The organism is Actinokineospora diospyrosa, assembly GCF_024171925.1.
Classification (GTDB): domain Bacteria; phylum Actinomycetota; class Actinomycetes; order Mycobacteriales; family Pseudonocardiaceae; genus Actinokineospora; species Actinokineospora diospyrosa.
The window spans coordinates 57672-115342 of record NZ_JAMTCO010000006.1 but is presented as its reverse complement, the minus strand read 5'-3'; the positions used below and the strand labels follow the sequence as shown (position 1 = coordinate 115342).

49 protein-coding genes (2 of these 49 cut by a window edge) are annotated in these 57671 nt (G+C 69.8%); 22 read left to right on the top strand and 27 right to left on the bottom strand.

Annotation, left to right across the window (positions count from 1 at the left end):
• A protein-coding gene (locus LV75_RS12375) for a hypothetical protein (protein WP_253887001.1) crosses the window boundary here: on the top strand, window positions 1–1209 show its 3' portion. The gene continues 408 nt to the left of window position 1, outside the view; only the last 1209 of its 1617 coding nucleotides appear in the window; its start codon lies beyond the left edge, outside the window; it ends in the stop codon at window positions 1207–1209.
• Entirely contained in the window at window positions 1190–1816 is a 627-nt protein-coding gene (locus tag LV75_RS12370) for a hypothetical protein (RefSeq protein ID WP_253887000.1), read from the top strand. The genes LV75_RS12375 and LV75_RS12370 overlap by 20 nt, the downstream gene beginning before the upstream one ends.
• 2 nt (window positions 1817–1818) lie before the next feature.
• On the opposite strand, the gene LV75_RS12365 is transcribed toward LV75_RS12370, so the two are convergent.
• The 9 genes from LV75_RS12365 to LV75_RS35480 form a co-directional block, all read right to left on the bottom strand.
• The gene (locus tag LV75_RS12365; RefSeq protein ID WP_253886998.1) at window positions 1819–2526 is read right to left on the bottom strand and encodes an ABC transporter ATP-binding protein; all 708 of its coding nucleotides are present in this window, start codon (window positions 2524–2526) and stop codon (window positions 1819–1821) included.
• Entirely contained in the window at window positions 2523–3365 is an 843-nt protein-coding gene (locus LV75_RS12360; protein WP_253886997.1) for an ABC transporter ATP-binding protein, read from the bottom strand. The genes LV75_RS12365 and LV75_RS12360 overlap by 4 nt, the downstream gene beginning before the upstream one ends.
• Window positions 3362–5182, bottom strand: coding sequence for an ABC transporter permease (locus tag LV75_RS12355; RefSeq protein ID WP_253886996.1), 1821 nt, complete (start codon window positions 5180–5182; stop codon window positions 3362–3364). The genes LV75_RS12360 and LV75_RS12355 overlap by 4 nt, the downstream gene beginning before the upstream one ends.
• The gene (locus LV75_RS12350; protein WP_253886995.1) at window positions 5183–5326 is read right to left on the bottom strand and encodes a hypothetical protein; all 144 of its coding nucleotides are present in this window, start codon (window positions 5324–5326) and stop codon (window positions 5183–5185) included.
• Window positions 5327–5347: 21 nt separating this feature from the next.
• A complete protein-coding gene (locus LV75_RS12345) occupies window positions 5348–6343 on the bottom strand; it encodes an ABC transporter substrate-binding protein (protein ID WP_253886994.1) in 996 nt (331 codons plus the stop codon).
• The gene (locus tag LV75_RS12340) at window positions 6340–6882 is read right to left on the bottom strand and encodes an OsmC family protein (RefSeq protein ID WP_253886993.1); all 543 of its coding nucleotides are present in this window, start codon (window positions 6880–6882) and stop codon (window positions 6340–6342) included. Before LV75_RS12340 ends, LV75_RS12345 begins: the two co-directional genes overlap by 4 nt.
• Before the next feature lie 14 nt (window positions 6883–6896).
• Window positions 6897–8246: an aminotransferase class I/II-fold pyridoxal phosphate-dependent enzyme gene (locus LV75_RS12335; protein WP_253886991.1), complete on the bottom strand. Its 1350-nt coding sequence runs from the start codon at window positions 8244–8246 to the stop codon at window positions 6897–6899.
• 832 nt (window positions 8247–9078) lie between these two features.
• Complete coding sequence (locus LV75_RS35485) at window positions 9079–9870, bottom strand: protein NO VEIN domain-containing protein (RefSeq protein WP_253886990.1); 792 nt, start codon at window positions 9868–9870, stop codon at window positions 9079–9081.
• An 18-nt stretch (window positions 9871–9888) separates the two neighbouring features.
• Window positions 9889–10467, bottom strand: coding sequence for a CGNR zinc finger domain-containing protein (locus LV75_RS35480; protein WP_253886989.1), 579 nt, complete (start codon window positions 10465–10467; stop codon window positions 9889–9891).
• Window positions 10468–10537: 70 nt separating this feature from the next.
• On the opposite strand from LV75_RS35480, the gene LV75_RS12320 reads away from it, so the two are divergent.
• The 3 genes from LV75_RS12320 to LV75_RS12310 all read left to right on the top strand — a co-directional run bounded on the left by LV75_RS12320 (window position 10538) and on the right by LV75_RS12310 (window position 13591).
• Window positions 10538–11263, top strand: a complete 726-nt coding sequence (locus tag LV75_RS12320) for a class I SAM-dependent methyltransferase (protein WP_253886988.1) — start codon at window positions 10538–10540, stop codon at window positions 11261–11263.
• Window positions 11264–11326: 63 nt separating this feature from the next.
• Window positions 11327–11836 (top strand): pyridoxamine 5'-phosphate oxidase family protein, encoded by a 510-nt coding sequence (locus LV75_RS12315; protein ID WP_253886987.1) that lies wholly within the window; start codon window positions 11327–11329, stop codon window positions 11834–11836.
• 60 nt (window positions 11837–11896) lie between these two features.
• Window positions 11897–13591, top strand: a complete 1695-nt coding sequence (locus LV75_RS12310) for a hypothetical protein (RefSeq protein WP_253886986.1) — start codon at window positions 11897–11899, stop codon at window positions 13589–13591.
• A gap of 48 nt (window positions 13592–13639) precedes the next feature.
• Here the strand turns inward: LV75_RS12310 and LV75_RS12305 are convergent, their stop codons facing one another.
• The 5 genes from LV75_RS12305 to LV75_RS12285 all read right to left on the bottom strand — a co-directional run bounded on the left by LV75_RS12305 (window position 13640) and on the right by LV75_RS12285 (window position 17958).
• Window positions 13640–14116, bottom strand: coding sequence for a hypothetical protein (locus LV75_RS12305; RefSeq protein WP_253886985.1), 477 nt, complete (start codon window positions 14114–14116; stop codon window positions 13640–13642).
• Window positions 14117–14219: 103 nt separating this feature from the next.
• Window positions 14220–14957, bottom strand: coding sequence for a maleylpyruvate isomerase N-terminal domain-containing protein (locus LV75_RS12300; RefSeq protein ID WP_253886984.1), 738 nt, complete (start codon window positions 14955–14957; stop codon window positions 14220–14222).
• Window positions 14958–14966: 9 nt separating this feature from the next.
• Window positions 14967–15590 (bottom strand): response regulator, encoded by a 624-nt coding sequence (locus tag LV75_RS12295; protein WP_308210932.1) that lies wholly within the window; start codon window positions 15588–15590, stop codon window positions 14967–14969.
• A complete protein-coding gene (locus tag LV75_RS12290) occupies window positions 15587–16771 on the bottom strand; it encodes a sensor histidine kinase (protein WP_253886983.1) in 1185 nt (394 codons plus the stop codon). Before LV75_RS12290 ends, LV75_RS12295 begins: the two co-directional genes overlap by 4 nt.
• Before the next feature lie 5 nt (window positions 16772–16776).
• Window positions 16777–17958 carry a DUF418 domain-containing protein gene (locus LV75_RS12285; protein ID WP_253886982.1) on the bottom strand — a complete coding sequence of 394 codons (1182 nt, stop codon included), beginning with the start codon at window positions 17956–17958 and terminating at the stop codon, window positions 16777–16779.
• A gap of 185 nt (window positions 17959–18143) precedes the next feature.
• Between LV75_RS12285 and LV75_RS12280 the strand changes: the two genes are divergently transcribed.
• Entirely contained in the window at window positions 18144–18848 is a 705-nt protein-coding gene (locus tag LV75_RS12280) for an SDR family oxidoreductase (protein ID WP_253886981.1), read from the top strand.
• 90 nt (window positions 18849–18938) lie between these two features.
• Here LV75_RS12280 and LV75_RS12275 read toward each other — a convergent pair whose 3' ends face one another.
• The 4 genes from LV75_RS12275 to LV75_RS35475 all read right to left on the bottom strand — a co-directional run bounded on the left by LV75_RS12275 (window position 18939) and on the right by LV75_RS35475 (window position 23295).
• On the bottom strand, window positions 18939–20459 hold the full coding sequence (locus LV75_RS12275) for a carbohydrate-binding domain-containing protein (protein WP_253886980.1): 1521 nt from the start codon (window positions 20457–20459) through the stop codon (window positions 18939–18941).
• 17 nt (window positions 20460–20476) lie between these two features.
• Window positions 20477–21208, bottom strand: a complete 732-nt coding sequence (locus tag LV75_RS12270) for a polyphosphate polymerase domain-containing protein (RefSeq protein ID WP_253886979.1) — start codon at window positions 21206–21208, stop codon at window positions 20477–20479.
• Window positions 21205–21771 carry a DUF4956 domain-containing protein gene (locus tag LV75_RS12265; RefSeq protein WP_253886978.1) on the bottom strand — a complete coding sequence of 189 codons (567 nt, stop codon included), beginning with the start codon at window positions 21769–21771 and terminating at the stop codon, window positions 21205–21207. The genes LV75_RS12270 and LV75_RS12265 overlap by 4 nt, the downstream gene beginning before the upstream one ends.
• 186 nt (window positions 21772–21957) lie before the next feature.
• Complete coding sequence (locus LV75_RS35475) at window positions 21958–23295, bottom strand: fibronectin type III domain-containing protein (protein ID WP_253886977.1); 1338 nt, start codon at window positions 23293–23295, stop codon at window positions 21958–21960.
• 159 nt (window positions 23296–23454) lie between these two features.
• Here LV75_RS35475 and LV75_RS12255 point away from each other — a divergent pair, with 159 nt between their 5' ends.
• From LV75_RS12255 to LV75_RS12245, 3 genes are all read left to right on the top strand, one after another.
• The gene (locus LV75_RS12255) at window positions 23455–24465 is read left to right on the top strand and encodes an ADP-ribosylglycohydrolase family protein (protein ID WP_253886976.1); all 1011 of its coding nucleotides are present in this window, start codon (window positions 23455–23457) and stop codon (window positions 24463–24465) included.
• Between the two features lie 1479 nt (window positions 24466–25944).
• Complete coding sequence (locus LV75_RS12250) at window positions 25945–27204, top strand: hypothetical protein (RefSeq protein ID WP_253886975.1); 1260 nt, start codon at window positions 25945–25947, stop codon at window positions 27202–27204.
• Between the two features lie 83 nt (window positions 27205–27287).
• Window positions 27288–27836, top strand: coding sequence for a dihydrofolate reductase family protein (locus LV75_RS12245; protein ID WP_253886974.1), 549 nt, complete (start codon window positions 27288–27290; stop codon window positions 27834–27836).
• Between the two features lie 6 nt (window positions 27837–27842).
• Here the strand turns inward: LV75_RS12245 and LV75_RS12240 are convergent, their stop codons facing one another.
• Window positions 27843–29252, bottom strand: coding sequence for a purine-cytosine permease family protein (locus tag LV75_RS12240; RefSeq protein WP_253886973.1), 1410 nt, complete (start codon window positions 29250–29252; stop codon window positions 27843–27845).
• A gap of 56 nt (window positions 29253–29308) precedes the next feature.
• The gene (locus LV75_RS12235) at window positions 29309–30898 is read right to left on the bottom strand and encodes an amidohydrolase (protein WP_253886972.1); all 1590 of its coding nucleotides are present in this window, start codon (window positions 30896–30898) and stop codon (window positions 29309–29311) included.
• Window positions 30899–31151: 253 nt separating this feature from the next.
• Between LV75_RS12235 and LV75_RS12230 the strand changes: the two genes are divergently transcribed.
• From LV75_RS12230 to LV75_RS12200, 7 genes are all read left to right on the top strand, one after another.
• Window positions 31152–32651 (top strand): PucR family transcriptional regulator, encoded by a 1500-nt coding sequence (locus LV75_RS12230; RefSeq protein ID WP_253886971.1) that lies wholly within the window; start codon window positions 31152–31154, stop codon window positions 32649–32651.
• A gap of 1058 nt (window positions 32652–33709) precedes the next feature.
• Window positions 33710–35008: a flavin monoamine oxidase family protein gene (locus tag LV75_RS12225; protein WP_253886970.1), complete on the top strand. Its 1299-nt coding sequence runs from the start codon at window positions 33710–33712 to the stop codon at window positions 35006–35008.
• The gene (gene speB, locus LV75_RS12220) at window positions 35005–35949 is read left to right on the top strand and encodes an agmatinase (protein ID WP_253886969.1); all 945 of its coding nucleotides are present in this window, start codon (window positions 35005–35007) and stop codon (window positions 35947–35949) included. The genes LV75_RS12225 and speB overlap by 4 nt, the downstream gene beginning before the upstream one ends.
• Window positions 35946–37364: an aminobutyraldehyde dehydrogenase gene (locus LV75_RS12215; protein WP_253886968.1), complete on the top strand. Its 1419-nt coding sequence runs from the start codon at window positions 35946–35948 to the stop codon at window positions 37362–37364. Before speB ends, LV75_RS12215 begins: the two co-directional genes overlap by 4 nt.
• Before the next feature lie 17 nt (window positions 37365–37381).
• Entirely contained in the window at window positions 37382–38818 is a 1437-nt protein-coding gene (locus LV75_RS12210; RefSeq protein WP_253886967.1) for an aldehyde dehydrogenase family protein, read from the top strand.
• Between the two features lie 20 nt (window positions 38819–38838).
• The gene (gene gabT / locus LV75_RS12205) at window positions 38839–40119 is read left to right on the top strand and encodes a 4-aminobutyrate--2-oxoglutarate transaminase (protein WP_253886966.1); all 1281 of its coding nucleotides are present in this window, start codon (window positions 38839–38841) and stop codon (window positions 40117–40119) included.
• Window positions 40120–40197: 78 nt separating this feature from the next.
• Window positions 40198–40350, top strand: a complete 153-nt coding sequence (locus LV75_RS12200; protein ID WP_204454044.1) for a hypothetical protein — start codon at window positions 40198–40200, stop codon at window positions 40348–40350.
• Window positions 40351–41323: 973 nt separating this feature from the next.
• Here LV75_RS12200 and LV75_RS12195 read toward each other — a convergent pair.
• The 4 genes from LV75_RS12195 to LV75_RS12180 all read right to left on the bottom strand — a co-directional run bounded on the left by LV75_RS12195 (window position 41324) and on the right by LV75_RS12180 (window position 47357).
• Window positions 41324–42490 carry a S8 family peptidase gene (locus tag LV75_RS12195; RefSeq protein ID WP_253886964.1) on the bottom strand — a complete coding sequence of 389 codons (1167 nt, stop codon included), beginning with the start codon at window positions 42488–42490 and terminating at the stop codon, window positions 41324–41326.
• A 325-nt stretch (window positions 42491–42815) separates the two neighbouring features.
• The gene (locus LV75_RS12190) at window positions 42816–43745 is read right to left on the bottom strand and encodes a helix-turn-helix domain-containing protein (protein WP_253886963.1); all 930 of its coding nucleotides are present in this window, start codon (window positions 43743–43745) and stop codon (window positions 42816–42818) included.
• Window positions 43746–43854: 109 nt separating this feature from the next.
• Window positions 43855–45069 (bottom strand): S1 family peptidase, encoded by a 1215-nt coding sequence (locus LV75_RS12185; RefSeq protein ID WP_253886961.1) that lies wholly within the window; start codon window positions 45067–45069, stop codon window positions 43855–43857.
• Window positions 45070–45974: 905 nt separating this feature from the next.
• Window positions 45975–47357, bottom strand: a complete 1383-nt coding sequence (locus LV75_RS12180; protein ID WP_253886960.1) for an MFS transporter — start codon at window positions 47355–47357, stop codon at window positions 45975–45977.
• Window positions 47358–47479: 122 nt separating this feature from the next.
• On the opposite strand from LV75_RS12180, the gene LV75_RS12175 reads away from it, so the two are divergent.
• The gene (locus tag LV75_RS12175; protein ID WP_253886959.1) at window positions 47480–48364 is read left to right on the top strand and encodes a hypothetical protein; all 885 of its coding nucleotides are present in this window, start codon (window positions 47480–47482) and stop codon (window positions 48362–48364) included.
• An 8-nt stretch (window positions 48365–48372) separates the two neighbouring features.
• On the opposite strand, the gene LV75_RS12170 is transcribed toward LV75_RS12175, so the two are convergent.
• A complete protein-coding gene (locus LV75_RS12170; protein WP_308210947.1) occupies window positions 48373–48543 on the bottom strand; it encodes a DUF397 domain-containing protein in 171 nt (56 codons plus the stop codon).
• Between the two features lie 326 nt (window positions 48544–48869).
• Here LV75_RS12170 and LV75_RS12165 point away from each other — a divergent pair, with 326 nt between their 5' ends.
• Window positions 48870–49757: a DUF5753 domain-containing protein gene (locus tag LV75_RS12165; protein WP_253886957.1), complete on the top strand. Its 888-nt coding sequence runs from the start codon at window positions 48870–48872 to the stop codon at window positions 49755–49757.
• Between the two features lie 39 nt (window positions 49758–49796).
• The gene (locus LV75_RS12160) at window positions 49797–50312 is read left to right on the top strand and encodes a hypothetical protein (RefSeq protein WP_253886956.1); all 516 of its coding nucleotides are present in this window, start codon (window positions 49797–49799) and stop codon (window positions 50310–50312) included.
• 266 nt (window positions 50313–50578) lie between these two features.
• Here the strand turns inward: LV75_RS12160 and LV75_RS12155 are convergent, their stop codons facing one another.
• On the bottom strand, window positions 50579–51082 hold the full coding sequence (locus tag LV75_RS12155) for a YceI family protein (protein WP_253886955.1): 504 nt from the start codon (window positions 51080–51082) through the stop codon (window positions 50579–50581).
• Between the two features lie 211 nt (window positions 51083–51293).
• Here LV75_RS12155 and LV75_RS12150 point away from each other — a divergent pair, with 211 nt between their 5' ends.
• Both LV75_RS12150 and LV75_RS12145 read left to right on the top strand, forming a co-directional pair.
• Window positions 51294–52289 carry a hypothetical protein gene (locus tag LV75_RS12150; protein ID WP_253886954.1) on the top strand — a complete coding sequence of 332 codons (996 nt, stop codon included), beginning with the start codon at window positions 51294–51296 and terminating at the stop codon, window positions 52287–52289.
• A 304-nt stretch (window positions 52290–52593) separates the two neighbouring features.
• On the top strand, window positions 52594–53334 hold the full coding sequence (locus LV75_RS12145) for a galactose-binding domain-containing protein (protein ID WP_253886953.1): 741 nt from the start codon (window positions 52594–52596) through the stop codon (window positions 53332–53334).
• On the opposite strand, the gene LV75_RS12140 is transcribed toward LV75_RS12145, so the two are convergent.
• Window positions 53328–56801 (bottom strand): NACHT domain-containing protein, encoded by a 3474-nt coding sequence (locus LV75_RS12140; protein WP_253886952.1) that lies wholly within the window; start codon window positions 56799–56801, stop codon window positions 53328–53330. The two genes, LV75_RS12145 and LV75_RS12140, sit on opposite strands and share 7 nt — an antisense overlap.
• A gap of 129 nt (window positions 56802–56930) precedes the next feature.
• On the opposite strand from LV75_RS12140, the gene LV75_RS12135 reads away from it, so the two are divergent.
• Window positions 56931–57671, top strand: partial view of an FAD-dependent oxidoreductase gene (locus LV75_RS12135; RefSeq protein WP_253886951.1) — the 5' portion only. 609 nt of this gene lie beyond the right edge of the window; the window shows 741 of its 1350 coding nt (coding positions 1–741); its start codon is at window positions 56931–56933; its stop codon lies beyond the right edge, outside the window.

The window sequence follows — 57671 nt, the reverse complement described above, 5'->3', positions numbered from 1 at the left end:
CAAGCGATAAGGGCGGTCGCCGCGCGCGCGTTGCAGACGGGGATCCTCGAAGACTGGTTGGCGTTCGAACTGCACGACCCTGGCACTCTTCGCGCCTACCTGGCAGAACCGACGAACGCCCCAGACGGACGCCTGCAGATCCTCGTCGACGAGTTCGCGAAGTCTTCCCCCCACGAAGTCGCGTCCTGGGCCGGACGCCATCTCCTGACAAGCGAAGGCGAACGGATCCGGCCGGAACTCCCGCCACCGCTCGATGGACTCGCCTTCGTCGGCTTCCCCGCGCCGGACTTGCTGGAGGAGCGCATGCTCGGCATCGTCGGCACGCTCACGACGGCCGTCAGCCGGGAGAGTGTCCGCGTCGCGTTCGGCGGGTTCAAGGGCTTCGCGATCCGACCGGCCGTCACCGGCTCCAGGCGCCTCCCGTACTCGGAGGTGACCGTCGAGTCCTGCCCCGGGGTGGACTTCGTCCTGGTCGACAAGAACACCTTCGACGGTCCGATCGAACTCCACGGCGGCGACGGTGAGTTCGTCCTGCCCGCGCGGCACTTCCGCGTGCTGGCCTACCGCCCGGACTCCCGCGTCCCGGTGGAGTTCACCGGTCCGATCGATCAACTCGGTGCGGCTCTCGATGCCGTTGACCCCGACCGGACCGCGACCGCCTGTGTCGGCAGCGGGATGAGCCTCCTGCCCACCGACACCGGGCGGGCGCCGAACACGTCCCTCAGCGACATGGTCACGGAAGAGCTGGGCCGGTGGGCGAGCGGAAGGGCCACGCTCCTGTGCACGCTGGGCGATGTCGAGAGCCTGATCTTCACCGTCCACCTCCTGGAGGGGCAGTCGAGCCGACTGCTGAACCACGCGCTCCTGATCGAGCGGGAATGGGGGCTCGTCCTCTTCCGCGGGGCCGACCGCGGCGGTCCGGTGATCGTCCACCCCACCCTGCTGGTCGACTGGCAGGTCGTGCACCCCACCATCAGCACCAACTCGAAGATCGAGTTCAACCACCCGGCGGCCGACTTCTTCGCCGATCACCGCGACGTCCTCCCGATCGTGCGGTTCGCGCGGGCATTCGTGGGCGACGCCCACGCGCCGCAGCGGTGGGACGAGCACTGGGCGATGGCCGCCTCGATGATCGTGGGCGCACCGCAGGTCAACGCGGTGTCAGGGTTGCAGGGAGTTGAGTTCGAGTATGAGCATCAAGAAGGTTGACCTGTCCGGCCTGCTCGACTACTGGGCCGAGCAGAAGAACCTCTACAAGCCCGGCGCGTACGTGGTGGTCCTGTGCGGGAACGCCACCGAACTGGACCGCGACACGGCTGGGTTCGTGATGGACAACCCGGCCATGCTCGACGACATGAGCGGGCCGTACACGTCGATCAGCTTGGTCGCGTGGCGATCCGGTGAACCAGCGAGCCCCGGTGAGGGGACCTACGGCGGGTTGAGCTACCTGCACACCCCGCACGCCGAACGCTTGGGCGCGACGAGTTCCTACAGCCTGGCCAACTCGCTCCAACTCCCGCTCGACAGGTTCCCGCTCGTCCTCGTCTCGGCGGATCCGTGGGAGTCGGACCGGATCGCCGTCTTCTCCCTACAGGATCTGCCCGACGATAACGACGGCTTGGCGAGCTTCTTCGCCGCCTTGCTCACCGCGTGCAGGGCGGCCACGTCCTACCAAGCGGACAAGAAGTTGCGCTTGATCCGAAAGCACGTCGAATCACACCTCAAGGGCGGCAAGAGCGCGTTGAACACGTTCTCGGAGAGCGGCATCCTCGCTCAGGTCATCGAAGGGATCATCAAGGGGCTGGGCGGCTCGTAGTCTCAGGCGCCGAAATAGGCGGTGCGGATGGCGGGGTTGTCGATGAGGCTGGGGGCGGGGCCGTCCAGGACCAGGTGGCCGGTGTTGAGGACGTAGCCGCGGTGGGCGATGGAGAGGGCGAGTTCGGCGTTCTGCTCGACCATGAGCACCGCGAGGCCGCGGTCGCGGTTGAGGGCCGCTATCAGGTCGAGCACCCGGTCCACGAAGATCGGGGCGAGGCCCATGGTGGGCTCGTCCATGCAGATCAGGGTGGGCGCGCTCATCAGGGCACGGCCGAAGGCGAGCATCTGCTGCTCCCCGCCGGACAGAGTGCCCGCGGGTTGGCGGCGACGTTCGGCCAGCCGGGGAAAAGACTCATAGACCGACGCGAGTTCGGCGCGGATGCCGGTACGGCGGGTGAAGGCGCCGGTGAGGAGGTTGTCCTCGACCGACATCTCGGGGAAGACGCGGCGGGCTTCGGGGACCGAGGCGAGGCCTCGGCGGATCCGCGCTGCCGGGGCGGAGCGGGTCACGCGTTCGCCCGCCAACCGGATCTCGCCGGAGCGGGGGGTGATGAGGCCGAGGATGGTCTTCATCGTGGTGGACTTGCCCGAGGCGTTCCCGCCGAGCAGGCACACGATCTCACCGGGCTCGACCACCAGGCTGATCTCGTGCAGCGCCTGGGTCTGGCCGTAGAACACCGACACCGAGTCCAGTTCGAGCAGGCTCATGGCCGCACCGCCGGGCGGCGCTTGCCGAGGTAGGCCTCGATGACCCTGGGGTCGGACCGGACCTGTTCTGGCGGCCCGGCGGCGATCACCGACCCGGCGTCGAGCACCAGCACCCGGTCCGACAACCGCATCACCAAGTCGATCTTGTGTTCCACCAGCAGGATCGTCTGCCCGGCCGCTTTGAGTTCGAGCAACTGCTCCAGCACCTCGCCGGTCTCCGCCGGGTTCATCCCGGCCGTCGGTTCGTCCAGCACCAGCAGCGCCGGGCCGGACGCGAGGGCCCTGGCGATCTCGGTGCGCCGCCGGTTGGCGTAGGACAGGGTGTGCGCGGCCAGGTCGGCGCGGGGGGTCAAGCGGTCGCCGAAGCGGTCGAGTTGGGTGGCGACCTTTGCCTGCCGGTCGGCCAGTTCGCGGCGGACGGCGGGTGGATCGACCAGCGCGACAGCCGTCTCGGCGAGTAGAGACGCCCAGCGCAGCACAGGGACATTGCGCCACCGGGAGAACGGGCGAGCGGCCTGCAGCGTCGGGGTGAGTCCGATGAGGACGTTCTCGGCGACGGTCAGGTTGCCGAACACGCGACCGTTCTGGAAAGTGCGCGACAACCCGGCCGCGGCCAAGCGCTCGGGTCGCCAGCCGGTGACGTCGCGGCCCTGGAAGGTGACCTGGCCGGAGTCGGGCCGGAGCACGCCGCTGACCAGGTTCAACGCGGTGGTCTTACCGGAGCCGTTCGGGCCGATGATGCTCACCACCTCCCCCGGCTCGACCGTGAACGACACGCCGTCGACCGCGCGCAGGCCCGCGAACGAGCGCCGCAGTCCGGTGACCTCCAGGACCGTCATCGCGCCACCTTCCCCATGAGTCCCTGCGGCCGGAACAGCACCACGGCGAGCAGGAGCAGGCCGTAGGTGAGCATCCGGGTCTCCTGCAGCATCCGCAGCGCCTCCGGCAGCCCGACCAGGACGATCGCTCCCACGACCGCCCCCAACGGCGAGTTGAGGCCCCCGAGCACAACGATCGTCAACGCCAGCAGCGAGACCGAGATGCCGAACACGCTGGGGTCGATGTAGCCGTACTGCTGCGCGAACAACGCGCCACCGATGCCCGCGACGAACCCGCCGATACCGAACGCCAACGACTTGTAGTCAGCCACAGCGATGCCGCTCGACCGGGCAGCCACCTCGTCCTCGCGCACAGCGGACCAGATTCTGCCCAATGTGGACCGTCGCAGTCGGACCACCAACAACAGCACCACCAACAGGATGGTGAGGTCCAGGAAGTACACCGCCAGCGGCGCGCTCACCGAAGCCCCGAACAAGGTAGGCGGCGGGATGGCCGACACCCCGGACGGTCCGTTGGTCAGCCAGTCGAAGTTGACCGCGGCGGCCGCGACGAGCAAGCCGGTCGCCAGAGTCGCGATGGACACGTAGTGCCCGCGCAGCCGCCACGACGGCGACACCAGCACCACGCTCAACACCGCGGCCACCACACCGGAAATGGGCAAGCTCAGCCAGAAGTCGAGCCCGGTCGCCGTGGTCAACAACGCGGAAGTGTACGCGCCGATGGCAAGCGGCGCTGCCTGCCCCAGCGAGATCTGCCCGGCCTGACCGGAAACCAACGTCAACGACAGCGCGAGAATCGCGTAGACAACGACCTGCACGCCGATCTGCACCGTGTAGTCGTCCAACGCCACCGCGGGCACGACATACGCCGCCACAGCAGCGACCGCGACCTGCCACGGTCGCAACCGGACAGTGCGCGCCGCGCCGAAGAACGTCCCCGTCATCGGTTCGGCCGCCAGCGGCGCGCGCTTGCCGAACAGTCCCGATGGCCGCACCCACAACACGATCAGCAGCACAGCGAAGGTGATCAGCGTGCGAGCGTTGCCACCCCACCACGACACCCCGAACGCCTCGACCACGCCGAGCAGCAACCCACCCGCGACGGCACCGGGAAGACTGCCCAACCCACCCAGGGTGGCCGCAGCGAACGCGGACATCCCCACGGTCGAACCAACGGTCGGCGAGATGTTGTTGAGGTACATGCCGCCGAGCACCCCGGCGACACCACCGAGGACGGACGCGATGACGAAGGCCAGGTTCTGCACGCGCGCCAGCGGGATGCCCATCTGCGCCGCCGCGTCGCGGTCCTGCGCCACGGCCCGAATCGCCCGCCCGTAGCGGCTGGCCCGCAGGAACCAACCCAGCACCAGCATCAACCCGATGGCCACCACGAGGATGGTGACGTCGAGCGTGCCGAACCGCAGCCCGCCGAGACCGAGGTTGTCGGTCGCCAGCAGGGCCGGGAACCGCCGCGTCTCCGGCCCGAACACCAACTGCGCGCCGTTGTCCACCACGACCGAGACCGCGAAGGTCGACAGCAGCGCCGCGATCGGCGGCGCCTTCGCCAGCGGGGTCACGGCGATGACGTTGATCACCAGCCCGAGCAGGCCGGTGACCGCCGTGACCCCGAGCAACACCGCCCACAGTGGCCAGTCGAGGTCGACCGAGAACCACCAGCCGGACATGGCGCCGACCGCGAACACCGAGGCGTGCGCGAAGTTGATGACGTTCGCCACGCCGAAGATCAGCGACAGGCCGAGCGCCAGCAACGCGTACGAGCTGCCGTTGACCAGGCCTGCCAGGGCGGTGTCGAGCACTCAGGCCCCCGCGAGCGTGAAGGCGCCACCCTTGACCACGAGCCGGGTCGACGGCGGGACCTTCACCCGGCGGTCCTCGCGGAAGGTGAACGGGCCGTAGAGCAGGCTGGGGATCCCCTTGCCCTCGGCCAACGCCTTGCGCACGCCCTCGCGGGTCCCGTCGCTCTAGCCGACCGCCCAGGCGAGGATCTTGAGCGCGTCGTAGGCGCCCGCGCCGAAGTCGTCGGGCTGCTTGCCGTAGCGGTCCTGGTACTTCTTCACGAAGTCGCGCACCTCGGGACGCGGGTCACCGGGGTGGAAGCGCACGATCACCTGCGCGCCCTCGGTCGCCTCGCCGCCGAGCGCGAGGTACTGCGGCGAGTAGGCCGAACTGGGCAGCGCGATCTTCGCCTGCCCCAGGCCAACGTTCTTCGCCTGCTGCGTCAGCAGGGCGGCGGCCTGGTAGTAGGCGATGAACACGACCACGTCCGCGCCCGCGTCGCGGCCCTTGATCAGGCTGGGCCGGAAGTCGGCGCCGTCGGCCTGCACGGCCTCGCTGTGCACGATCTGGAAGCCCGCCTTCTTGGCGTGCTCCTCGTAGAGCTTCCAGGTCGTCTTGCCCCAGTCGGTGTTGATGTAGTACACCGCGTGCTTCTTGCCCAGCGAGTTCGCCAGTTCGGCGAGCTCGGGCGCGTGGTCCTGCTGGGTGGTCGAGGTGCTCCACATGTACTCGCCGCCCTTGGTGAAGTCCGGGTGGGAGTTGGTGAAGCCGAACTGGACGAGGTGCGCCTTCTCGTAGATCGGGGAGGCGGCCATCGAGGCGGGGCTGGCGAAGTCGCCGAGCTCGGCGAGCACGCGGTTGTCGCCCGCGAACTTCTGCGCGACCGGCACGGACTGCTTCTGGTCGGATTGGGTGTCCTCCCAGAGCAGCTCGATCTTCCTGCCCTTGACCCCGCCCGCGCCGTTGATCTCGTCGAGGGCGAGGTCGAAACCGGTTCGCCAGATCTTGCCGTACTCGGCCGAGGAACCCGACAGCGGCGCGGAGACGCCGAAGAAGATCGGTCCCTCCGCGGGGGCGGCGGCGGCCGTGGCCTGCTCGCCGGAGAGCCTGCCGCAGCTCGCGAGCACGGCGGCGGCGCCAACCCCGGCCGCGGCCACGAACAAACCACGTCTGCTGATCATCGTGCGCTTTCCTCACTGTGTTCCGGTGCCCGGACGACCGTTCCGGTGATGGTCTGGGGGTTGGTCAACAACGACAGGATCGGGCAAGCCCGCTCGACCGAGGCGAACAGCGCGTCGAGCTCGGCGTCACTGGCCGGGGATCCGATGTGGACGGTGTAGCTGATGTTCTGCGGCGACGGCGGCACGTCCTCGAACCCGGGGGTGCCCGCCTTGGGGTCGATGGTCGCGCTGACCTCGACCTCGATGGAGTCCAGGACGACCTCGGTGGCCGCGGCCTGGATCAGGAAGATGTGCGTCACGCAGCTGCCGAGCACGCCCAGCTGCAGCTCCGGCGAGCTGGGGCCCAGGTCGTAACCCGCGTAGTCCGGCGCGCTGTCGCTGAGCACCTGGTGGTCGCGGATCCGGATGCGGCGCACGCCGCTGCGGCCCTCGGCGGTGACCCGCGCGGTGGGGGTGATGACGTCGGCGGTGGCGATGCCGTCCTGCTTGGACAGCCAGGCGCGGCGCTTCTGGGCGAGGTAGTCCCGCAGTGAGCTCATGGTTCCTTCCCGGGTCAGTCGAATTCGTCGCGCGGGGCCGTGGCCACCGCGCGGGCGACGAGGTCGGCGAGCTCCTCGATGCGCGTCGGGTCGTCGGGCAGGTGGCTGGTGGCGATCCGGATGTGGTGCTCGGCGGGCGCGTCGATGTAGCAGCGGCTGCCCGCCGCGACCGACACGCCGAACCCGGCGAGGGCGACCATGGCCCGGGTCTCGTCCGGGACCGGCACCCACAACACCAGCCCGTCGCGGGCCTGCACGTCGATCCCGCGTTCGCGCAACGCGTCCGCCAGGGTCGTGCGGCGGTGGGCGTAGCGCTCCCTGGCTTGGCGCAGCAGCACACCGGTCGCCGGGTCGTTGATGAGGTACGCCTGCGCGTCCTGCAGGATGCGGCTCGCCCACACCAGGCCGAAACCGCGCTTGTGCCGCACCTGCTCGACGAGGTGTTCGGCACCCGCCACCACGCAGCTGCGCAGCTCCAGGCCGTACGCCTTGCAGTAGGAGCGGACCAGCAGCAGGCGCTCCGGCAGGTGCGCGCCGATGCTGGCCACCGGCGCGGACGCGAGCGGCCCCAGGTTGTCGTCCTCCACAATGGACACACTGGGCCTGCCGTCGAGGACGTCGGCGAGCTCGGCGGCGCGGGCAGCGGAAACGGTGTGCCCGAAGGGGATGTGCGCGCGGGGCTGGTAGACGAACGCCACCGGGTCGTGCGCCAACGCCTCGGCCAGCGCCGCCGGGATCGGTCCCTCCGCGTCGCACCGCACGCCGATCACCCGGATCCCGGACCGGCGCAACGTGTCCAGCACCCGCGGCGCGGTCGGCTCCTCCACCGCGACCAGCTCACCGGGGGCGGCGACCGCCTGGCTGGCCAACAACGTTCCCTCGTACCCACCCGCCACCACCGTCCACGCCTCCGGCGCGAACGGCCACGTCGTCGCCACGGCGGCGCGCAACCGCGGGGTGATGTAGTCGTGCTCGAAGCCGTTGAGCCGCTCGGTGCGCACCCCCGCCGCCACCGCGTCCGCCAACGGCGGCAACAGGGCCGGGTCGGGGAGCCCCTGTTCGAGGTCGACCGCCGCCCACCCGGGAAAGCAGTCCCGCGGCGTGGAATCCGGCGGCGCCAACGTGGTCGTCCCCCGCCTGCGATCGGTATCGATCAGGTGTTCAGCGCGCAACTGCCCCCACGAGTCGGCCACCGTCGCCGGGCTCACAGCCAACTCCCCGGCCAGCGCCCGCACCGTCGGCAACCGCGTCCCCGGCGGCAGCTCACCGTCCCTGATCAGCTCCCCAACAGCCACTGCGATCCCCCGAGCGGTCCGGTCCCGGATGCGCCCGACAAGCCAGTGCACCGGCGCGGTGTGGCTCATCCCTCGGCTCCCCAGTGATCACAGTGTGCGGACAAGCACGAACCGTAGCCGGCGAAAACACCCGGTCAAGGTCGTTTCACCTGGTGGCCGAACTGAACAAAAACCGCACAAACCAGGGCTCCTGTGGTCGGGTGTTCACCCGACGCCCGATCAGTTGGTCACCCGCGCACCCGGGCACGCTGGTCAGGCGAAAGCAGGGGCGGCTCAGCGCGGTGGCCATGTGTCGGCGCCGGGTGCTTGCAGTGCGGCGGGCTCGCGCGTATCAGTGCGGTGTGTCCGCGCCGGGTGCTTGCAGTGCGGTCAGCTCGATGCGGCGGACTTGTTGCGCGCGGGGTTCCTCTGGGACTCGCGTAGGGCCTCAAGCGGTGTGTCCGTGCCGGGGCTGGGGGTGCGCTTGGCTCGCTGCGAGGTCGCAGTGTGTCCGCGCTGGGGCTGGGAATGCGGTCGGCTCGATGGGGCGCGTATCCGTGTGGCCGCAGGTGGCTGGGAGTGCGGTCGGCTCGATGGCGCGAGGCGTCGGCGGGGTCTGCGGTGGTTGCTAGTGCGGTGGGCTCGATGGGGCGAACTTGTTTTGCGCGGGGCCCCTACAACACCCGACGCAGAACCGCAAAGCAGGGGCCCAAAAGCAGGCCCTGCCGCGTGGAAACGCTACGGGTGTTGTCCCCCCACGCAAACAAGTCCGCCCCATCGAGCAGTGGGGGGAGGTGGCGTTGGTGGGTGGTGAGGGTGGGGGTGGGGGCGGGACGTGAGAGGTGGGGCGGGGGTGAGGGTGAGAGCGGGAGGTGAGGGGTGAGGGTGAGCCCTCACGGGGCGGAAAGAGCGGATACAACCATCACTCAACCGTCCGATAGCGGTACGACATCGGCGTGAGCTGTTCGTCGCGCACGTCCCAGGGGTGGAACACCGTCCGGGTGCCGCCGCTCGCCAGGGGCTTGGTGCCGGTGCGGTCCAGGTGGATGTCGTGGATGACGATCAGCATGGAGTGGGGGTGCACGCGGCGCATCAGGTCCACTTCGTTCTTGGTGAGGATCACCTCGTCGCCGTTTGAGGTGGTGCCCTTGACCTCGACGTACAGGTGTTCGCCGGGGCGGGTGGCGTGGATGTCGTAGGAGTGGGTGGCACCCACGTCCTCGACCGCCCAGCCGAGGGCCACGAGGTACTCGGTGGCCAGGACCATGGCCTGGCGCTCGACGGCGGTCTTCTCGGGTTGGGTGAGGCCGCGGCCGGTCCGGCGCGGGCGGCCCGCGGCACGTTCGATCTCGATCAGCGCGTCGGCGACCTCAGGTGTCATGTGACCGGTGAGCTCAACAAAGACCGGCCTGTCGGTGAAGCGGACGCCCGGCAAAGTCACGAGCACGGCGCCGACGAAGGTGCTGCGGCCGCCGAGGACGTCCGGGGTTATCCGAACAGACCCGTGGGCGAACAGCAGGTCAATGCCGTGCTGGACATCCGCGACCGGCACAAGGGCGCCCCCTGGGGTTCGCCGAGTGCCCACCAGCACTTGGTCGCCCCGCAGCTCCAGCACCGCGTTTCCCAAGCCGGTGAAGGTGTCGATCGTTTGCCCTACCAGGCCGCGCAGCACCGTAGTGGCATCCGGCACACGTAAGTCATCGTCGTCGCGCACTGCGCAAGGTTCGCATGCCTACGTCGTGGTTCGGGCGCGATAGGCGGCAGTCTTGACTCGGTTTTGGCAGGCGGTGGAGCAGTAGCGGCGGGTGCCGTTGTGGGAGGTGTCTACGTAGACGCGGTCGCAGTGGGGGGCGGTGCAGACGCCTAGGCGGGTGGCGGCGGGGCTGCCTATTACTACCGAGAGGGCCGCGGCGCAGGTTCCGGCCCATTGGCCTGCGACGCCGCCGACAGTGCCTAGTTGGTGGACGTGCCAGGTGGGGTCGTCGTGGTGGCGGAGGAGGACCGGGCGGACTTGGTGATCGGCCATGACCTCGTTGACCAGGTGCGCGGCGTCGGCCAGGCCACCTGCTGCGGCGGCTGTGAAGACGCCGCGCAGGGTGGTGGCCGCGCCTGCCAGCCCGCCGGTGGCCGCCGAGGAGAGCAGGGTGAGGTCAGCCGCCCCCGCCGTGCGCAGGGCCTCGGTCACCGCCTCCCGCAGGGCGAGCCCGCTGAGCGGCACGTACACCCGGCCGCGCGCCGCACCCGGCGTCACGGCGTTCACCAGGTGGGCGGCCGCGCGGACCGGGCCGTCGTGGTGACTGTCGAATCGCACTTGACCAGTGACCTCCGCTCCGCGAGATTGGTGACTGTCATCGTAGTCCACAGCAGTCACGGAGGCACCGGTGCGCGAGCACGCCCAGTCCTGGATCGCCCGGTGGGACGCACAGCAGGAGTTCTACGTCCCCCACCGAGAAGCCCTGTTCACCGCCATCATCACCGCCGTCGAGGAGATCACCGGCCGACCGGACCCGGTCGTGCTCGACCTCGGCTGCGGCCCCGGCTCGCTGTCCACCAGACTCCTCGAGCGCATCCCCGGCGCCCAGGTCATCGGCGTCGACACCAACCCGCTGCTGTTCGCCCTCGCCCAGGCCGCCCACGCCGACACCCCCGGCCTCCGGTTCGTCTCGGCCGACCTCAGCCAGCCCGGCTGGTCCGACTTCCTCGACGGCCCGGTCGACGCCGCCGTCAGCTCGACCGCCCTGCACTGGCTGGCCGAGCCGCAGCTGCACACCGCCTACGCCGAGGTCCACTCCAGGCTGGCCCCGGGCGGGATCCTGCTCGACGGCGACCACCTCACCGCCGAGGACACCGCGCCCACCCTCGCCCGCGTCCACCGCGCCCTCGGCCGCGCCACCACCGAGCCCGAGCACGACTGGGAGCAGTGGTGGGACGCGATCGCCAAGGACCCCACCTTCGGCCACCACGTCGTCCCCCGCGCGGGCCACGACCCGCACACCGAGACCCAGGCCCTGTCCACCCACCTCAAAGCCCTGACCGCGGCCGGGTTCATCGAGATCGACACCATCTGGCAGCACGGCGACAGCCGCGTCCTCGCCGCGATCCGCTAGAAGACGTGTGAAGACCTGCTCCGTGGGCACCCCGGCCGGGTAACCGAGCGGATGAGGAGCACCATGGCGGAGCAGGACGCGCGACCCGACGGTGTCCAGGAGTTGGCCCGACTGGCGAAGGGGATCCGGATCGGGATGTTGACCACCCGTGACGAACACGGGCACCTGGTCAGCCGCCCGATGGCCCAGCAGGAGGTCGAGTTCGACGGGGACCTGTGGTTCTTCGCCGAACGCGGGTCGCGCAAGGTGGCCCACATCCGGACCACGCCCGACGTCGGCCTCACGCTGACCGACAACGACACCTGGATCTCCATCCACGGCCGAGCGGAACTCGTCGACGACCCGGCCGTGGCCGAGCGGTTGTGGAACAGCTGGGTGGCGGCGTGGCTGCCGCAGGGGCCAACCGACCCGTCGGTCGTGCTGATCAAGGTCTCCCCCGTGACCGCCGAGTACTGGGACACCCCGGGCGGCCGGATCGCCTCGGTCATCAGCTTCATCAAGGCCAAGGCGACCGGCACCCGCTACGAGGGCGGCGAGCACGACGTGGTGGAGTTCCCCGGGGCGGGCTCGTAGCCCCGGGACTCAGCCGGGTCCTCCGATCCCGCGACGGGTCGGGCTCGCTATCGTCGCGCCATGGTCAACGCCTTCTCCAGCAACAACATCCTGCTGACGATCATGGACACCCTCACCGGTGACAAGGTCGACTTGGCGCAGGCCAAGAAGGCGTTCAACGCCACGGCAGGCGACTTCCGGGCGAGGTTCACCGCGGCGGTGGCGGTCCTGCTGGCAGCGGACGCCGCCACCGAGGTGTTCATCGAGATCCCCGCGGACCCGGAGAACATGACCGAGGCCGACCTCGACAACCTGGTCCGACCGGTCGCCGGTCGCCACCTGCGCTCCTACCCCACCAAAGCAGAACTGCTGTCCCACCTGGAAAGCGTCCGGCTCCGCCAAGAGCAGCGCCCGGCCTGGATCCCGCGGACCGACGTGCTCGGCAATCCCCTATCGTCGCCAAGCGTAGAGCCGAACCGGCAGCTTGTGATCACCGCCTTACCCGAGGTCGGCCCGGTGACCGTCGAATTGCCCACCCGGCAAGAGGAGCGGCCCGAGCTGGCACCGGGCGGAATCGGCGAGTGGGAGAGCGCCCTGCTGACGCTGCTCCGGGTGACCGGGGAGACCTCGCCCGCCGAGGTCATCGAGGTCGACGCGGACGCTGTTAGCGCGCTCGTACCCGAAGAAGCCCGCTGGTGGCCGTCCGGTGAACCGAAACCGCTGACCGCCGCCGAGGATCCCGCCGTGGCAAGCGAACTGGTCGCCACCGCCACATCACTGGGTGGGATCGCGGTCCTCGACAACACTCCCGACGGCTACACGGCCCTCCTCGACGCTGTGGCCGCCGCGGGTGACTGGCGCTACAGCCCGCGGTGGCAACTGGAGATCTGGCTCCCCGGCGAGGACGTCACCGTGCTGACCACCGCGCGCGCCGCCGCTGCCGGGTGGGCGGACGAGCAGCGCGGCGGCCTGGTGATCTACGTGCACGGCGGCGCGTTGCACCCCGTCGAGGGTCTGCAGGGCGTCCCGGATCCCTTGCACAGCTACGTTCTGGTCGTGACCCGAGCGACCGGTGGCGCCGATTCCGTCGACACCGTTCACCGCATCACGCTGTCGTGCCCCGAAGACCGGTGCCGCCGAGGCGGCTGCCCGGACGCCGAATCCCCGGAGATCGATGCGGTGCTCTCGCTGGTTGTCACCGCGGCGGCCGCCGCGGAGACGGCCGCTGCAGGCGAGTGGGCCGAGGTATACGACCAGCTCTACGGCCACACCGCGGAACCGGAGTACCTCGACCGTGTTCTTGAACTCGCCACGGCGGTCCTCATGGGCGCTGGGTGGGTCGCGCTGGACGAATCGGTCTGGGACGGCGGGTTGGAGGAGGTGTTGCTCCGTCGAGGTGAGCATTGCCTGCACGTCGGGTACGACCCCGTCACGCGACAGGTCAGCCTGATGGACGGCAAGCACGAACTGGAGTTCACGCTGCAACTGCTCGCCGACGACGGCCTGCTCTCCAGCGAGAACCGGGTGGACCTCAGCGCGGGAGCGGTCGACCACTGGAGCGCTGACCTGCTCGCCGCGGCCGACGACCTGCTGCGCGGCGATCTCAAGGACCTGACCCGGCTCAGCCCACCCGTCCAGCTCAGCCTGCTGGGACTGCACCCGCTGGCCGATGGCTCCCTGCGCGGCCCCCTGGCGGAAACCTTGGTGCAGAACCAACTCATCGCCCTGTTCGCCGCCACCGGCCTACTGGCCGGGCTGGAGTCCACTGTGGCCTGAGGCGCGCGGCGGGGCCGCGCGCCTCAGTGCAACACCTGGGTCGAGCCACTAGCGCGGAATCGAGATGAACAGGATCGACAGGAACGGGGCGCCGCCGCGGTGTTCGGCGCGGGGGAAGACGACCTGACCCACTCCCCGGCAGGACGCGTTGGGGTAGAGCAGGGCGATGCGGTTGGTGTCGTTGACCGCACTGGTGGCGGGCACGCCGCCGTTCGTGATCACGCACTGGCGATCGGGCACGGCGGCGACCCGGTGGGTACCGGTCGCGCTGGTGTACCGGAAGGTCGGGTCTTCGGACTCGGCACGCGCGTCCTCGGCGCAGCCGCGGCCGGAGCCACCTTGGCGGATCCCGCTCGTTCTGCGGGTGTCGACCCATCCTTCGCGGTCACACGACTCGCCCGCGGGGCGGGTGTTGGTGATCTCGCCGGACCGGGGGCCGTCCTCAGCCACGGCCGCGGGCGCGACGATCCCGGTCGCTGTCGCCGCCAGCGCGGTGCTGACGAGGATGCGCGTTAGTCGACTCATGGGATGTTCCTCCTCTGGTTCCGTTACCTGTTCGGACACAAAGGAGGTAGCCCGACACGCCGAACATCGACCAAGTCCTACCCGATCGAGTGACCGACTGCGGTCAGCCGAGGACGAGCGGGAGGCGCGCGGCGAGGTCACCCAGCGTGGAGACCTCCTGGTCGGTGGGCACCCGGCGCCCGGTGCCGACCAGCAGCACGTCCTCGTCGGACATCGACTCGGGGAACGGGCTGCCCGCGATCTGTTCGAGGATCGTCCGGGCGGGCCCCAGGGCTGGCGGGCGGGGTATAGAGAGATCAGTGGGTGGGCGGGGTATAGATGGATCAGTTGGCGGGCGGGGTACAGAGAGATCAGCGGGCGGGTGGGGGGCAAGGAGATCAGTGGGCAGGTGGGCGATCAGGTCGAGGTGGTGCAGCGTCCACTCGAACGCGTACGCGGCCAGGTAGTCGTTGACGGTCAGGACCTCACCGCGGGTGCTGACCAGGTCGGTCGGGTCGGCGAACTCGGCGGCGCGGCCCGCGGCCGAGCCGACGTCGTCGAGGTGGGCCTTGAGCAGGCCGGGATCGCCGTACGCGGCGGCCAGCCGGGGGATCAGCGCGTCGAGCGGGTCGGCACCGGTCGGCGGGTCGACCAGCCGCCAGTACCCCGCCGCGTCGATGGTCGGCCCGGTCTCGGCGGGCGTGACCAGGGTGATCAGCACGTCTTGGGCGCCGATCACCAGGTGGCACACCAGGTCGCGGACGAGCCAGCCCTGGCAGCCGGACGGGCGGGCGAAGTCTTCATCCGAGAGGGCAGCGACGGCTTTGCGCAACGCGATCCAGGACAGTGCGAAGAGAGCCACGATCCCACGCTACTTCAAGATCCCTCTCCTATAGGCAGCGGCAACCGCGGAAGCACGGTCCGGGACTTCCAACTTCGCGTAGATGTGCAGCAGGTGAGTCTTGACCGTGGCTTCGCTGATGTGGAGCAGCGCGGCGGCATCTCGGTTGGTCCTGCCCTCGGCGATCAGGGCCAACACCTCGCGTTCGCGTGCACTGAGCTGAGCGACAAGAGGACGTTGTGGCCGGACCCTGCTTAGCAGCAGAGCGGCCACCGAAGGCGCGAGCACAGTCTCCCCACGAGCAGCAGCACGAACAGCGCGAAACAACTCCTCACGTGGGGCGTCCTTGAGCAGGTACCCGACGGCCCCAGCCTCAATAGCGGGTAGAACGTCGGAGTCAGTGTCATGGGTCGTCAGGACGAGGACCTTCACCTCCGGCGCGATGAGCCTGATCAGCGCCGCGCCACTGGGCTCAGGCATCCGTAGGTCCGTCAGCACCACATCAGGACTGGTAGCCCTAACAACCGCAAGTGCCTCTGTGCCACCGGCAGCCTCACCGACAACATCGAAGTCCGGCTGGGTACCCAGCATGCCGCGGAGGCCGTCGCGGACAACGGGGTGATCGTCGACAACCACCAACCGCAGGGGCGTCACTGCTCGACCCCGATCACCGGCACGGTGATGCTGACAGCCGCACCCACCCCAGGGGCGGACTCTATGTCCACCGAGCCCGACAGTGCCCGCACGCGCTGCCGCAACGCGGTTAGGCCAAACCCGCCAGCGGCGGCGACATCGAACCCGGTCCCGTCATCGCGCACATCCAGGATGATCACGTCCTCCATGTAGGACAGTGTGACGTCTACGCGGGTCGCATCAGCATGCCTACCCACGTTCGACAACGCCTCTTGCGCTGCCCGCAGCAGGGTCACCTCCACCTCCGAGTGCACCGGCAGCGGAGTTCCCGTGACAGTGAAAGCTGCAGCGATGTCGTACTGCTCCTGCCAAGTCCCCACAGTGTCACGAACCGCGTCACTAAGCCGAGCATCTTGGAGCGGACCAGGCCGTAGAGCCTCGATCGACCGCCGAACCTCGGTGAGGCTGCTGCGAGCCAGATCCCTAGCCACGGCGAGTCTGCCGCGCACAGGCAGGGGAACCAGGTCATCAACGGCCTCTAGCTGCGTGACAATGCCCGTAAGACCTTGCGCAACCGTGTCGTGGATCTCGCGGGCCAACCGGGCACGTTCCTCGGCGATCCCGGTCTCCCTCGCCTGCCGCACCAGCAGCGCGTGCAGCCGGGCGTTCTCCTCCGCCATGGCGACGAGTTCGCGGTTGGTCTCGCGGCGCCGGATCGTCTCCCGCTCCATCGCCCGGATCATGCCCCCGGTCAGCGCGACCAGCGGCGTCACCATCGCGAGGCTGAACAGCGTCGCCCGGGGGTCGCTGCCCTGCGCCACCAGCCACGGGACGTTCGCCGCGACCACCCCGACGTAGGCGGCCCAGCCGGGCAGCGTGACGAACGCGAGCAGGTAGCACCCCGGCACGAACAGCTGGAACGCGTCGCTGCGCAGCACCAGGACCGTGGTCAGGGCGAGCAGGCCGACGAAGTACACCGCCATCGCCGACCGCCGCTCCCCCAGCCGCGAGTGCGCGGCGATGAACAGCCCGTGCCACCCGCCGAGCACCGCGGCGATACCCAGCGTGACCAGCCGGTGCTCCCAGCCCACGTGGTCGAACACCGCCGAGGCCACCGCGGCGAGCACGAGCAGGCCGTACGGGGCGAGCACCCACACCAGGTCCCACCGCTGTTCGCGGCGCAGCCCGAGCTGGTCATCCATCGAGGTCACCGTGCCATTGTCCGGCTGCGGTAGGTCAGCCGTCGCAGCAGGACCTCGGCGGGTCCCCGCGCGCCCGCGCGGCGCAGCCGGTCGGCGAGCAGCACCGAGACCAGCCACGTGCCCAGGGCCACCAGCGCCACCTCGGCGCTACCCAGCGTCGCGCCGAGCCCGAGCGTGTACGGGGTCAGCAGCGCCACGAAGATCACCGACTGGAACAGGTAGCAGCTCAGCGACCGCTCCCCGCAGGCGGCGATGGCCCGCACCACCGGACCCTGGCGGTCCCCGACCCGGTTCGCGACGAGACCGATCAGCGCCGCGTACCCGAGGCCGCCTGCGAGCCCGGTCACCGCGTGCAGCGCGGAGATCGCCCACAGGGTCGCCAGACCGGTCGGCTCCCAGAGGTGGCCCACGGCGAGCCCGATCGGGAGGCCGCCCGCAACGGCCGTGGTCAGCCCGATGACCGCGGTGCGGACGAGGAGCGCGCGGTGCCGGGCCGGGTCGGTGAGCACGCCGCGCCGGGCCGCCCAGGTGCCGACCAGCGCGGCGGCCCCGACGCCGACCATGCCGATGGGGGTCATGAGCCATTCGAACGGGCGCATGGTCAGCGCCTCGACCGCGTTCTGGGTCTCGAAGGAGTGGAAGAACTCGCGGTCCCCGGTGACCGGCAGCATGTTCGCGGCCCCCTGGATCACGGCCACGACCAGCAACCACGCCCCGGCGGCGATGAGCAGGGTCCGGTCCTTCACCTTGGTCAGGCCGACCAGGACGAAGCCCAGGACGCCGTAGAGGCCGAGCACGTCGCCGGGGAACAGCAGCAGCGCGTGGACGAACCCGAACATGATCAGCCACCGGCTCCGGCGCCGCAGCACCCGCCTGGCGTCCCGCTCCGGCACCCCCGCAGCGCGGTGCCGCTGGAACACCTGCACGACGCCGTAGGCGAACAGGGCGGCGAACATCGGGTACGCGCGGGCGTCCACCAAGGTCACGTCGAGCACGCTGACGATCCGGTCGAGTGCGCCGGTCTCGACGACGTGCTGGCGGATGCCGTAGGGGCGGTCGTACAGGTAGTAGACGGAGTTGGCCAGCGCGATCAGGGCGAGCATCAGACCGCGCGCGAGGTCCGGGGCGAGCGAGCGTTCCCGACCGGAGACCGGCCGCACGCCAGCGGTGGCTTCGTTGAGCGACATGGTGCCAGCGTCGCGCTCGAGGACCGGGTGGCGAATCGGCGGTTCGACCGAGAGCGGGGGTCCACCGCTCGGGCGGCGACATCAACCAGATGGTTGATGCGCTTGGAGTTTGCTCCAGCTCCAGAAGTTTGCGGGGCTGGAATGCGTTGCCGTATATATGGTCCATTCGAACCTTGGGGGGATTCATGTCTGAAGCACGAGTGGCTTTGGTGACCGGTGGGGGCAGCGGGATCGGTGCCGCGACGGCGACGCAACTGTTGCGGCGCGGGTACCGGGTGACGATCACCGGGCGCACTGCGGAGAAGTTGCGGGCGTTCGCCGAGAGCCTCGGTGATCCCGCGGAACTGTTGGTGGTTCAGGGAGACGCCGCCGACCCGATGGCGGTGCGCGACGCGGTGGATCGGACGGTGAGCGCGTTCGGCAGGGTGGATTGCGTGGTGGCGAACGCGGGTTTCGCCGTCTTCGACGGTCTCGACGACGGCGACCCCACCGGCTGGCGGGACATGATCCTCACCAACGTCCTCGGCCCGGCAGCTTTGATCAACATCGCGCTGCCCGCCCTGCGCGCGACCAAGGGCCGGATCGTGCTCGTCGGCAGCGTCGCGGGCCACGTGCACTCCCCCGGCAACCTCTACGGCGCCACCAAGTGGGCCATCACCGGCCTGGCCGAGAACACCCGCCGCCTGGTCATCGACGACGGCATCGGCGTCACCCTGGTCTCCCCCGGCGCCACCCGCACCGATTTCTTCAACGCCATGCCCGGCGGGGTGCCCGACCGCGACTACCTGTCCGCGGAGAAACTGGGTGAGACGATCGTGTGGGCACTGACCCAACCGGAGGGCGTGGACGTGAACACCATCGTCATCCGCCCAACGGGCATGTTCATCTAGTGGCGCGAAGCGGCGGCGGTCGTCACCTTGATGTCGACCGCCGCCGTGGTTCCTCTGCGGGAGAGGAGAATGCGACCACCTCAGCCCGGTTTAGCGACCTCCGCGCCCACCGCCGCCGGGGCCACCCTGGCGGGAAGTGAACTCGCCTGCGGTGGCGGCGGCCACCTTGGTGAGTCCGTCGGTAGATCCGCCGGTCGAGTAGCTGGTGACCGTGCCTGCGGCTCCCGCATAGATGTCGTAGGACTGGCCAGCGGTGATTCCGTTGGCAGAGAAGACGATGAGTGATGTTGTCTTCGGCACCACATAGCGGCCGAGCACGGTTCCCGCGCTGTCGACGATCGCGACCTGCTGTCCCACTTGGACCGCTGTGGTCAGGGTTGCGGCGACCCAGCCCTGGGCGGAGTCCGTGCTGGGGACGGCGGCCATTCCCGCGCCGGACACGGCGATGAGGGTTCCGCCGCTGATCGGGAAGGCCCCATTGACGTCCAGAGCACCGTTGGCGCTGGCAGTGGGTCCGTCCACAATGGTGGTTCCACCGGTGATCGCGGCCGAGCCGTTGGAATCCAGGCCATCGCCGCCTGCGGTGACGTGGGTGGTGCCGCCGCTGATGGTGAGCAGGACGCCGGGCTGGGCCTGTTCGCCGCCGCCGGAGGTGGTGCCGCTGGTGGCGTTGAGGCCGTCGTCGGAGGCGGTGACGTCGACTGTGCCGCCCGCGATGGTGATGGTCGCGGCCTCCAAGCCCTCGGTCGACTTGGACACGGTCAGGGATCCGTCGGCGACGTTGATCGCGCCCACGGCGTCGGCGCCGTCGGATCCCGCGCTCACGGTGACGGTGCCGTTGTCGAGCTGGATCCAGCCAGGCTCGTCGGCGCTGTCGTTGTCGGACTTCAGGCCGTCGCCGCCTGCCTCTACTGTGACGGTGCCGCCCTCGATCACGAGGTAGTCCTTACCGCGGATACCGTCGTCCTTCGCGGTGACGTCAACTGTGCCGGACAGGACCACCAGGCCGTCCTTGCTGCCGATGCCGTCATTGCTCTCACCGGTGACGGCGAGCTCGCCGGTGCCCGCGATGGTCAGGTCCGCCATAGAGAACAGGGTCGCGGTCGGTGTGTCGGTGCCGTCGTCGTCGGCGCCGGATGCTGCGCTGTCGGACAGGGCGTTAGACGTCCCGTCGGCCAAGATGACCACCGCTTCGTCAGCTTCACTGACGACAACCGGCGAACTGGATGCCGAGGTGATGTCAACTCCGGCCAGAACGAGTCTTACCTTGCCTTCGTCGGGACTGTTGACGACTACCTGCCCGTCGGTGAGCTTGCCGGAGAAGATGTAGGTGCCCGGCGCTGCGATGGTGACGACGTCACCACTGACGCTCGCGCCGGTACCGCTAACAGCGGTAGCACCGTCGGCGAGCGTGAGAGTGGTGGCGCCGTCGGTGGAGTAGTCGCCATCGTTGGCATCGGCGTGGGTGGCCGCGGGTGCGGCGAAGACAGCCGCCTCCGCGGTTCCCGAGGTGGATGTCGAGGCGGTTGTGGAACCGCAGGCGGTCACGAACGCGAGCACCGCGGCGGTCACGAAGGCGCCGACCTTGCGGCCGAGCGAGGTCTTGGTCATCGGCGGATCCCGTTTCGTCAGGCAGCCCGAAGGCCGAAGTGGTGGCGAGTGGCGCGGTGCCACTTGAGGTGGGGCAGGTCGGGGTGCAGCGCGACCATGCCGACGCCGTACTTGGAGATGCGTTCGGGGCGCAGGCCGCGTGACCACAGCAGCCGGTCCACCGCGCTCGGCGTCGACCCGCACTTGGTCTCGACGAGCACCAACTCCGGTCGGGCCAGCTCCCGGGCGTTCGCCAGCGACGTCCACCCCAGGTCGACGTCCACCGTGACCCGGGCGCCGTCGCGCGGCAGGAACAGCGTGCGGCGGCGGTACCCGGTGACCAGGACCGGCCGCAGGTGCCGGGTGACCTCGGCACCGACGATGCCCGCCACGAACTCCCGCCCCTCGCCCGTCAGCCGGTCGTCGGGGTGGGCGATGCGCTGCTTGACCGTCCGCCCCCGCGCCGCGAGCGTCTTCACCTCCAGCCACGACGAGCCGGAGTCGAGGTAGGTGCGGGTGCGGACCTTCCAGCGCCGCCTGCGCGAGCACCCCGACGTGTGGAAACTCTGCCGATCCGGCGTGTCGAGGTAGGTCGACCGGTACCCGAACTCCCGCCTGCCGTCGATGTCCAGCACGCGGGTGCCCGCGGGCAGCGCGCTCAGCAGCGCCTCGGCGGCGGGCACGGAGAGGACGTACTTGCGGTCCACCCTGGTCAGCAGCTCGGCCCGCTCGACGAGCTCGTCGAGCCAGATCGGTTCCAGCGCCATCATCGCCGCACCGCCGGTTCCCGGACCCCGGGCAGGTACCGCACGTCCACCAGGGTCGTGTCGTTGACGATGTCGACCCGCACGACCTTGACGGTCACGACCGTGCCGCCGAACAGGGCTTCCAGGTGCGCCACCAGCGCGCCGTGGTCGGTGTAGGCGTGGTCGAGCAGCACCTGCTGACCGCGCGGCCGCCGCCCCAACCACGCGCTGTCCCCGATCCCCACCGCGGCCAGCACACCGACCATGAGCGCGACGTCCACCCAGTCCGGGGTCTGGTCGAGCCCACCGAGCAGGCCGAGGGTGAGCGCGGCAAAGTAGTAGGCGATCTCGTGCTGGGCCAGCTCCTCCGACCGCAGCCGGATGATCGACAGGATCCCGAACAGGCCGAGCCCGAGCCCGGCCCCGATCGCGGAGGTCGTCAACGCGGCGGACACGGTGAGCACCCCGATGTTCGCCGTGAGGAACGCGACGATCAGGTCCGACCGCCGGTGCCGGGGCAGGTAGAGGCCGAACACCAGGACACCGATGGCGACCAGGTCGGCGGCATAGAGCGCGTACGTGGGCATCGAGGCGAACTCCAGACGGACGTGGGATGAACAGCTCCCAGTACGCCCGACCCGGATGTGCGGACCTCCTGATCCCCCTGTGGACCCGCTGTGAGGCCTGGACCGCCGCCCGCGACCGACTTGTCCGCGATCGACTGACGCCCCGGGTTGTGGTGGCGCCCGGGGGCGAGCGCCACCACAAACGACCTATCCGGCGTAGGTGGTGAAGGTGAGGTCAGCGTTGGCCGTGCCGGACACCCACTGGTTGAGGGTGCTCGTGGCCTGTCCGCAGTCGCGGAACGGGGGGATGGTGAAGGTGCCCGTGACCCTGTTGGGCGTTCCGTTGAACTTGAAGTCCGGACCAGAGGTCAGCGGTAGATCTACCACCGTCGAGCAGTTCGGGGTGATGAAGGTGCGGTTGCCGATGGTGATCCGCGGGACGGTCACCTTCTGCCGGGTCCGCACAGTGAAGATCCCGCCCTGGTAAGCGCCGGTAGCCGCTGCGACGGGGGTGAACTCGACGCGGGCGGAGCCGTAGGTGCTAAGGCGGACCTGGGTGGGGTTGAAGGTCAGGTTGGACGTATGGGTGGACGGTGCCAATTCGAGCTTGGTGGCCTGTTCACCCAAGACGCTCACGGACGTGCCTCTTACGCCGACAGAGCCGCTTACGTCGAAGTAGTGGTACGCGAAGAAGTCGCTGGTACGGATCGGAAAGACCTCACTGCGACGCTCACCGCCCATGTCGACGGCTTTCACGCGTACGTAGTAGGTGGTGTTGGGCTTGAGCCCGGTGATGGTGCCGGTGGTGGTCCCGGCGCCGATGAGCCGGACGGTGGGGACCTCGTCGACGATGATGTCGTAGCCCAGGGGCGGCCCCATCAGGCCGCGGGTGGGGTCCCACGACACGGTGATGCTGTCGGTGGTGATGGCGCTGAACTTGAGGTTGCGCGGCGCCGGGTGGTACTCGGCGATGATCGAGTTCGTGCGGATCGACATCCACCGGTGCGGCGCGGCGACGGCGCACTCGGTGTTGACCCCACCCCGCACGACCGGGGACGTGTCGGCGCGGCGCGGCTCCAGGTTCACCCGCAGACCGGTGACGTCCACGTCGTTGGTGCCGACGAGGTAGCTGGAGTACAGCGGCGAGGTGTAGCCGACCACGTCGGCGACCAGGTCGCGGCCCGGGGTCAGCGTGGTCGACCCCAGGTGCAGCGAGGTGACCGTCTGGGCGTTGTACGTGCCGCTGATCGCCACCTGCAGGCCCACATGCGCGGTGACGGTCGTGGCACCACGCGCGATCAGCGCGTCGACGGCCGAGGCGGGCACCGTGGCGGTGCCGGTGATCCGCCGCATCTCCGCGCCGGGGCTGACCAGCGCCGGGATCTCCACATCCGCGCTGACGGCGACCCGGACCGAACCCACGAGGGGATCGGCACACCGCGCCGTCACGTCCAGCGCCACCACCTGGGCGGCCGCGGGCACCGCGACAACCACAGCCAAACCAACCGCCGCCACCACGGCAGCGGCCATTCTCCTTGTGCGCACGGCTATCCATTCGCTAGAGAAGCAGGGTAGAATCATGCTAGGACCGCTTTCCGTTGCCTGCCAATGGAATTGAGCCGAATGCAGGCCGATGCCTCCGCCGTCGAAAAGGTAGCCGGGGCACAGAAGTCCCTTCGCTGTCGAGGAAGATAGAGTCCGGCCATGAACCGGGTAGCGGGATCCTTCTACGGCTTGGCCTTCGGCGACGCGCTCGCCCGTCCCACCGAGTTCCTCACCGTCGCCGAGATCGACGAGCGGTTCGGCCCGCTCGGCCCGGACGAACTGGACGGAGACCCGGCGCTGGTCACCGACGACACCCAGATGGCACTGGCCGTCGCGTGGGCACTGCACGGTGTCGACGAGTACACCCCCGCGGTGCTGGAGCCCCGCCTGCGGGAGCGGTTCGTGGCGTGGTCGGTGAGCCCGGACAACGACCGCGCCCCGGGGATGACCTGCCTGCGCGCGTGCGCGAACCTGGCGGACGGCGTGCCGTGGGTGCGGGCCACCATCACCGGGTCCAAGGGCTGCGGCGCCAACATGCGCGTCACCCCGGTCGGCCTCCTGCCGGGAGTGGACCTCGACCTGCTGGCGGGCATCGCCCAACTCCAAGCCGCGATGACGCACGGCCACCCCACCGCACTGGCGGCGTCCGAGCTCACCGCCTACGCGACCTGGCTGCTGGTGGAAGGCGCCGACCTCACCACGATCCCGGCCGCCCTGCGCGCGAGGTGCGCCGATCAACGCACGGTCTACCGACACGATTGGCTCGACACCCTCTGGCAAGGCCCCGCCGCGACAACCCCCGAGGCCTACATCTCCCGCGGCTGGGACGAGTGCGCCGACGCCCTCGACCGAGTGATCACCGCCCTAACCCACCCAGACCACGGCGGCGACGCCTGCCTGGACACCGGCGCCGGTTGGCGGGCCGAGGAAGCCCTGGCCACCAGCCTCTACTGCGCCATCCGCCACGCCGACGCCCCAGTACAAGCCCTCACCCGAGCCGCCCACACCAGCGGCGACTCCGACTCGATCGCCGCCCTCACCGGCGCCTTCGTCGGCGCCACCCACGGCCTCCCCGCCTGGCCAACCGACTGGATCACCCGCATCGAGTACACCGACCAAATCGCCGCCCTCACCACCCCACCCGCAACGACTCAACACCTGGCCGAATAACCGTGGACTAAGCCCCCACTCCCTCCCTCCCTCGCCCGCCTAGCCACCCACCCAGCCCGCCGCGGGCGCGAACAACACCGGCAGCCGCGCACCTCCCCTAACTCTCAGCCACCGGACTTACCGCACCATGGCCGACCGCAGTGCCAAGAACCGGCCTCATCCCACTGCCCCCCAGGAAGCAGCAGCGCCAACTCAGCCTCCGCCGGGACCAGCCCCAACCCACCTAGCCGACCACTGAACACCCGACCCCAGCGGCACCAGCCCAGCCCCCGTCAGACCCGCCCCAACCCACCTTCCCGCACCTCGACACCCACACCCAGCGGCGCCATCTCAGCTTCCGTCAGGTCCGCCCCAACCCACCTGATCACCCCCTAGCCACTCGGACGCTGCGATACCCAGCCCCGCCCTCCGTCAGGTCTGTCTCGGTCCCCTCACCCCAGCCCCTGGACACGCGGAAGCCAAAGTGCCAACCCGGCTGCCATCAGACCCGCCCCAACCCACTTGGCCAGCCCCCGGACACTCGGACCCAACGGTGCCAACTGGCCTGCCGTCAGGTCCGCCCCAATCCACCCGATCAGCACCTGGACACTCGGAACAGCCGGTGCCAACCCAGCCCGCCCTCGGCTGCCCTGCCAACCCAGCGCCTGGACAGTCGGATCCGTCGGTGCCAACTGGCCTGCCGTCAGGTCCGCCTCAGCCCACTTTCCCAGCGCGTGGACAGTCGGAGTCGCTGGTGCCAGATGCTCGATGGGGTGGACCTGTTTTGTGTGGGGGAGCGGCACCCGTAGCGTTTCCGCGCGGCAGGGCCAGTCTTTTCGGCCCCTGCTTTGCGGTCCTGCCACGGGTGTCGTAGGGGCCCCACGCAAAACAGGTCCACCGCATCGAGCTTTTCGCATTGTCGCGGATCGGGCCCGAGGTTGCCGCTAGGCAACGAGGCGTCCGATCCCGGGTCGCGATGCCGCAGGCGAGCCGACCCGAAGGTCTGACCCCTTTCCCCCGCACTCCCAGCAACGGCCTACGCCAAGATCAACCTGATCGAAAGCCCCCAAATACACAGCTTACCGAGTAGCACCGACACAACGGCAGCGGCAACCAGCACCCTGTGGACAACCAGAACCGTTGTGGACAACCCACTCCCACAAGATCAACTGAATCAAACGCCCCCGATATACAGCCTACGAGAGCGCACCGACAAACCGGAATCAGCAAGCGAAGCCTGTGGACAACAGACCCCGTTGTGGACAACCCAGCACCCACCACACCCCCGCACCCACGCCAAGCACCCTCCCCCCACGCGCGATCCAGCAACCCAACACCCCACGCCAGCGCACCAGCAAGGCCCTGCTGAGGCAGTCGCGACCAACCCCTCCCCCATCAGCCACCCCCACCCCACACGTCGGGAAAGCGCCGATGGGAAACGGAGCGCACACGGGCGTCGATCATTCCCCGGCAGGTGCGGACAACCGGAACGGGGCGCGGATGAAGATCAGTTGGGTCAAGTGGGTCAAGGTGTTCGACGCCGAGGACGACAAGGTGGAGATCGCTCGGTTGCGGGAGTTGCTCAACACCGAGGACGAGGTGTGGGACGCGATCCAGGGCGCGCTCGTGCCCGACACCAAGTTGACGACCAGTGAGTTGAGCCTGGTCGAATTGCGCGAGGTGCACTCGCTGCTCAAGGACCGGGTCAAGTCGCCGTTCCTGGAGGCGACCGAGGTCAGCGCGCTGGCCGAGGAGCTCAAGCTCAGGTCGGATCCGCTGTGGATCGAGGAGCAGGCGCGCAAGGCCCGCGAGCGCAAGGAGGCCCAGCGCGCGACCGAGGCGCGGGTGTTGCGGGAGGGGTTGTCCGAGCTCGGCGGCGACGGCGGCAAGTGGAGCGATCGGGCGGACGAGATCGCGGCGTGGTGGAAGGCGGTCAAGGTCGCCGAGGCGAAGGAGACCTGGGCCGGGGCGTTCGGGGACAACCGGATCTCGGCCAGGCAGGTCAACACCGCGGGCCGCGGCGGCACCTTCTCGGTGGTGAACCTGAGCGAGCGCAAGAACGCGGACAAGCGGCGGGAGATCGTCCTCGACCGCACCGTCGACGGGGTGTTGGAGCGGCTCAAGCCAGGCAACTTCCGCGACCCGCTCACCAGCGCGAACTCCAAGGTGCGGCTGGGCCTGCACGACCTGAGCGCCTCGCTGCTGGACTCCGGCGACGACAAGCCGACCCTGGACAAGCAGTTGAAGTTCTACAAGGACGCGGTCCTGGTGCTGATGCCGGTGCCGACCGAGCGCGACTCGAAGATCTTCCACGCGATCAGCTCGCTGGCCGAGCCGGACGCCGACGCGCTGCGGGCCATCCGCAACCGGTTCACCCGGATCCGGCTCGCCCAGGGCAGCGACATGCACACCATCTTCGTCGACGACACCACCGGTCCGCCCGCCCCGGCCCAGTTCCGCTACGGCGTCACCGGCCGGGTGCACCTGCGCAACGGTGACGTGGTCGGCGCGGACGAGAGCTACATCGCCGCCCGCCGGACAAACGCCCTGGAGCACAGCAAGATCCTCGGCGACGGTGCGACCCAGCCGGTCAACGAGATCGTCATGGTCTACCGCGAGCACGCCTCGGAGACGTTCCCGCTGTTCGTGAAGTGGGACGAGGAGAACAAGCGCTTCAACGTCCTCAAGCGCACCAATATCAAGGAGACCACCGGCGCCTACATCGACAACAAGGGCGCCTGGCACGACGCGCCCAAGTAGTGTGCTCGCCGCGGTGCCCCTGACCTCCTGGCCAGGGGCACCGGATCGAGCCGCGGACCACCCGTCCGCGCTATTCTCCTGAGATGCGACCACTGCGCTATTCCATCAACGTCACGCTCGACGGGTGCTGCGATCACCGCACGATCACCCCGGACGAGGAGATGCACCGACACGCGGCCGACATCATCGGCCGGGCCGACGCCCTCCTCTTTGGTCGGGTGACCTACGGGATGATGGAGTCGGCTTGGCGAACCCCGGCGCCGCCGGGGTCGAAGCCCGAGTGGACGGTTCACTTCGCCCGGAAGATCGATGCGGCCAAGAAGTACGTCGTTTCGACCACATTGGACAAGGTCGACTGGAACGCGGAGCTGGTGCGCGGGGACCTGCGGGAGACTGTCGAGCGGCTCAAGCAGGAGCCGGGCGAGGGCTTGTACGTCGGCGGCGTGATGCTCCCGAAAGCCCTGGCGGAGCTGGGTTTGATCGACGAGTACACGTTCGTGGTGCACCCCAAGATAGTGGGCCACGGGCCGTCGTTGTTCGCGGGCCTGTCGGAGCACGTCGACTTGAAGCTGGTGGACCGACTCGAGTTCCGCTCGGGAGCGGTGGCGATGACGTACGAGCCCCGCAGGTAGAAGGGTTCAGGCCGTGCGGCCGCGCATGGCGGCGGCATAGATGACAGCCGGGACGACAAGCCCGACTGGCAGTGAGAGGTCGATGCCGCCGATAGCGTTAGCCAGGAATCCTATGTAGAGGCCGGGAACGGCGAGGAAGGCGAAGGCGGCCGCGGCACCGACAACCAGCGCTCCAGCACCCGCCCAGTTGACCCCGGCCGTGTACCAGAAGGGGCCGTCCTCGGCTTGGGCGCTGAGGGCGTGGCCATCGTAGCGGTTGCGGCGGAGCAGGACGTCGGTCACGTAGATGGCCATCAGGGGCGCGACGATGGCGACCATCACCTGCATCATGTTGCTGACCGCGTCGAGGAAGTTGGACACCAGCAGGGCGTAGAGGGTGAGCAGCACGCCGATCGTGCCGTCGAGCAGGACGCTGCGGGTGCGGCGGATGCGCAGGCCGATCGCTTGCAGGGCAAGGCCAGCGCTGTAGACGGTCATGGCGTTGTTCGCGATCGAGCCGAGGATCACGGCGAGCAGGAACACAGGCGTGAACCACCCCGGCACGATCCGCCCCAGCGCAGTCTGCGGGTCAGTCATGTCCAAAGTGGTCGCCGCGAGCGCGCCGAGCCCGGTGAACAACACGCTGGGAACGTAAGCACCGAAGGCGGTCCAGCCCGCGACCGCGAGCGGTTTGGTGGAACGCGGCAGGTATCGCGCGAAGTCAGCACTGTTGTTGTACGACAGGGCGGCGGACGCGACGAGGGTCAAGCCGCCCGCGATGGTGGCCCACAGCGCGGTGCCGTGCAGTTCGCTGGGCGGTTGGTAGGACCAGTCGGCGTGGCCGAACACGTAGGCAGCCATGACCACGAACACCACGGCGAGCACGAGGGTCAGCTTCGGGTACAGCTTCACGATGGTCGCGTGCCCGTACACGCTGATCACCAGGGTCACCGCGGCGATGCCGACGATGATCAGCACCTTCCCGGCGGTGCTCGGCTCGAAGCCCAGCCGCGAGCAGAGGCTGAACGCGGTCACCGATGCCGCCGACCAGCTCAACGCGAGGTAGCACACGGAGATGAACCAGCCGTTCACGCCGATGACGACGCGGTTGCCGCGTGGCCCGTAGACCGCGCGGGTGATCACCTCGCTCGGCGCCCCGGCTGCCGGGCCGCTGACGGCGACCACGCCGACGAGGATCCAGCACAGGTTGCCGATCGCGATCACGGCGAGCGCCTGCCACAGGCCCAGGCCCATCACGACGAGCGCGCCGCCGACGACCAGGTTGAGGTAGCTGACGTTGGGCGCGGCCCACACGCCCGCGAGGTCGCGGGCGCGGCCGCGCCGCTCGTCGTCACCGATCACGTCGATGCCGTGCGACTCGACCCGGGTGGCCTTGTCGGATCTGACGGGTTGTTCGGCGGCGGGGGTCGAAGTCATGGTGAACCTCCGGGACTGCCGCACCGGGTGCGGCTGGGGTTGGGGGAAGCGCGGGCTCACGCCCGGTGGGCGACCCGCCCGGCGACGACGGTCATGGCGACCGGCAGGTCTGGCAGGTCCTCGGCGCGGCAAGCGAGGGGATCGCCTGCGAACACGGTGAGGTCGGCGCGCATCCCCTCGCGGACGCACCCGGCGACCCGTTCCTCACCGACGCCGTAGGCGGCCCAGGTGGTGTAGCCCGCGAGGCCCTGCCACGGGGTGAGTGCCTGGTCGGGCCCGACCGGCGCCCGGCCGTGCTCAGCGGCGGGTCTGCGCAACCGGGCGCCCGCCATCACCACGCGCGGGTCGTAGTGCGCGACCGGCCAGTCGGACCCGAGCGCGACGCGTCCACCGGCGCGCACGACATCGGCGTAGCGCCAGCCGTGCGCGCACCGCGGCGATCCCAGGCGCTGGGACCAGTTGTCGCTGTGGTCGGGCAATGTCCAGTCCATGTGCGTGGGTTGCATGGACGCCACCACATCCAGCTCGGCGAAGCGGGGGATGTCGTTGTCGGAGAGCAGTTCCGCGTGCTCAACGCGGTGCCGCCCGGTACCGGGGCGACCAACGGCGGCATAGGTGTCCAGGGCGGCGGTCACCGCGCGGTCACCGATAGCGTGGGTGAGGCAGGGCATGCCAAGTTCCACGAACCGCCGGACCGCGGACTCGTACTCGCGTACATCCATCCACATCGGACGCGTGCCGTCGCCCGCGCAGTCCGGGTGCTCCAACCAGGCCGAGCCGCCGTCGATCGTCCCGTCCAGGAAGAACTTCACCGCTCCCGTGCGCCACAGGCCCGGTGCGCGGCGGTCCCGCACGGCGTCCACCGCCTCCTCGACCCGGCTCGGGAACACCCACGGCGCCCGCATGATCCGCAGCGGCAGCCGACCGGCCCCCTCCAGCGCGTCGAGCACCGCCTCGGTCCCCGCCCAGCTGTCGGGCACGTGCACACCGGTGATGCCGCACGCGGCTTGGGCGGCGAACAGATCGGCGGCCAGGCGGGCGATGTCGTCGGTCGACGGGGGTGGAACAGCGGAGTACCCGTGCAGCACAGCGGACATCTCGTGCAGCCACCCGGTGGGCACGCCGTCGTCGACCATGATCTCGGACCGGTCGCCGAACCCGATGGGCCCGGTGATGCCCGCGAGCCGCAACCCGTGCGTGCTCATCAACGCGTTGTGCGAGTCGGCGAGCCACAGGAACGCGGGGCGCCCGTCAACCGCGGCGTCCAGGAACGCCCGGTCCTGACCGGCCAACGCGCCGTACTCGACCCCGGTCGCGACCACCCAGGAATCAGCGGGCAGAGCGCTGGAAGCCCTGCGGAGCAACGCTTCCAACTCCTGCGCGGTGTTGAGCCCGGCCGCGCCGATCGCGTAGGTGTCCGCCACACCGTGGAACGGGTGCTGGTGCGAGTCGACCAACCCCGGGGTGACGACCGAGCCGGGCGCGTCGACCACCTCGGTCCGGCCACCGATGTGCGGCCGCATGTCGTGCGCGTCGCCAACGGCGACGACCAGCCCGTCGCGCACGGCCACCGAGTGCGCGCTGGGCCGCGCCGGGTCCATGGTGTGGACGGTGGCGCCGTGGATCACCAGGTCTGCCGCGGTCATCGGTCGGCTCCGTCCCGTCGGAAGGCGGTGTCCACTGTGTCCCGCCGCCCGTGGACCGGCAACCAGAGCGGACCGGTGTGGACACTCGGGTGGCAGGGCGGCGGGTGAGCGGATCGGGTGCTCATGGGGATCACGGCGGCATCCTCGACTGGGTGAGACGTGGGTCACGTGGATCGGGACAGTAGGGGCGGCTGTCGACCCCCGTCGATGGACGCGGGGTTGAACTTCACCCGACCCCATGGACACTGTGTCCATGCCGCTGACCGTGGACGCGCTGATCGCCCTGCCCGAACTCCGGCTGAGCCTGGTCGCGGGCGCGGGTGGGCGCGACCGGACCGTCGAGGCCACGCACGTGTCGGAGCTGGCCAGGCCGGGCGAGTGGCTGCGCGGCGGCGAGCTGCTGATGACGGCAGGCGTGATGCTGCCGACCCACCCCGACTCGTGCCGCGACTACGTCCGCGACGTGGTGGACGGCGGCGTCGCGGCGCTGGCGTTCGGGGTCGGCCACGGCCAGCCGCACCAGCGCCCACCGGACGGTTTGGTCGCCGCGGCCGAGGAAGCCGGGCTCCCGCTGCTCGTCGTGCCGGACGAGGTGCCGTTCATCGCGGTCACCAAGGCGGTGTTCGCCGCGCTGGCCGCCGAAGACCGCCGCGCGCTGGAGCACACCATCGACGTACAACGCAGGCTGACCGTCGCCGCGGCCTCCGGTGGTGGCCTCAACGAGGTCCTGCGGGTGTGGCTGGACGCCACCGGGCGCTCCGCCGTCGTCACCGACCTGCTCGGTCGCGAGTTGGCAGCGGTCGGCGCGCAGGCACCGTCCCTGGTGGACGCGGCACGCACGGTGCCCGCGGCAATCAGCGCCCAAGGCCTGCTGGGCAGCGCCTCGATCACGGTCGACGGGCAGGCGGTGGCCGTACGCCCCATCGGCGCCCGGCGGCTGCGCGGGCACCTGGTGCTCACCCACTCCCCCAGTCCGCGGCCCGGCACCCTGGACGCCGCCCTGGTCTCCCTGCTGACCCTGGAGTTGGAGCGCAGGCACCTGGCCGACGAACCGCGCAGGCGGGCCGGGGCGGAGGCGGTGGCCAGGCTCGTGACCGGGATGCCCGACGAGCAGGCCGGGCCCATGCTGGCGGGCTTCGGCCTGACCTCCCCGAGAGCCCGCGGCCTCGCCGTGCTGGCCCGCCCCGGGGACGCGGCCGACCTCGCCGCGGACCTCGCCCTCGTGCTACCCGGCGGCCTCGTCCGGTACGTGGGCGACACCGTGGAGGCCCTCCTCGTCGACGAGGTGGACATCACCGCCCTGCTCGACCGCTTCGCCCCCGGCCGCCCCGCAGGCGTCGGCGCGGCCCTCCGCCCAGCCGCGACGGCCGTGTCCCTGCGGCAAGCCCGGGCACTGCTGGCCACCAGCGAACGCCTGGGCCGCCCGGCCGAGGCAGGCGAACACAGCACCAGCCGGATGCTGCTCACCCTCGGCCCACCCGAGGTCCTGGCCGCGTTCGCCGACACCGTGCTGGCCCCCATCGACGAGGTCGACCCCCGAGGCCACCTCCTCGCAACATTGCGAGCCTGGCTCGACACCAACGGCGCCTGGGACGCCACCGCGCACAACCTGGGCGTACACCGCCACACGGTCCGCAACCGCATCGACCGGATCGAAACCCTCACCGGGCGCTCCCTGACCACAGCAACCACCCGCTACGAACTCTGGCTAGCCCTACAAGCCCGCGACGCCCTGGACTACGCCCACCCCTGACCCCGCTCAACCACACGACAACGTTCCCGAGCGACCCGGCGGTACCCCACACCGCCTCCCAGCCCAGCCACACCGCAACCCTCCACGGCAGCCCGGCGGTACCTCAGCAGCACCTCGATCGCCAGCCCCCGCCGCACTCCCCCAGCCTCGATACGCCCCCTGAACGCAGCTCGACGCTCTCCCAAGCCCTCCCCGCGCGCGCCCGCGACCGAGTGGCGCCCGGCCCCCACCCTCTCCGGGGGGCGACCCCGGTGCCAGTCTACCGGGCCCCACCGACAAAGGATCTTGAAAGCGGGTGCCGGAGATCCACATGTGGATAACTTCTGTCCCTGGGACGGGTGAATCCAGGTCACCCTCCCGACATGGTGCCCCAGGTCGGAGCGCCTCGAGGACGGGACCGGGCGGCTGGCGGAACGAAGTCGTTCAGCGGAGTCGCAGGTGGCCTTCGCCCAGCTTGGACGCCTGGGCGACCAGCGCGAGAGTCGTTCACCCCAGAAGCAGGCAGGCCCGGTGGGACCCCGCAAGCTCCCCCTGCGCGCGGGTCCGGGGCGCAGCCCCCACCCTCTCCGGGGGGCGGCCCCAGGGCCAGTCTACTAGGCCCCACCGACAGTGGATCTTGAAACAGGGGCAGCAAAGATCCACATGTGGATAACTTTTGTCGCTGGAACGGGTGAATATCGCGACGGCGTGGTGGCGTTGACCAGGGGAAGGGGCGCTGGGACAGACTACGAGGCCATAGGTGATCAAGTTGGCCCAGGATCCGCAGAATCCCAGATCAAGACACCACCGCCCGGGCAGGGCCAACAGCGTCGATTCGCCGGGAGCCGCAGAAACGGGTGCCTGACTGCACCCGTGCGCCCGCCGGGACCAGCACGGCCCGCGCCCGCCTCAAGCGCGGGATCCACCCGTCCAAGAAGCAGATCGAGAGTCGCCGCCCTGTCCACCTCTATCGGTGGAATTGGACATGGCGTCCATCGACCGGGTGTCCGGGGCGACCGTACGGTGCCTGTCACGGTCCTCGGCAGCGCGCCGCGGCCGGTGAGGAAGGCGAGTGCGCGATGGATTCTCCCGAGGTGGATGTGGTCGTCGTGGGAGCCGGGTTCGCGGGGTTGACGGCGGCGCGGGATCTCGGCGCGGCTGGGCGCTCGGTGCGGGTGCTGGAGGCGCGCGACCGCATCGGCGGCCGGACCTGGTACCGCACGGACCTGTTCGACGGGGTCGGCCTCGAGATGGGCGGGACCTGGATCGTGCCGGAGCAGACCTTCGTGTCGGCCGAGGTGCGGCGGTACGGCATCTCGGTGTCCGACAGCGAGCTGCCCGCCCGGATGACCTGGTCGGACCGGGGCGTGGTCCTGGACTCGCTGCTGCCCGTACCGCCCGAGCAGCTGGGCGAGTTGGAGCACGCGGTGCGCGCCCTGGTCGCGGCCGGTGCCCGGTTGGACGTGGACCGGCCACTGTCCGAACAGGACCTCGCCGACCTGGATGTCCCGATCCGGCAGTGGGCCGACGACGCCGGGCTGAGCGGGAACGCGCGGGAGTTGCTGATCTCCTGGTTCTGCGGGTGCGGCAACGCCTCGGCGGACACCGGGTCGGCGCTGGACATCCTGCGCTGGTTGGCGGCCATGGAGAACTCCGTGTGGGGCATGGTCCAGGCCAGCGTGCTCGGGCAGACCTTCGACGCGGGCACCTCGGCCCTGGCCGGGGCGTTGGCGGCCGACAGCGGTGCCGACATCCGGTTGAACACCCCAGTGCGGTTCGTGCGCCAAGACGGCGACCGGGTGGTGGTCGGCCACGACGACGGGGTGGTGACGGCGCGGCGAGTGCTGATCACCGTCCCCATTGGACTCTTGCGGCACATCGACTTCCAACCCGCGCTGTCGCCGGGCAAACTTGCCATCTCGACGGAGAACCACGCCGGACAGGGGCAGAAGGTCTGGGCCTTGGCGCGCAACGTTGCGCAGGACCTGAGCGGGTACGGCTGGGGCACGGCGTTCGACTACGTCGGTGCGATGCGCACGGTGCCCGATGGCGTGGTGCTGGTGTGCTTCGCACCCGAGCACGACCGGGTGGACGCCGAGGACTTGGCGGACGTGCAGCGGGCGGTCCGCGAGTTCGCGCCCGAGGCCGAGGTGATCGCTGCCGCCACGCACCAGTGGGTCGACGACGAGTGGTCGCGGGGCACGTGGACGACGTTCCGGGCGGGCCAGATCACCCGCTACGAGAAGGACCTCGCCGTCGCGGAGGGCCTCGTGCACTTCGCGGGGGCGCACACCGCGCACCGGTGGCCGGGGTTCATCGACGGCGCCATCGACAGCGGCAAGCGCGCCGCGGCCGAACTCCTGGCGGAGTTGTCATGAGCTCGCCGGTGGGCCCGGTCGACGCGACGCTGGTGCCCCGCTACGCCGGTGAGGCGACGTTCGCCCGGCTCCCCCGACTGTCCGACGTGCCCGACGCCGACGCGGTGGTGTGGGGCGTGCCCTTCGACGCCGGGGTCAGCTACCGGCCGGGGGCCAGGTTCGGGCCGGGCCACGTGCGGCAGAGTTCGCGGCTGTTGCGGCCGTACAACCCGGCGCTGGACGTGGAGCCGTTCGCCGTCCGCCAGGTCGCCGACGCCGGGGACGTAGGGGTGAACCCGTTCGACCTCGACGCGGCGGTGGCCACCGTCGAGTCCTCGGCAACCGCGCTCGGCGGCACCCGGCGCAGGCTGGTGACCATCGGCGGCGATCACACCATTGCGCTTCCGCTGCTGCGCGTGCAGCACGAGCGGCACGGACCGGTCGCGGTCCTGCACTTCGACGCGCACCTGGACACCTGGGACAGCTACTTCGGCGCCGCCTACACCCACGGGACGCCGTTCCGCCGGGCAGGCGAGGAGGGGCTGCTCGACACCGACCACAGCGTGCACGTCGGCATCCGGGGGCCGCTGTACTCGCGGCTGGACCTCGACGAGAGCGAACAGCTCGGGTTCACCGCCGTGCACGCGCGCGACTTCGCCCGCACGCCGCTCGACGACATCATCAACCGGGTCCGGACCCGGTTGGGCGATCGGCCGGTGTACGTGTCGGTCGACATCGACGTGCTCGACCCGGGTTTCGCGCCGGGCACCGGCACACCGGAGGCGGGCGGGCTGTCCAGCCGTGAACTGCTCGAGGTGCTGCGCGGCCTGGCCGGGCTCAACGTCGTGGGGGCCGACGTCGTCGAGGTCGCCCCGGCGTACGACCACGCGGAGATCACCGGGATCGCCGCCGCCCACGTGATCTACGAGCTGCTGAGTGTGCTTCCCCGGGAGGAACGGTGACCGTGCGCAACCTCATCAACGGCGAGTCGCGCGACTCGGTGGCGGGCGCGACGACGGAGTTGGTCGATCCCTGCACCGGCGAGGTGTTCGACACCGCACCACTGTCCACAACGGACGATGTGGACACCGCGTACCGGGCGGCGGCAGACGCGTTCGAGATCTGGCGCGACACCACCCCGGCGCAGCGCCAGGAAGCATTGTTGCGGTGCGCGGCCGCGCTGGAGCTCCGGGCGGACGAGTTCGTCGCAACGGAGTGCCGCAACACAGGCAAGCCGATCTCAATGACCCGAACCGAGGAGGTCTTGGCCGCGGTCGATGCGCTGCGGTTTTTCGCGGGCGCCGCTCGGCTGCTGCCGGGGGTGGCCGCCGCCGAGTACACCCCCGGGCACACGTCCTACGTGCGGCGCGAGCCGGTCGGGGTGATCGGCCAGGTCGCGCCGTGGAACTACCCGCTGCTGATGGCCGTGTGGAAGATCGCGCCCGCGCTCGCCGCTGGCAACACGGTGGTGCTCAAGCCCGCGGACAGCACACCGGCGACCGCGACGTTGCTCGGCGAGCTTGTCGCGGAGCACATGCCACCTGGCGTCCTCAACGTTGTCTGCGGTGATCGGGACACCGGTCGCGCTGTCGTCGCGCATCCGGCGGCTGCCATGGTGTCCATCACCGGGTCGACCCGGGCTGGGATCGAGGTGGCGCGCACCGCTGCCGACCGGGTCGCCCGGACGCACTTGGAGCTCGGCGGGAACGCACCGGTGCTCGTGTTCGCCGACGCCGATCTCGCGGCCGCCGCCGAGGGGATCATCGCGGCGGGCTTCTTCAACGCGGGACAGGACTGCACCGCGGCTTCCCGAGTCCTCGTGGCGGAGTCCGTTCGGGAAGAGTTCACGGCACTCTTAGTCGAACGGGCGTCACGAGTCCACACTGGACCAATTTCAGATGAATCAGCGGACTACGGGCCGTTGAACAACGTCGAGCAGTTCGCACGAGTGCGCTCGGTGCTGGACAGTTTGCCCGACCACGCCCAGATCCGCACCGGGGGTGCGGTTGTCGGCGATCGCGGCTACTTCCTCGCACCGACGGTCATCACCGGGGTCCAGCAAGACGATCCGGTTGTGCAGCAAGAGAACTTCGCGCCGATCCTGACCGTGCAGGGGTTCTCCGACGAGGCCGAGGCGCTGCGGCTGGCCTGCGGTGTCAGCCAGGGACTCGCGGCGAGCGTGTGGACCAGCGACCACGGACGAGCGCTGCGCACCTCCGCCCGACTGGACTTCGGCTGCGTCTGGATCAACACCCACATGACCCTGGTGGCCGAGATGCCGCACGGCGGGTTCAAGGAATCCGGCTACGGCAAGGACCTGTCGCACTACGGCTTCGAGGACTACACCCGCGTCAAGCACGTCATGCACAAGCACTGACCGGAAGGACCACGAGCATGACCGTGCCGTACTGGGTGGCGGGGAAGCCCTCGACCAGCCCGATCCGACTCGATGTGCGCCACCCCGCCGATGACAGCCTCGTCGCCACGACCAGCCTCGCCTCGGCCGAGGACATCGAGACCGCCATCGCCGCCGCGGCGGCCGCGCGGGCTGAGACCGCAACATTGCCCGCTCACGTCCGCGCCACCGCATTGATGCACGTGAGCACCCGACTCGCCGAGCGCGGGGAGGAGTTGGCCCGCCTGATCACGGCCGAGAACGGCAAGCCGATCCGGTGGGCCAGGGTCGAGGTCTCCCGCGCGGTCTCGACGTTCCGTTGGGCCGCCGAGGAAGCACGCCGCTGGTCGGGTGAACTGCAGCGGCTGGACACCGATCCCGGGAGCTCAGGCCGCGTTGCGATGGTCCGCCGAGTGGCCCGCGGGCCGGTGCTGGGGATCACGCCGTTCAACTTCCCGCTCAACCTTGTCGCGCACAAGGTCGCCCCCGCGATCGCGGTGGGCGCGCCGTTCGTGCTCAAGCCAGCGCCCGCGACGCCGTTGTCGGCACTCGCTCTCGGTGAGATCCTCGCCGAGACCGATCTTCCCGCCGGTTCGTGGTCGATCCTGCCGACCACCAATGAGGTCGCCGGGCAGCTGGTCACCGATCCTCGGTTACCGGTGGTCAGCTTCACCGGGTCCGTCGAGATCGGTTGGTCCATTCGAGACGCGGTGCCGCGTAAGCAGGTCGTCCTCGAACTCGGCGGAAACGCCGCCGCCGTGATCTGCCCGGACTACACCGCGGATGCCGATCTGGCCTATGCAGCCGCGCGGATCGCGACCTTCGCGATGTATTCAGCGGGCCAGTCATGCATTGCGGTGCAACGGGTCTTCGTGCCGCGCACGCACTACGCCGCGTTCGTCGATCTCCTGGTTGCCGCCGTCGAGCGGCTGACCGTGGGAGCGCCAGGTGACGACGCCACCGAGGTCGGGCCGTTGATCGACACGGCCGCGGCGCGACGGGTGCACCAGTGGGTCGAGGAGGCGCTCGACGCGGGGGCGACGGTGCGGACCGGCAACGACCGCGTCGGCACCGCGTTCGCGCCGACCGTGCTCACCGATGTCCCGCGCACCGCCAAGGTGCACCGCGAAGAGGTGTTCGGGCCGGTGGTCACCGTGGATCCGGTGGACTCGGTCGACGAGGCGTTCGCGGCGGTCAACGACTCCCGGTTCGGCCTGCAGACCGGCGTGTTCACCCACGACCTCGGCACCGCGTTCCGCGCGCACGCCCGGCTCGAGGTCGGCGCGGTGATCGTCGGCGACGTGCCCTCGTTCCGGGCCGACCAGATGCCCTACGGCGGCGTCAAGGACTCCGGCACCGGCCGCGAAGGCGTCCGCTCCGCCATGCACGACCTCACCGACGACCGGGTGCTCGTGCTCACCGGCGTCGAGCTGTGACCCCGCGAAAGGTCTCGACCATGGACACCCACCCGCTCGTGGCCCGCCGCTCGGCGGCGGTGGCCTCCGGGGTCAGCAGCCTGCTGCCCGGGCACTTCGCGACCAGCGCGGAACCGGGGGTGCTGCTCGACCAGGACGGCACCCGGCTGATCGACCTCGGCTCCGGCATCGGCGTCACCACGGTCGGCAACGCGGCCCCCGCCGTGGTCGCCGCCGTCGCACGCCAGGCGACGGAGTTCACCCACGCCTGCTTCATGGTCAACCCCTACGAGGGCTACGTCGAGGTGTGCGAGCGGCTCAACGAGCTGACCCCCGGCTCGCACGAGAAGCGCTCCGCCCTGTTCACCTCCGGCGCCGAGGCGGTGGAGAACGCCATCAAGGTCGCCCGCCACGCCACCGGCCGCTCCGCCGTCGCGGTCTTCGACCACGCCTACCACGGCCGCACGAACCTGACCCTCGCGCTGACCGCCAAGAACCGCCCGTACAAGCACCGGTTCGGGCCCTTCGCCGGTGAGATCTACCGGGCGCCCATGTCCTACCCCCTGCGCGACCCGGCGGACATGACCGGTCAGGAGGCCGCCCAGCGCGCCATCAGCCACCTCGACGCGCAGGTGGGCGCCGACAACCTGGCCGCGCTGCTGATCGAACCCATCCAGGGCGAGGGCGGCTACATCGTGCCCGCCCCCGGTTTCCTGCCTGCGATCGCGGACTGGTGCCGCGCCAACGGCATCGTCTTCATCGCCGACGAGGTCCAAACCGGCTTCTGCCGCACCGGCACCTGGTTCGCCAGCGAGCACGAGGACGTCGTCCCGGACCTGATCACCACCGCCAAGGGCATCGCGGGCGGCCTCCCCCTGGCCGCCGTCACCGGCCGCGCCGAGCTGATGAACGCCGTGCACCCCGGCGGCCTGGGCGGTACCTACGGCGGCAACCCCCTGGCGTGCGCGGCGGCCCTGGCCACCATGGACCTGATGCTCACCAACGACCTGGCCGCCGCCGCCATCCGGATCTTCACTCGCGTCACCGCCCGCCTAGCCCCACGCACCGGCCCCCACCTGGCCGAGGTCCGCGGCCGCGGCGCCATGATCGGCCTGGAGTTCGCCGCCCCCGACAGCACCCCCTCCCCCACCACCGCCCACGCGGTCGCCACCCGCTGCCACGAAGCGGGCGTGATCGTCCTGACCTGCGGAACCCACAACAACGTGATCCGCCTGATCCCGCCGCTGGTCATCCCCACGGACCTGCTCGACCACGGGGTCTCCGTGCTGTGCGACGCCATTGATTCACTCGGACAGGTGTGACCGCCGGACAACGGTGGTACGTGAACGGTGATCGCGTCAACATCCGCACAACGGTCCGCACAACGGGAGTGAGTAGCGATGCCAAGGGTCCAACAGCACCGCCGTCGGTTGCCCGGTAGCTGGTTCCGCACGACTTCGGTGCAGAGCCACTACCGCAGGTCACCCGCCCTGATCCCCACCATCGTGGCGGTGGCGCTCGCGTTGATCCTGCTCGCGGTGCTGGTGTTCTGACGCGCGAATCTCCCGGAGGGGCCGTCGGTCTCGACGGCCCCTCCGGTGTTTCTGGGGCGTAGTGGGGGTTGTTCGCCTTGGTTTGCTGTATGCGTCTGCTCGGTGGTGGTTGTCCACAATGGGGGTGGCTGTACACAGGCGCCCGTCGGAGCCGTCGTCCTGTCGGTGGTGATCGGTAGGCTGTGTATTGGGGGCTTTCGGTCAGGTTGATCTTGGCGTATGCCGTTGCTGGGGGTGCGGGGGAAGGGGTTCGGTGGCTTCGGGGTCGGCCTCGTCGCCTGGCGGCGAGCTCGGCGACCCTGGATCGGACGCCTCGTTGCCTGGCGGCAACATCGGCGCCCGATCCGCGACAATGCGAAGAGCTCGATGCGGTGGACCTGTTTTGCGCGGGGCCCCTACGACACCCGTGGCAGAACCGCAAAGCAGGGGCCGAAAAGCATGGCCCTGCCGCGCGGAAACGCTACGGGTGCCGCTCCCCCACACAAAGCAGGTCCACCCCATCGAGCAGTTGGCACCAGCGACTCCGACTGTCCAGGCGCTGGGCTGGCAGGACAGCCGAGAACGGGCTGGGATGACACCGCCAAGTCCGAGTGTCCAGGCGCTGGGCAGGTGGGCTGGGGCGGACCTGACGGCAGCTGGGGGTAGCGCCGGAGGCTCCGAGTGTCCGGACCGCTGCGGCAGAGTCTGAGTGGGTTGTCCACAACGATCCCGGTTGTCCACAGTCTTCCGTCGCTGCTGCCGTTCTGTCGGTGCCCGTCGGTAGGCTGTATATCGGGGGCTCTTGTGGCAGATGATCTTGCGGGGGCTGGTTGTGGTGGTTGCTTGTCCACAAAGTCCCCTGCTGTCCACAGCGCGCGATCAGTGCTGCCGTTGTGTCGGACTTCCTCGGTAGGCTGTGCATTTGGGGGCTTGCGCAGGGAACATCGAGCGCCCGCCCCGGTGCCTGTCCGGGGCGGGCGCTGGGATGTGGGGATCAGGCGCCGGTGTAGACGAGGTTGTTGGGGCTGCGGGGGTCGGTGATCTTGTTCTTGGTGGCGTTGGCGACGAGGGCGTCGCGGACCTGGGCGGGGGTGGCGGTGCGGCCGGTCAGGTAGAGGGCGGCGGCGCCCGCGACGTGCGGGGTGGCCTGGGAGGTGCCGCTCACGGTCTGGGTGGCGGAGTCGGAGGTGCGCCAGGCCGACTTGATGTCGACGCCGGGGCCGAAGATGTCGACGCCGTTGCCGTAGTTGGAGAAGGAGGCGCGGCGGTCGGTGTTGTCGGACGCGGCGACGGTGATCGCCTCGGGGACGCGGGCCGGGGAGAAGCCGGAGGCGTCGGCGTTGGAGTTGCCCGCAGCGACCACGAAGGTGACACCCGCGCGGATCGCCTTCTGCACAGCGGTGTCCACAGTGGAGTTGGTGCCGCCGCCGAGGCTCAGGTTCGCGACGGCCTTCTTGCCCGCCGCGTCCTTGGCGACCCAGTCGATGCCCGCGACGACACCGGAGATGCTGCCGCTGCCGTTGTCGCCGAGCACGCGCACCGCGACGATGCTGACCTGCTTGGCGACACCGTAGGTGCGGCCGCCGACGATGCCCGCCACGTGGGTGCCGTGGCCGTGGCCGTCCTGGGCGACGTTGTCGTTGTCGATCGCGTCGAACCCGTTGCGCGCACGGCCGCCGAACTCGGAGTGGCTGATCCGCACACCGGTGTCCACGACGTACGCGGTGACGCCGCTACCGCCGTTGTCCGGGTAGGTGTAGGACTTGCTCAGCGGCAGGTTCCGCTGGTCGATCCGGTCCAGACCCCACGGCGGGCTCGCCTGGGTGCCCTCGGCGGTGACCACCTCGTCCTGGGCGACGTACGCCACCGCCGGGTCGGCCGCGATTCGGCGCGCGGCCCGCTCGGACAGCGTCGCGGAGTACCCGGACAACACCGAGGAATAGGTGTGGGTGACGGTTCCGCCGTAGTTCTTGGCGTGCTCACCAGCGGCCGCGTGCACGACCCCGTCCTTGAACACCACGACGTACGACCCGCTCACCGCGGTGCCGGACGCGGCCCTGACCTGGCCTTCCGCCGCCTGCGCAGGCGTGGCGAGCGCGGTGGCGACCGCAGCCGCGGCGATAGCGGCTGTGGCGAGTTTCGCGCGGAAATGAGTAGACATTGGTGCGCCTTCCCTCACGGCCCTCCGAGTGGGGCTTCGAGGAAAAGCCTGACAGGAATGCGGACGGAATTTGCCCCAACAGCATTCCCACTTCCCATTGTGTAACACGGGAATGGGGTCCACCCTGCGGCTATGACGCCACCATTGCCGGGAAGTCACCGAATCGGCGCCGGATTCCGTTCCACGCGCTGAGATCACCCGTTCGGAGTCGAGACTGGACACCCACCGCACTGTCCGTCATCCACACCGGGGTCGCGCCGGTCGACTCGCCGGACGCGAATGACTTAGGTCCTCAGTGGACGTTCCATCATTCGGTCTGCCGCGCTCATTCCCAGCGCCAGGACATCCCGTAGACGCCGGGCGTGCACTTGGGGACGAAGGTGTGCACGGTGTGGGAGGCGTCGGGGATCAAGCGCTGGCGCTGCTTGGCGGCGGCGGGGACGGTGGGGCGGAAGTAGCCGACGCAGCGGGCGGGCGGCGCGGTGGGGTCGAACCGGACCCGCAGCAGGAAGGCGTGCACGGGGGTGCGGAAGCGGTGCTCGTGCGTGCGGGAGGGGATCGCGCTCTCGCCGAGGACGGTGTCGTACTCGACGATGGCGGTCTCGTTCCTGGCCAGCGAGCGGCCGAAGTGGATCTCCGCGGCGAGGAAGCCCGCCTCGTGGTCGATCCGGACCTCACCGAGCGTGCCCGAGCGCACCCGGATCTCCGAGGGCATGACGTCGCCCTCGTCGACGCCGTGCACGTACAGGAACCGGTCCTGGTTGTCGCGCACCGCGCGCAGCACCTGGGTGGTGGTGATCCGGCGCAGCGAGCGGGTCGCGTCGACGGTGCACGTCTCGGACAGGGTGAGCGGCAGGACGCCCTCGTTGAAGCGCTCGAACGAGCCGCCCAGGATGCGCCGCATGGGCGAGTCCTCGCCGTAGAGGTGACGGCCGGTGACCCCGTTGGTGGCCAGCGGGCGACCCCGCGGCTTGGGCGCGTCAAGCAGGTCGAACAGGGCGTTCGGCCGCAGGTTGAGGATGGCCTCGAGCTCGCGCAGCGCCCGCAGCGACTTGGGCCGCTCCGGTCGGCTGCGGCCCTGCTGCCAGTAGCTGAGGGTGGCCAGGCTGATCTCGACGCCGCGCGCGGCCAGCCTGCTGCGGATCCGGTCGAGGGTCAGGTCGCGCTTGCTGATCGCGGCCCGCAGCGCCGCGCCGAAGGTCTCCTCGTGCTGACCGGCTCGGCTGCGGTCCTCGGGTGGCGGGAACCGGGTCAAGGCGCTCCTCGCTCGCGGGTCGTCGTTGGCGAGGAGGCAGTATCACTCAACGAACACCGCCGCTGCCACCCCCGTGAGGTGACAGCGACGGTGCGTGACCGATCGCCGATCAGCCGACGTTGAGGGTGAGGCCGTAGTAGGACAGGGCGTCGCTCAGCGGCTGGAAGTACGAGGACTTGCCGCTCTGGTTGCCGCCGTTGAAGGTGCACTGCTGGCCGGTCGGGCCGCCGGAGGTCATGCCCTGGGCCTGGTTGCCGGAGATGTAGGCACCGCCGCTGTCGCCGCCCATGGTGCAGACCGAGGAGCTGGCGAGGCCGCGGACCACGGTGTCCGGACCGCCGTTGGGGTCGGTGTAGGTGACGGTCACGTTGTAGGCCTTGATCGTGCCGCAGGTCCAGCCGGTGGTGGCGCCGGACTTGCAGATCGAGGCGCCCACGGACGCACGGGTACCGCCGCGCACCGCAATAGTGCCCTGCGCGCCCCACGTGCCGACCTGCGTTGCGATGGAGTTGCCCGAGTTAATCTTGGCAATGCCCATGTCAACACTGTTGCTGCCGAGCGCGTACCTGGTGTTGGTGCCCTTCGCGAACGCCGCACCGTTGAAGTACAGCGACGGCAGACCCGCAACGCAGTGACCCGCACTGACCAGGTACTGCACGCCGGAGGAATTGCGCGCACCGAAACCGACGGAGCAATAGCCGCTGCCACCGTTGATGTTCATCTTGCTACCCGGGTACACCACCGCCTGCGCCTGCAGCGTCGTCGCGGTGTTCTCCACCCGCACCGCGGACCCGAACCGGGCCGCCTCGGCCAGGAACGCCTTGGCCTGCGGGCTCCGCGCGTCGCTCACCTCGACCTTGACCACGTCGTTGGCCACGTCCACGCTCCACGCCGCCACCCCGGCGGGCACCTGCCGAGCGGCGATCTGGTCGAGCTGCGCCTGGACCTTGTTCAGCGCGGCCTCGCCACGAGCTGGCACGCGCACCCCGAGGCCAGCCGCACGGGCCTTCGCCGCGACCCCGGCATCCGCCGCGTTGACCGTCAGGTTCCCCGCACCGTCAACGAACGCGCCGTCGATCCGCGCCCCACCACGGGCCAACCCCTCAAGCCGCTGCTGCTGGTCGGCCTCCTTGTCCAGCCGGGCAACCGCCCCCTTCTCGTCGGTACCCAGGGTCTTCGCCAACACAGCCACCATCTCCGGCTGGTACTTGGGCTGCGCGGGCTGCTGAGCAGCCGTCGCCGACCCGCTCATGGCAATCACCAACGGCACCAACGCCGAAGCCGCCGCAGCGGCGATGAGTGACTTCTTAACGCTGAATGGCATGATCCATAGCCTTTCCTGACCAGGGTCGGCGCACGCAGGATTAGGAGAATGGACAAACCACACTCTCCGAGCACCAATCCCTGACGACCGGCGGGACTTCCGGCCGCTGACCGACGACTCTCCTACCTGGCGCGCCTCCCGGACAAGAGACAACCCTCGGGCCGCTTTTCACAGACTTGAGCCAAGTCGTTGAACAAAACCCGGCCAGGGCCAGCGGAACTGGCCCGATGCCAGCGATTCCTCGCCTCGAATGCAGAAGACGCGTCATTCGCGTCGCGGTTGCCCCGCGCTCGCGAGTTTCCGGCAGACTGTGAATGTTAGTCGGATCCGAGCTTTGATCTCGCCATCTGAACCTCGGCCTTGCCCCCAACCACCCCCAAAAAACCTCGGACGCAGCGGTGCCAGCCCGCCCTCCGTCAGGTCCGCCCCAACCCACAAACCCAGCCCTTGGACACTCAGACCCTGCGGTGCCAACTCGACTGCCGCCCACCTCAGCCCACCTGGCCGACCACTGGGCACTCGGACCCGACGGTGCCAGCCCCGCCCGCCCTCGTCATCCCTGCCAACCCAGCACCTGGACAGTCGGACTCGCTGGTGCCAAATGCTCGATGGGGCGAACTTGTTTTGCGTGGGGGGACAACACCCGTAGCGTTTCCACGCGGCAGGGCCCGCTTTTGGGCCCCTGCTTTGCGGTTCTGCCACGGGTGTTGTAGGGGCCCCGCGCAAAACAAGTTCGCCCCATCGAGCTTTCCGCATTGTCGCGTATCGGACGCCGATGTTGCCGCTAGGCGACGAGGCGTCCGATCCGGGTCGCCGAGCTCGCCGCCAGGCGACGAGGCCGACCACCGGAGCCGAAGGCGGAGGCGAGCCGACCCCGCACAAACATCGCCCCAAGCAACGACCCATCACCCAACCCGAACCCTCCCCTCCCACCGAGCCAGCACCACGCACACCACCAACGCCCCACCAAGCAACCCCGCACACACCACCGAAGCCGCCACAAACGCCCCCTCCGCCGTCCCAGATCGCAAATACACCCCCGACACCGCACTAAGACACACAGCCGCCGCCACCTGTTGCGCCATCTGCAAAATCCCACCCGCCACCCCGGCAGCCTCCGCAGGCGCATGCTGCAACACCCGTGCCTGATTAGGCGACAACGCCAACCCATTGGCCGCACCCCAAGCGAGCTGAACCACCGCCAACGCCACCGGCAGCACAGCAACAGGCAACGTTGCGACCAGAATCGCCCCCACGAGCAACGTCACGATCCCCACAGCCGTGCCGAGACTCACCGCATGCGCACCGATCCGCCGCACCACCCGCCACGCGATCGCCGACGCGGCCACCATCGCCACGGCCGACGGCAGCGTCACCGCAGCAGCCGTCAACGCAGACATCCCCAGCCCGCTTTGCAGGAACAGCACTAGCACCAGCCCTGCAGCCATCGCCGATCCGAATTGGGCCATCGCGACCGCGGTGCCCAGGATGTACGGCGCGGAGCGGGTCAGCGCCGGGTGGATGAGCGGCGCTTTGCCCTGGCGCACCCGCCGCCGGTGCAGGACGACCAGCGCACCGGTTGACCCGACCGCAGTCGCCACCCACGCAGCGATGTGCGTGCCGGTGATGAACGGCATCATCAGCGACACGGTCAGCGCGCCGACGCACAGCAGGCCCCAGCCGTCCAAGCGTCCCGGCGTGGTGCGGGTGCTCCGGGGCAGCCGACGCGCCGCGAACCACAGCGTCACCAGGCCGAACGGCACGCTCAGCAGCAGGCACCACCGCCATCCGGTGGTCGGTCCCGCCAGCCAGACCAGCGCCCCGCCCAGCGCGGGTCCCAGCGCACCCGAGACGCCGGCGACGACGGCGTACATGCCCAGGGCCCTGGTGCGTTCGACGCCGTGGAAGACGTCCTGGATCGTGCCGATGACCTGCGAGTTCACCAGTCCGGCTCCCGCACCCTGCACCAGTCGGGCCGCGATCACGGTGCCCGCGCCCGCCCCGGTGGCCGCGACCACAGCGCACACCAGGAACACAGCCAACCCGAGCAGGAACAGGCCGCGGCGGCCGCGCGCGTCACCGAGGCTGCCGCCGGGGACCAGCGCGAGGCCGAACGTCAGCGAATACCCGGAGATGATCCACTGCACGTCGGTGTCGCCCGCCGAGAGCGAGTCACGCATCGAGGGCAGTGCGATCGTCAGCACGGACTGGTCCACCAGGGTCGTCACCCCCGCCGCCAGGCACACGGCCAAGACCCGCCAAGACACCCGATCATCCGCTGTGCGCACAACGACCATGCTCACAGAGCCGCGGCCCGCCCGGCTCGCGGTTCGGATGGTGGACGCCGTTGGGCATACTCCGCGCCGTGACCGAGGGGTGGGTTTCAGCGCGCGGGTGTCCGGATGTCCCGGTGACGGACCGCTGCGTGGCGGCGCTGCCATCGGGGTGGCTGGTGCTGGGCGAAGCCGGACTGGTGGAGATCGCCGACGACGGCGCGCGGCACGTCCGCGGCCAGGTGGCGTTGGCCGGGGAACGCGCCCAACGGGAGCGGTTGGCACTGCACACCTCGGCGGACGGGCGGTTCGCCGCCGTGGTGGCCGACTACGGGCAGGCCGGGGCGGTGGTGGACCTGACGACCGGCACGACCACGTTCGAACTGGACCGGGGCGACTATTGCGCCGCCGTGACACCGTTCCCGATCGCGTTCGTGGGTTCAGGCGTCGAGACCGTCCTCGTGGCGGCCAGCCAGTGGAACCGGTTGGACCTCTACGACCCGGCGACCGGTGGGCTGCTGACGGCGCGGGAGTTCGACGAGGACGACGAACTCGACTACTTCCACGGGGCCTTGACTGCGAGCCCTTCGGGGCGGTGGCTGCTCGACGACGGGTGGGTGTGGCAACCCGCGGCCGCGCAGGTGGTGATCGACGTCGCGGCGTGGCGCGCGGGCGAGGTGTACGCCGCGGAGGCCGACCTGAGCGTGGGGTACCCGCGGCACTGGGACCGACCGGTGGCGTGGCTCGACGACGGACTGGTCGCGGTGCAGGGCAACGAGAACCTCACGGTCGTCGAGGTCCCCAGCGGGCGGACGAAGTGGACGGTCGACGGGGTCGAGGGTCCTATGTGGTCACACCGCGGGGTGCTGCACGTCGCCGCGCCCGACGGTCTGGAGATCTTCTCGACCGCCACCCGGGCCCGGGTGGCGGCGCTGGCGGGATTCCGACCCGTGGCGCAGAACCGGGCGACGGGGGCGCTCGCCGAAGTCGCCGATGGCGTGCTCCGGTCCTGGCAGCCCTGACGACCGATTTACGCGAACCCGCGCCCGAGCGCGTGCAGAAAGAATTCCGCCTGGGGTGCGGGAATGTCCAGTATTTGTCGCGGATTCTTCGAGTCGCGAACCTGGACGCGATTGGTTGCGTGCGCGACTTCGACACAGTTTCCGCCGAGGGAACGCGTGCTGCGCCGCCAGGATGACATCTCTCGCATGGTTGTTCCCCTTCAGTGGCCCCTTTTCCCGGCACCCATTATTGGGGACCGGGAAAGCATCCGAATCCGCCGAGCGGGTGCGCCGGGGCCCGGGGATCCACACCGGGTGGGGCGGTCGCCTTCGATCACTGAACGTAGCTGCCCGTGCGCCTGCGGGTGCAATCGAGAGTGAACCGAGCAGCGGGGCAGCCGCCTGTCAACCCCGTTGGGCTCGTGCTAACGTGCGAACACACGGCCCAAGTGGCCGATGCGCTAGTTGCAGATCGGCCACTCCACCCCCAAATGGAGGACCGTCGATCGGGTGACAAGGAGTGATCATGGAGAACGGCCGGGCGGAGCTCCGGCCGCTGGTGCTGCGGCACTGGCTGGCGGAGTACCTGTGCGCGGCGCGGGACGCGGCCACGATGAACCAGGCCGCGGCCGCGAAGGCGCTCGGCTGGTCGGTGAGCAAGCTCAACCGGGTCGAAACCGCCGCGGTCGGTATCCAGATGACCGACGCGAAGGCACTGCTGGACCTCTATCGCGTCACCGACCCCGATACCGTCGAACGCGTGCTCGCGATGGCGCGGCGGGCCAGGCGGCGGGATCCTTTCGCGCCCTACCGCAAGCACTTCAGCGAGCCCTACGACCTGCTCACCGCCTACGAGGCGTCGGCGTCGGAGATCTGGTCGGTGGACACCGTGGTGCTGCCCGGCCTGCTGCAGACCCGCGACTACGCGCACGCCCTGCTCTCGGTCCGGCACGCCGACGAGCCGTTCGAGGCGCTGCTGCGCGCCCGCATGGTCCGCCAGCGGCTGCTCGACGACGGCCCCAAGCTGACCTTCGTGCTCGACGAGGCCCTGCTGCGCCGCCGGATCGGCGGGGCCCAGGTGTTCCTGGAGCAGTTGGCGCAGTTGCACGAGCTGGCGAGCAGGCCGGACCTGGACGTGCTGGTGCTGCCGTTCACCTCGAGCGCGCACCTGGGCCTGTGGGAGCCGTTCATGGTCATCGAGATCCCCGGCTCACCGCTGGCCGACGACCCCAACGAGATCGTGGTCTACCGCGAGTCCGGCGACAGCGAGCACCTGCTGCGGGGCGCGGACAAGCAGATCAAGACCTACCGCGACGGCTACCGGGCGGCCGCGGCGCAGGCGCTCGGCGCGGTGGAGTCGCTGGCGCTGATCGCCGAGCTGCGCGACCGGCTGGCCGCCGAGCTCGCCAGGTGAGCACCCCCCTCCCCCACCCTGATCTCCCGGAGCACCACCATGGGCAAGCACGCCCGCAAGAAGAGACCTGAGGAGCTCCCGGACACACCGTCCGCAGTGGTGCCCGCGCGGACCCCCGCCCCGCCCGCCGCACCGGACGACAAGGTGCCCGTGCTCACCTGGTCCAGCGACACCGCGGGGCGCACCATGCGCACGCTGCGCACGTGGCTCAAGGACGACTCGGAACTGGTGCGCAAGTTCGGCACTCTGCTCTGCTACACGCTGTTCTTGGGCCTGCCGCTGTCGGTGCTCGTCGTGCTGATACTGGCGTTCACCCGGTGGAACCTGGCGTTCACGGTGACCGTGCTGGGGTCCTTAGTCGCGGTGGTCAGCGGAGGCAGGCGACTCACTGCCTTTGTGCGCGGGCGTCGCGCGATCAAGCGCGACGCCGACCGACAGCGCGACGAGGGCGCCAGTGGACAGGGCCAGCGGGAGGTTGCCGGTGGTGTGGTCGACCACCAGGGTGGCGAGGGTGGCGACCACGCCCCCGGCGACCGTCAGGACAACCTTGGGTAGCGGTCGGACAAGGCGGGCCCGGTCTCGGGAGGGCATCGTCGAGGGTCACTCCGCTCACATCGGCCCGGCTGCGTTGATCTTGATCTTGCCACAGCACCAGAGAATCTTCTGTGGCCACACCACCGCGTCGGGGGCTGAGCACGGGGCGTTACACACGACCGCGGGCCGCAGGCCATGAACAAAGGCGGTTCACCCCCGCTCACCACCGGGGAGTCACCGCGGTCGCGGATTTCTGCCACTTTCGTCGGCCCAGCGGGAATCGCGGGTCAGGTCCGGACCGCGGTCACTTCAACGGTGAGGCGCAGGACGCGGCCGGTCATGCCGGGCAGGGCGGTGACGCCGAAAGCGAACCGGTCGACCGTGGTGACCGCGCGGGCGGTGAGGGTGTTCTCGACGGCGGCGATGGAGTCGATGGTGAGGTCGACCGGTTTGGTGACCTGTTTGACGGTGAGTTCGCCGTGCAACGTGTCGGTGGCGGGGTCGAAGCGGGTGCCGGTGAAGGTGATGTCCGGGTGCGCGGCGGCGTCGAGGTAGGTGGCGGAGCGGACCTGGGTGTCGCGGGTCGGGTTGCCGCTGGCGAAACCCGCCGCGGAGACCGTCGCCGTCGCGGCGGAGTCAGCGGTGGTCTCGGCGACGGTGATGCGGCCTTCGGTGAGCGGGAAGGAGCCGGTGGCCGGGAACAGGCCGAAGACGTGCTTGGTGCGGAACCGGACCGTGGACCGGCCCGGGTCGATGGCGTAGGTCCCGGGTTGGATGTCGTGGTCGGTCATGCGGTCCCCCAGGGTGTGGCGCGAGTCGGTGCGGCCGCAGTGTAAAGCGGTGTGGGGATCGGCGCCGCACGGGCGTTTCGCGTGCGGGAACGGGGTTCGGCCGGACGTGAGAATCACTCCGTTGGTGGCGGTCGGGCCCGGGTCGGAGCCGGCAGGCTGACCGCAAGCGGGCAGGGGAGTGCCCGGAAGTGTTGCCGAGCAGGGGGTTCATGTGAAGAGGGCTGTGCTGTCCCGGGCCGTCGCGGCGGTCCTGTGCGTGGCAGCGGTGTGGTTGTCGGTGGCGACGGCGCCATCGGCGTCGGCGACGCCTGGTTGTTCGGTGTCCAACAGCAGTCCCGTGACCGGCGGGTACGCGGTCGATCTCTACTGCGACGGCTACTACCACCGCGCGGTCGCGTCTACGCTCGGCGAAGCAAACGCCGAGGCCTACGCCCTGGCGCAGTTGTCCGCCAACACCGGCAAGAAGTGCAGTAGCTCCAGCCACCGGTGGATCACCGGCGGATACGTCGTCGACCTGTACTGCGATGGCTACTACCACACCGCAGCGGCGGCAAACCTGACGCTGGCCTCCTATGAAGCTCGCGCCCTCGCAGCCTTGTCCGCCGCCACCGGTAAGAAGTGCACAGGCTCCAGCCAGCGTTCCATCTCAGGCGGATACGTGATCGACCTCTACTGCGACGGCTACTACCACACCGCGGCGGGGGACACGCTCACCGACGCCACCGCCGAGAGCCGCGCGCTCGCGCAGTTGGCCGTTAACACCGGCAAGAAGTGCACAGGCTCCAGCCAGCGTTCTATCTCAGGCGGATACGTCGTCGACCTGTACTGCGACGGCCACTACCACACGGCGGCGGCCACATACCTGACGACGGCGTCCTACGAGGCCCGCGCCCTCGCGATCTTGGGCGTCACCACCGGCAAGGAGTGCACCTACGCCAGCCAGCGGTCCGTCACGGGCGGATACGTCGTCGACCTGTACTGCGGGGGCGACTACCACTCCGCGGCGGGTACCACCCTCACCGAGGCCATGGTCGAAAGTCGCGCGCTCGCGCAACTAGCCGCCAACACCGGCAAGAGGTGCACCTATGCCAGCCATAGAGCCGTCAGTGGCGGGTACAGCGTCGACCTCTACTGCGCAGGCGTCTACCACACCGCCGTAGGGAGCACCGTGACCGACGCCTCCCGCTGGGCCCGGGCGCTGGCGTGATCAACCGGGCGCCTTCGGCCGTTCGCACCACGAGCACCGGCTTCGACCGCGCGGAAAGCGCTTTCCCACAGTGATTCTCGATTGCCTCCTCTTTAGACGGATGACTTTCTTGTTGGTGTGAAACGGTCTTAGCAGGTGAGCGAATTGGGTGGTTGGGCGGCGGTGACCGGTTCCTGGCGGTGATCATGTCCGCTAGATTGCGATCACCGCCACTGTCCACGGCGGTAGCGGAACGCCCACGCGGACACCGTCCCACCGCGACTCGGGTGACTTCGCCGGTTCCCCGACCCCGAGAGGTAGATCCGTGCACTTCCCTGCGAAGAAACACATCCCGGCCGCTCTCGGCCTCGCCGCTGTCGCGTTGCTCGCCGCGATCGCCCCGTCCGCCACCGCGACCCCCGAGGGCACGGCCGCGGTCCAGCTCACCGCGCCGCCGACGACGTCGTCCTGGCCGACCCCTCCGTGCGGCGTGACCACGACCACGACCCCCGCGACGACAACTCCCACGACGATCACCTACACCGGCGCGCCGTCCACCCCCGGCCCGGCGGCGGCGCCGCTGACCACCTACCCGCCCAGCTCCCCGACCTTCCCCGCGCCCACCCCGCGCCCGGGGGTGAACTTCGCCCTGGAGGGCTGGGCCCTGGCGTCGTCGGTGTACCCGGGGTACGTCACCGACCGGGTCAAGGACAACGACCTCAGCACCGCGATCGGCTGCGCGCACAGCTGGACCAACGACTCGGGTCGGTCACTGACCAGCACCCCTGAGTGGATCCAGGTCCGCTGGGCGCTGCCGCAACTGGTCAGCCGAGTCGTCGTCTACACCAGCGATGGGCTCCAACTGCGCGACTTCGACATCCAGGTGCTCAGCCCCAACGAGCAGTGGTGGGACACGGTCGCCACGGTCAACTACAACACGCAGAGCAAGGTCACCGCGTGGTTCCCCAACCGGGCCACCCGGGGCGTGAAGATCCTCGCCAAGGTGGGCCCGTCGCACCAGCCGAACAACGCGCGGGTGAACGAGATCCAGGCCTTCCTCTACTGATGCCCTTGGACCCGGGTGGGCTCCGCCCCACCCGGGTCTCCACCGGTGGCGGCAATCCACGCCCGCAACGCCCGCAACCGACCCCGCGCGGCAGCCGAGAACCCACCACGGTCGATCGCCTCGACGAGCGCCGCGTCCACAGTGGACCGATGGCCGGTTCTGATCAACCGATCCGCCGCGGTGATGCCCAGACCGGTCTGATAGCCGTGGTGCACGGCGACGTCGGTCAGCAACTGCACCACGTGGGGTAGTAGTCCGAACTCGGCCACCTTCTCGGCGACAGCCACCCTGAGGGAGGCGGGAAGATCTCGTTTGAGCACCTCGGTCACGAGGTCGTCGGCACCGCGCACACCGTATGTCCGCAACCAGGTCTCGACCACGGTGACCAGGCAGTCGTCTTCGGTGTTCAACGCGCGGGTGAGTGCTCTGCCCAAGACGGGTTCGGCCTCGTCGTGTCGACCAGCTTCGTGCAGACCACTCGCCAACCTCAGCAGTTCGACGCAGGAACAGCTGTCGACGCTGCTGAGTGCGGCATCGAGCAGTCGCGCCCGTAGTTGTGTTTGCGCTTCCAGTCTGAAGTTCCCGTAGATGTCCAAGAGAACGCTTGGCCCTTGATCGCCTGCGATGACCTGTTCGATCAGATTCGTTGCCGCCGAGGTCAACTCTGCCCCGAACAGCAGCGGTGCCAATTTCGCAGCGAACTCGAGTGGCCTGCCCTCGACATAGGCGAGCAACGCCACCGGATCGGCCCCATCGCTGAATCTCATCAGCACTTGGGCGGCCCACCAGAACTCGAAAGCCGTCAGCGCGGGGGAAGCGAGTATCCCGCGTGAGAGCGAACAAGCCGCCTCGGCATGCCCACTCATGGCAAGACCGTCCGCGAGGAAACCGTTGAGCCGGTTGTCCGCCGAGGACACCTCCGCGATGAGGTCTTCCGGCGCGATCCCAGCGCCCAAGACAACTGACACCGCTCGCCCGATCGCGGAGTACGAAGCCACTGGGTCGGTCAGACAGGCTTTCGCCAGCGCGGCAGCATCGGGCCCGCTGTGCTCGAGCACCGCTTCGGCGCAGCCGAGCCGGTGGTCAGTGGACCTGGTGGAGGCCGCCGCGACCACGACGGGCACCGCACTGGCACCCTCGGCCGCGAGGAGTGCTTTCACCGCCTCGGTGAACTCGCCCGGCCCACTGTCCACGGCCAACGACATGCGCGCCGCCCACGCGGAATCCTCGCGTAATCCCACGCGGCCGAGCAGTTCGGCGATGCCCGACCAACTGTGGGTGCCACCGGCGGTGACCAGGGCTGCCCAGGAGTCGCGGATCCGCAACGCGACCGGCATGGCCGAGTTCCGGGCGGGCACGACGTCCGGGTCGGACCTCGTGCGCGGATCAGCCCGGATCGCCGCGACGAGCTTCTCCGCGAGGGTGGCGGCGGCGTCCATTCGCTTGTCGCTCACAAGCCAGGCGACGTAAGCGAAAGTGATCGCGTAGTCCGGCTCGGCATCTTGGGCGAGTCGCGCGACGAGCCGCTCGATGCGGGTGCCGCTGTCGGCGTCGAGCACCTCCAGCCCGTCGGAGATGTGCATCAGCACGTCCGGCTCGGCCGCGGCCGCTTGCTCTTCGAGCCACGACAGGGCGGCCGTGCTGTCGTCGAGCAGCCCGGTCACGATCGCCGCCTCCACCCGGGTGTGCGGCGGGAGGTCGGCGTTGTCGCGCACGCGGTACAACCGTTCCAGGACAACGCCTTGGTGCGCGCCGATGACTAGCAGCACCTCGCACACATCGCCCATCCGTTGCTGCGGGTCGCTCTCGAGCCCGGCCAGCAGGAGCACATCGATCAAGCGATCGATGATCTCCGTGGCGATCCCGAGCTCGACCGGGAGGTCGCCGGTGAGGAGTCGGCCCGCCAGCAGGACGTGGTCGGTCCCCTTGTCCAGCAGTTTGCGCAGCACCCGGGTGATCTCGTTGCCCCGACTCCCCCACAGCACGAACAGGAACAGCGCGTAGTCCTGTTTGGACGGCAGCAGTCCGCGCTCGATCCAGTCGTCCATGGCGGTGAACTCGGGGTCGATGGCGCGGGCGTGGCTGCGGGCCGCGATGAACTCCGCGAAAGACTGGTGGGAGAAGCGAAGCGTGTCCTCGGTGCGGACGAACACCCCGCTGCTCGCCAGCACAGCGCGCATGTCCTCCTCCCACCCCCCGGGCGGCCGGGCGACAACGTCCTGGTTGGCGAGCACCCAGTCGCGCGCCGCGTCCCACAGCGGCGTGTCCGTGTCCAGCCTGACCACGGCCAGGGCCTCGATGAGCTCCACCCGGTGGTCGTCCATCCAGATGGCGAGGGTCAGCCGGTACGGGGTGTTCTCCAGGGTGCGGCGCAGTTCGTCGCGGGTGCGGCGACCACTGGTCTCGTCGGTGAGCAGGTAATCCATGAAGCGCTGGTAGAGGCTGGCTGTGCTCCGGGGCAGCTCGCGCTGGGGTTCGAGGGTGTGCGCGATGGCGGTGATGGTGGCCAGCAGCGGGTTGCGCACCAGCTCGCGCAGCCTGCCGTCGCTGACCTGGCGGACGAAGGCGTCCGCGCGCTCCCGGGCGGTCAGCGCGTTCTGGGCGCGGAACCAGGCGGTGGCGAACTCGGCGAGTTCCAGGGCGCCGAACGGCTGGATGGTGTACGCGTCCGCGCCGACCTGGTCGAAGGGGGCCATTTCGGCGTCGGGCAGCGGGCGGGTGGTGACCACGACGCGGTAGTGGTCGGAGCGGCGCATCCGGGCGGTGATGGCGCGGATGACCTGTTCGCGGGTGGCGCGGTCGGCGATCTCGTCGAGGCCGTCGATGAACACCAGCCAGCGGGCGCCGAAGGCCCGGCCCGCGAACAGCGCCGGGTCCGGTGCGCTGGTGAGCAGCCGCCCGACGGCGTCCTGCACGCCCGCGGCGAGCAGTTCGCTCCACGACCGGTCCTCAGCGAGGGCGCGGGCCGGGACGCGCAGCGGCAGCACCGGCTCGCTGAGCGGCGGCTGCGCGCCGTCCACGCCGAGCCAGAAGTCGCAGATCTGCTGGACGTACATGTGGCCGAGGGTCGACTTGCCCGCGCCGGGTTCGCCCATGATCACCAGGTGGCCGCCGCGGTCGAGGGCCTCGCCCGCCGACACGGGCCGTTCGGTCCCCTCGCCCGAGGCGGCGGTCGGGAAGGCGCGGCCCGCGGTCTCCAGGTCGTCGTGCACCCGGATGCGCTGCTGGACGTACACCTTCGCCAACTCCGGGCGCCGGACGCCGAGCAGCCGGTACGGCAGGGTGTCGACGGCCTCGCGCTGGGCCTCGAGCAGGTCGACCAGGGCGGGGGTGATCTCGGGCAGCGGGTCCCAGCCGCGCAGCGGCGGGTGCTCGACCGCTTCGGCGCCGACGACCACCTTGTCGATGCGGCCCGCCTGCACGACCGGACCGGTGAAGTGGCCGCCGGTGATCTCGTTGTGCGCCATGAAGCCCCCCACGTGGCCGGGAGGGCACCTTATCGAACCCGCGGACCAGTAGCGGGTGTCACATCGAACTTAGGTAAGCCTTGCCTTAGCCTTGGACGTATCCGTGTCGCTGGAGGTTGGGAGTCGTTGGTGAGTCGTCCGCTGCGCATCGCTGTGGTCGGTGCGGGTCCCGCCGGGATCTACACCGTCGACGCGCTCATCAAGTCCGGCGCGCACGTCAGCGTGGACATCTTCGAGCGGATGCCCGCGCCGTTCGGCCTGATCCGCTACGGCGTGGCGCCCGACCACCCGCGGATCAAGGGCATCGTGGACGCGCTGCACCGGGTGCTGGAGAAGCCGGGGGTGCGGCTGTTCGGCAACGTCGACTACGGCGGCGACCTGAAGCTCGACGAGCTGCGCCAGTTCTACGACGCCGTGGTGTTCGCCACGGGGGCGGTGGCCGACCGGCCGCTGGGGGTACCGGGGGTGGGGTTGGCCGGGAGCTTCGGCGCGGCCGACTTCGTGTCCTGGTACGACGGGCACCCGGATGTCCCGCGCACCTGGCCGCTGACCGCCCGGTCGGTCGCCGTCCTGGGGGCGGGCAACGTGGCGCTGGACGTGGCCAGGGTGCTGGCGAAGTCCGCCGAGGAGATGCTGGTCACCGAGATCCCGGACAACGTGCACGCCGGGCTGGCGGCCAGCGCGGTCACCGACGTGCACGTGTTCGGCAGGCGCGGACCGGCGCAGGCCAAGTTCACCCCGCTGGAACTGCGCGAGCTGGACCACTCGCCGACCGTCGAGGTGGTCGTCGACCCCGAGGACATCGAGTTCGACGAGGGCTCGATGGCCGCGATCCGGGCGTCCAAGCAGGTGGACATGGTGGTGAAGACG

What these genes read in the sequence shown, in the direction of transcription:
- LV75_RS12305 (WP_253886985.1), bottom strand. Translation starts at nt 14,116, where the DNA reads ATGAGTCGACTAACGCGCATCCTCGTCAGCACCGCGCTGGCGGCGACA.
- LV75_RS12185 (WP_253886961.1), bottom strand. Translation starts at nt 45,069, where the DNA reads ATGCCATTCAGCGTTAAGAAGTCACTCATCGCCGCTGCGGCGGCTTCG.
- LV75_RS12245 (WP_253886974.1), top strand. Translation starts at nt 27,288, where the DNA reads ATGCGACCACTGCGCTATTCCATCAACGTCACGCTCGACGGGTGCTGC.
- LV75_RS12250 (WP_253886975.1), top strand. Translation starts at nt 25,945, where the DNA reads ATGAAGATCAGTTGGGTCAAGTGGGTCAAGGTGTTCGACGCCGAGGAC.
- speB (WP_253886969.1), top strand. Translation starts at nt 35,005, where the DNA reads ATGAGCTCGCCGGTGGGCCCGGTCGACGCGACGCTGGTGCCCCGCTAC.
- LV75_RS12200 (WP_204454044.1), top strand. Translation starts at nt 40,198, where the DNA reads ATGCCAAGGGTCCAACAGCACCGCCGTCGGTTGCCCGGTAGCTGGTTC.
- LV75_RS12345 (WP_253886994.1), bottom strand. Translation starts at nt 6,343, where the DNA reads ATGATCAGCAGACGTGGTTTGTTCGTGGCCGCGGCCGGGGTTGGCGCC.
- LV75_RS12165 (WP_253886957.1), top strand. Translation starts at nt 48,870, where the DNA reads ATGGAGAACGGCCGGGCGGAGCTCCGGCCGCTGGTGCTGCGGCACTGG.
- LV75_RS12310 (WP_253886986.1), top strand. Translation starts at nt 11,897, where the DNA reads ATGGTCAACGCCTTCTCCAGCAACAACATCCTGCTGACGATCATGGAC.
- LV75_RS12210 (WP_253886967.1), top strand. Translation starts at nt 37,382, where the DNA reads ATGACCGTGCCGTACTGGGTGGCGGGGAAGCCCTCGACCAGCCCGATC.
- LV75_RS12315 (WP_253886987.1), top strand. Translation starts at nt 11,327, where the DNA reads ATGGCGGAGCAGGACGCGCGACCCGACGGTGTCCAGGAGTTGGCCCGA.
- LV75_RS12270 (WP_253886979.1), bottom strand. Translation starts at nt 21,208, where the DNA reads ATGATGGCGCTGGAACCGATCTGGCTCGACGAGCTCGTCGAGCGGGCC.
- LV75_RS12365 (WP_253886998.1), bottom strand. Translation starts at nt 2,526, where the DNA reads ATGAGCCTGCTCGAACTGGACTCGGTGTCGGTGTTCTACGGCCAGACC.
- LV75_RS12230 (WP_253886971.1), top strand. Translation starts at nt 31,152, where the DNA reads ATGCCGCTGACCGTGGACGCGCTGATCGCCCTGCCCGAACTCCGGCTG.
- LV75_RS12240 (WP_253886973.1), bottom strand. Translation starts at nt 29,252, where the DNA reads ATGACTTCGACCCCCGCCGCCGAACAACCCGTCAGATCCGACAAGGCC.
- LV75_RS12225 (WP_253886970.1), top strand. Translation starts at nt 33,710, where the DNA reads ATGGATTCTCCCGAGGTGGATGTGGTCGTCGTGGGAGCCGGGTTCGCG.
- LV75_RS12265 (WP_253886978.1), bottom strand. Translation starts at nt 21,771, where the DNA reads ATGCCCACGTACGCGCTCTATGCCGCCGACCTGGTCGCCATCGGTGTC.
- LV75_RS12285 (WP_253886982.1), bottom strand. Translation starts at nt 17,958, where the DNA reads ATGTCGCTCAACGAAGCCACCGCTGGCGTGCGGCCGGTCTCCGGTCGG.
- LV75_RS12255 (WP_253886976.1), top strand. Translation starts at nt 23,455, where the DNA reads ATGAACCGGGTAGCGGGATCCTTCTACGGCTTGGCCTTCGGCGACGCG.
- gabT (WP_253886966.1), top strand. Translation starts at nt 38,839, where the DNA reads ATGGACACCCACCCGCTCGTGGCCCGCCGCTCGGCGGCGGTGGCCTCC.
- LV75_RS12275 (WP_253886980.1), bottom strand. Translation starts at nt 20,459, where the DNA reads ATGACCAAGACCTCGCTCGGCCGCAAGGTCGGCGCCTTCGTGACCGCC.
- LV75_RS12235 (WP_253886972.1), bottom strand. Translation starts at nt 30,898, where the DNA reads ATGACCGCGGCAGACCTGGTGATCCACGGCGCCACCGTCCACACCATG.
- LV75_RS12195 (WP_253886964.1), bottom strand. Translation starts at nt 42,490, where the DNA reads ATGTCTACTCATTTCCGCGCGAAACTCGCCACAGCCGCTATCGCCGCG.
- LV75_RS12280 (WP_253886981.1), top strand. Translation starts at nt 18,144, where the DNA reads ATGTCTGAAGCACGAGTGGCTTTGGTGACCGGTGGGGGCAGCGGGATC.
- LV75_RS12360 (WP_253886997.1), bottom strand. Translation starts at nt 3,365, where the DNA reads ATGACGGTCCTGGAGGTCACCGGACTGCGGCGCTCGTTCGCGGGCCTG.
- LV75_RS12160 (WP_253886956.1), top strand. Translation starts at nt 49,797, where the DNA reads ATGGGCAAGCACGCCCGCAAGAAGAGACCTGAGGAGCTCCCGGACACA.
- LV75_RS12335 (WP_253886991.1), bottom strand. Translation starts at nt 8,246, where the DNA reads ATGAGCCACACCGCGCCGGTGCACTGGCTTGTCGGGCGCATCCGGGAC.
- LV75_RS12340 (WP_253886993.1), bottom strand. Translation starts at nt 6,882, where the DNA reads ATGAGCTCACTGCGGGACTACCTCGCCCAGAAGCGCCGCGCCTGGCTG.
- LV75_RS12140 (WP_253886952.1), bottom strand. Translation starts at nt 56,801, where the DNA reads ATGGCGCACAACGAGATCACCGGCGGCCACTTCACCGGTCCGGTCGTG.
- LV75_RS12370 (WP_253887000.1), top strand. Translation starts at nt 1,190, where the DNA reads ATGAGCATCAAGAAGGTTGACCTGTCCGGCCTGCTCGACTACTGGGCC.
- LV75_RS12290 (WP_253886983.1), bottom strand. Translation starts at nt 16,771, where the DNA reads ATGGATGACCAGCTCGGGCTGCGCCGCGAACAGCGGTGGGACCTGGTG.
- LV75_RS12155 (WP_253886955.1), bottom strand. Translation starts at nt 51,082, where the DNA reads ATGACCGACCACGACATCCAACCCGGGACCTACGCCATCGACCCGGGC.
- LV75_RS12170 (WP_308210947.1), bottom strand. Translation starts at nt 48,543, where the DNA reads ATGTCATCCTGGCGGCGCAGCACGCGTTCCCTCGGCGGAAACTGTGTC.